This is a genomic window from Argonema antarcticum A004/B2 (genome assembly GCF_023333585.1).
Lineage (GTDB): Bacteria > Cyanobacteriota > Cyanobacteriia > Cyanobacteriales > Aerosakkonemataceae > Argonema > Argonema antarcticum.
On the sequence record NZ_JAIQZN010000015.1, the window covers coordinates 57672 to 103251 of the forward strand.

The 45580-nt window shown below is 45.2% G+C and carries 27 protein-coding genes and 1 pseudogene (1 of these 28 running past the window's edge); 12 read left to right on the forward strand and 16 right to left on the reverse strand.

What is annotated here, in order from left to right; translation table 11 throughout:
• On the forward strand, nt 1–158 hold the 3' portion of the coding sequence (locus LAY57_RS09285) for a hypothetical protein (protein ID WP_249066127.1). The gene continues 88 nt to the left of window position 1, outside the view; 158 of the gene's 246 nt are visible here — the last part of the coding sequence; its start codon lies off the left edge, out of view; the stop codon is at nt 156–158.
• Nucleotides 159–191: 33 nt separating this feature from the next.
• Nucleotides 192–707, forward strand: coding sequence for a toxin-antitoxin system YwqK family antitoxin (locus LAY57_RS09290; RefSeq protein WP_249066128.1), 516 nt, complete (start codon nt 192–194; stop codon nt 705–707).
• 195 nt (nt 708–902) lie between these two features.
• On the opposite strand, the gene LAY57_RS09295 is transcribed toward LAY57_RS09290, so the two are convergent.
• The 5 genes from LAY57_RS09295 to LAY57_RS09315 form a co-directional block, all read right to left on the reverse strand.
• Nucleotides 903–1511: a Uma2 family endonuclease gene (locus LAY57_RS09295; RefSeq protein ID WP_249066129.1), complete on the reverse strand. Its 609-nt coding sequence runs from the start codon at nt 1509–1511 to the stop codon at nt 903–905.
• 72 nt (nt 1512–1583) lie between these two features.
• The gene (locus tag LAY57_RS09300; protein WP_249066130.1) at nt 1584–5177 is read right to left on the reverse strand and encodes a WD40 domain-containing protein; all 3594 of its coding nucleotides are present in this window, start codon (nt 5175–5177) and stop codon (nt 1584–1586) included.
• Nucleotides 5178–5880: 703 nt separating this feature from the next.
• Complete coding sequence (locus LAY57_RS09305) at nt 5881–7041, reverse strand: Rpn family recombination-promoting nuclease/putative transposase (RefSeq protein ID WP_249066131.1); 1161 nt, start codon at nt 7039–7041, stop codon at nt 5881–5883.
• A 25-nt stretch (nt 7042–7066) separates the two neighbouring features.
• Nucleotides 7067–10696, reverse strand: coding sequence for a WD40 repeat domain-containing protein (locus tag LAY57_RS09310; RefSeq protein WP_249066133.1), 3630 nt, complete (start codon nt 10694–10696; stop codon nt 7067–7069).
• 134 nt (nt 10697–10830) lie between these two features.
• The gene (locus LAY57_RS09315) at nt 10831–11460 is read right to left on the reverse strand and encodes a Uma2 family endonuclease (protein ID WP_249066134.1); all 630 of its coding nucleotides are present in this window, start codon (nt 11458–11460) and stop codon (nt 10831–10833) included.
• Between the two features lie 65 nt (nt 11461–11525).
• Between LAY57_RS09315 and LAY57_RS09320 the strand changes: the two genes are divergently transcribed.
• Nucleotides 11526–11693, forward strand: coding sequence for a hypothetical protein (locus tag LAY57_RS09320; protein WP_249066135.1), 168 nt, complete (start codon nt 11526–11528; stop codon nt 11691–11693).
• A gap of 283 nt (nt 11694–11976) precedes the next feature.
• Here the strand turns inward: LAY57_RS09320 and LAY57_RS09325 are convergent, their stop codons facing one another.
• On the reverse strand, nt 11977–13923 hold the full coding sequence (locus LAY57_RS09325) for an AAA-like domain-containing protein (RefSeq protein WP_249066136.1): 1947 nt from the start codon (nt 13921–13923) through the stop codon (nt 11977–11979).
• A gap of 946 nt (nt 13924–14869) precedes the next feature.
• Here LAY57_RS09325 and LAY57_RS09330 point away from each other — a divergent pair.
• Nucleotides 14870–17542, forward strand: coding sequence for a GAF domain-containing protein (locus tag LAY57_RS09330; RefSeq protein WP_249066137.1), 2673 nt, complete (start codon nt 14870–14872; stop codon nt 17540–17542).
• Nucleotides 17543–17584: 42 nt separating this feature from the next.
• Here the strand turns inward: LAY57_RS09330 and LAY57_RS09335 are convergent, their stop codons facing one another.
• The 3 genes from LAY57_RS09335 to psbD all read right to left on the reverse strand — a co-directional run bounded on the left by LAY57_RS09335 (nt 17585) and on the right by psbD (nt 20672).
• Nucleotides 17585–17770: a PCP reductase family protein gene (locus LAY57_RS09335; protein ID WP_249066138.1), complete on the reverse strand. Its 186-nt coding sequence runs from the start codon at nt 17768–17770 to the stop codon at nt 17585–17587.
• A gap of 474 nt (nt 17771–18244) precedes the next feature.
• The gene (psbC, locus tag LAY57_RS09340; RefSeq protein WP_249066139.1) at nt 18245–19630 is read right to left on the reverse strand and encodes a photosystem II reaction center protein CP43; all 1386 of its coding nucleotides are present in this window, start codon (nt 19628–19630) and stop codon (nt 18245–18247) included.
• Nucleotides 19614–20672 carry a photosystem II reaction center subunit D2 gene (gene psbD, locus LAY57_RS09345; protein WP_249066140.1) on the reverse strand — a complete coding sequence of 353 codons (1059 nt, stop codon included), beginning with the start codon at nt 20670–20672 and terminating at the stop codon, nt 19614–19616. The genes psbC and psbD overlap by 17 nt, the downstream gene beginning before the upstream one ends.
• 235 nt (nt 20673–20907) lie before the next feature.
• On the opposite strand from psbD, the gene LAY57_RS09350 reads away from it, so the two are divergent.
• The 4 genes from LAY57_RS09350 to LAY57_RS09365 all read left to right on the forward strand — a co-directional run bounded on the left by LAY57_RS09350 (nt 20908) and on the right by LAY57_RS09365 (nt 27222).
• Nucleotides 20908–21474 (forward strand): photosystem I assembly protein Ycf4, encoded by a 567-nt coding sequence (locus tag LAY57_RS09350; RefSeq protein ID WP_249066141.1) that lies wholly within the window; start codon nt 20908–20910, stop codon nt 21472–21474.
• A gap of 40 nt (nt 21475–21514) precedes the next feature.
• Nucleotides 21515–22249: a peptidylprolyl isomerase gene (locus tag LAY57_RS09355; protein ID WP_249066142.1), complete on the forward strand. Its 735-nt coding sequence runs from the start codon at nt 21515–21517 to the stop codon at nt 22247–22249.
• 57 nt (nt 22250–22306) lie between these two features.
• Entirely contained in the window at nt 22307–23461 is a 1155-nt protein-coding gene (locus LAY57_RS09360; protein WP_249066164.1) for a beta-ketoacyl-ACP synthase, read from the forward strand.
• A gap of 80 nt (nt 23462–23541) precedes the next feature.
• On the forward strand, nt 23542–27222 hold the full coding sequence (locus LAY57_RS09365; protein ID WP_249066143.1) for a WD40 domain-containing protein: 3681 nt from the start codon (nt 23542–23544) through the stop codon (nt 27220–27222).
• A 116-nt stretch (nt 27223–27338) separates the two neighbouring features.
• Here LAY57_RS09365 and LAY57_RS09370 read toward each other — a convergent pair whose 3' ends face one another.
• The 3 genes from LAY57_RS09370 to LAY57_RS36455 are packed head-to-tail and all read right to left on the reverse strand — an operon-like array spanning nt 27339 to nt 33774.
• Nucleotides 27339–28265 (reverse strand): hypothetical protein, encoded by a 927-nt coding sequence (locus tag LAY57_RS09370; RefSeq protein ID WP_249066146.1) that lies wholly within the window; start codon nt 28263–28265, stop codon nt 27339–27341.
• A complete protein-coding gene (locus LAY57_RS09375; protein WP_249066148.1) occupies nt 28262–29095 on the reverse strand; it encodes an SWIM zinc finger family protein in 834 nt (277 codons plus the stop codon). Before LAY57_RS09375 ends, LAY57_RS09370 begins: the two co-directional genes overlap by 4 nt.
• Nucleotides 29092–33774: a sll1366 family intein-prone helicase gene (locus LAY57_RS36455; RefSeq protein WP_249066149.1), complete on the reverse strand. Its 4683-nt coding sequence runs from the start codon at nt 33772–33774 to the stop codon at nt 29092–29094. Before LAY57_RS36455 ends, LAY57_RS09375 begins: the two co-directional genes overlap by 4 nt.
• 361 nt (nt 33775–34135) lie before the next feature.
• Here LAY57_RS36455 and LAY57_RS09385 point away from each other — a divergent pair, with 361 nt between their 5' ends.
• Entirely contained in the window at nt 34136–36292 is a 2157-nt protein-coding gene (locus tag LAY57_RS09385) for a polyribonucleotide nucleotidyltransferase (RefSeq protein WP_249066150.1), read from the forward strand.
• Nucleotides 36293–36688: 396 nt separating this feature from the next.
• Here the strand turns inward: LAY57_RS09385 and LAY57_RS09390 are convergent, their stop codons facing one another.
• A complete protein-coding gene (locus tag LAY57_RS09390; protein ID WP_249066151.1) occupies nt 36689–37810 on the reverse strand; it encodes a site-specific DNA-methyltransferase in 1122 nt (373 codons plus the stop codon).
• A 381-nt stretch (nt 37811–38191) separates the two neighbouring features.
• Between LAY57_RS09390 and tpiA the strand changes: the two genes are divergently transcribed.
• Together tpiA and folP are read left to right on the forward strand one after the other, a co-directional pair.
• On the forward strand, nt 38192–38917 hold the full coding sequence (gene tpiA, locus LAY57_RS09395; protein ID WP_420839075.1) for a triose-phosphate isomerase: 726 nt from the start codon (nt 38192–38194) through the stop codon (nt 38915–38917).
• A 129-nt stretch (nt 38918–39046) separates the two neighbouring features.
• The gene (gene folP, locus LAY57_RS09400) at nt 39047–39880 is read left to right on the forward strand and encodes a dihydropteroate synthase (protein WP_249066154.1); all 834 of its coding nucleotides are present in this window, start codon (nt 39047–39049) and stop codon (nt 39878–39880) included.
• Nucleotides 39881–40105: 225 nt separating this feature from the next.
• On the opposite strand, the gene LAY57_RS09405 is transcribed toward folP, so the two are convergent.
• Together LAY57_RS09405 and LAY57_RS09410 are read right to left on the reverse strand one after the other, a co-directional pair.
• Nucleotides 40106–40300, reverse strand: a complete 195-nt coding sequence (locus tag LAY57_RS09405) for an RHS repeat domain-containing protein (RefSeq protein WP_249066155.1) — start codon at nt 40298–40300, stop codon at nt 40106–40108.
• A gap of 112 nt (nt 40301–40412) precedes the next feature.
• Complete coding sequence (locus tag LAY57_RS09410; RefSeq protein WP_249066156.1) at nt 40413–41522, reverse strand: WG repeat-containing protein; 1110 nt, start codon at nt 41520–41522, stop codon at nt 40413–40415.
• A 448-nt stretch (nt 41523–41970) separates the two neighbouring features.
• On the opposite strand from LAY57_RS09410, the pseudogene LAY57_RS09415 reads away from it, so the two are divergent.
• Nucleotides 41971–43194 (forward strand): annotated as a pseudogene (locus LAY57_RS09415) (IS4 family transposase); the annotation flags it as partial.
• Between the two features lie 232 nt (nt 43195–43426).
• Here the strand turns inward: LAY57_RS09415 and LAY57_RS09420 are convergent.
• Nucleotides 43427–45580, reverse strand: a 2154-nt coding sequence (locus LAY57_RS09420; protein WP_249066158.1) for an RHS repeat-associated core domain-containing protein, incomplete at its 5' end; no start/stop codon positions are given.

The window sequence follows — 45580 nt, forward strand, 5'->3', positions numbered from 1 at the left end:
TAGTTACCACAGTCTTGGGCTGTGTAAAGGTTTACACGAGTATTTATACTCAAATTTTGGCGGTGTCAATAGGTGCGATCGCATCTGTAACTTTTGGTTCGTTGCTGGCATCGCGCATCCAGCAGAAGGTAAAATACAATATAAGCAGCAAAGTTTAGTAAATTGGCTGATTTTTAGAGGTTACTGGAGATTTGGCAAGTCATCTTTACCTAAAAAAGGTCAAAAATCGATTTAATCGCTTCACGGGACTGCTAATCGCTACCGGCATAGGACTGATATTTTCTAGCGTCAAGGCGGTAGCAGATCCACCGATATATTACCCCAACGGACAAGTGGTTTGGAGAGGAAATGTAGGGGACACTGTTTTCCACGAAAATGGACAGGTTGCTTGGAGAGGTAGTCCAGAAAACAATAACATTGTCTTTCACAGTAACGGACAGTTGGCTTGGAGAGGCAGTCTAGGAAATGATGTTTTTTATAACAACGGACAGGTTGCTTGGAGAGGAGACAAAGGGGACTCCTGCTATCGATCCGACGGTAGTGTGATGAGGCGGGACTGTAAAAGCACCAATTGGATTGAATTGGGTTCTGGTATTAGTTTTCGGGTTACACTTAATAATGCTCAGTTAAAGCTTCACATTCCTAGAACTGAGACGGGCCGATCGTTTTATGCCAAGATTTTTGATTTGGTAGATTCGGAAAATTAGGAACTGATATTAGTATTGAGACTACCGCCGACTTGATAGGTTATACAGCGGTTCCCGCTGTTAAGAGGTACAGTATGCGAAGGGGAGGCGAAGCATGAACGTATTTCATCTTTGCTGATTACCAATAAATCATCTGCCGGAATGCTTCGCCCCTACTTAAAATGTACTTCATTACAGCGGGAACCGCTGTATCTCTCATCGCCCCGCTTCAAAAATCTGTTTGGCCGTCAAATTCAATTCTGGAAATGTTGGAGATCCGATCGCATCATCACCTCGAAAGTGGTTAACCTGATACTCACCGTCTACTAAATAATAGATGGAAATAGTCGGCTGTTTGGGATTGCCAATGTACCGTCTGCCACCCAAACCTAAATAGTCAATAATCCAATATTCAGGAATGCCAAAAATTTCATAGTCAACCAGCTTGTGGGCATAATCATCTTGCCAATTCGTGCTGACAACTTCAATAACGAGGGGAACCGAGGCTGCTTGAGTAACGGTTGACGACTTTTTCCATAGCGGTTCTGAAGGTAGATTTTTTTGATTGATAACTAGCACGTCAGGCGAATAAGCAGATTCTCGATCGGGAACCTTAATTAGGGCTTGTTTGGGGATGAAGTAAGGGAGGTTTAATCTGTCAAATTGCACGCTTAGTTTTTTGGTGGCAAAACCATTAATCTCTTCATGCTCTCCAATGGGCTGCATTTCAACAATTACTCCATCGTGTAGTTCATAGAATCCAACCTCTGGTTTCCATTCTAGAAAATCTTCAAAAGTCGTTGTTTTTGGTAAGGTTTCAAACATAGAATTAGGTGTATCTCACTCGTAAAATATGGGTTTCACCAACCAGTTTAACTGACTTAGGACTGACGCATTTCAGGGGACTCGATCGCACAAATGACGATCGCTCTTTTCCACATCCGCATTAGTCCGCAAATAATCCTGGACGCGATCGCACCCATAACTCAATAAATCCAGACTCAGAATTCGCTGCACATTCCACAGAATCAGCGTGTTATCCTCACTGACAGAAGCCACAAACTTCCCATCAGAACTATACGCCACTCCCCGAATCGCCGCACTGTGACCTCTGAGAGTCGTTAATTCCGTACCGTCAAGCTTCCAAAACTTCACCGTATTGTCCACACTTCCAGAAGCAATCATTTGACCATCCGGGCTAAATGCCACTCCCCACACCGCAGCATGATGACCTTCAATAGTTCTTAACAACTTACCATCAATTGTCCAAAGCTTAATCGTATTATCGCCACTGCCAGAAGCGATCATCTTACCATCAGGACTAAATGCGACTCTCCATACCGCAGCAGTATGACCTTGAAGGGTTCTCACTAACTTACCATTAAGCTTCCACAACTTCACAGTACCATCTCCCCCTGCTGAGGTAATTAGCTGACTATCTGGGCTAAATACCACCTGCCAAATAGGAGCATGATGTCCTATTAGGGTCTTCGGGGCGCATCTATTGGCGTTCCCTAGAGACTTTGCAGGGGATGTTTCGCCCATACAAGTGCTGTTGCGCCGCCAAAGCTTAATCGTATTATCTTGACTTGCGGAAGCGATCGTTCGATCGTCAGGACTGAAAGCTAATCCAGTCAGTCTAGAGGTATGACCTACGAAACTTGCCATCAAAGCACCTTTTCGATCCCAGACGTTCACAATATTATCGTTTCTAGCAAAAGCAATTAACCGATCGTCGTGACTCATAGCAACTGCATAAATCGCCGCGTCTTGTTCACTCAAAGTCGCCAGCAATTTGCCTTGCCGACTCCAAAGCTTAGTCGTGCCATCCTCGCTACCAGTTGCGATCGTAGAACTATCAGCACTGACATCTAAAGCCCAAATCCCGGCTTTATGTGCAGTGACGATCGTTCGCAATGGATTTTGACTTTGCCACAGTCTGACGCTGTTTTCTGCACCTGCCGAAGCAATAAAGCTGCCGTCGGGACTCCAAGCTATCCCCCAAATCCCAGCACTATGACCTCTAAATGTCGTCAGTTCGATGCCGTCAATATGCCAAAGTTTTACCGTTTTATCTCGACTTGCAGAGGCGATAGTTTGACCGTCTGGACTAAATACAACTGCTGATATTACAGCAGTATGACCCTCAAGTGTTCGTAGCAAAGTGCCGTTTTTATGCCAAAGTTTAACCGTTTTGTCTCCACTTGCAGAGGCAATAGTTTGACCGTCTGGACTAAACGCCACTGAGGATACCACAGCAGTATGACCCTCAAGTGTTCTTAGCAAAGTGCCGTTTTTGTGCCAAAGTTTAACCGTTTTGTCTCCACTTGCCGAAGCAATAGTTTGACCATCGGGACTAAACGCCACTGAGGAGACCCCAGCAGTATGACCCTGGAAAGTTTGTAGTGCCCCCGTGCCTGCCCCCTCAACTTTCCAAAGTTTTACAGTTGCGTCCACACTAGCAGATGCAATGGTTTGACCGTCGGGGCTAAATGCCACTACCCAGATGCCAGCACTGTGACCCTGAAAAGTTTTCAACAAAGTGCCGCCCTTGTTCCATAGTTTCACAGTGCCATCATCACTTCCAGAAGCAATTAACTGACCGTCAGGGCTAAATTTGACCGATCGAACGATCGCCTGATGACCTTTGAGAGTTGCTACCTCTGTACCATTCCTCCCCCACAGTTTGATAGTTTTATCGACACTTCCAGAGGCAATTAGCTTACTGTCAGGACTAATATCGACGGTCATCACTGCCGCTTTATGTCCCGATAAACGGTTATATTCATCTACTTCATAAACGGCTTGTCGCAGTATATCAATAACCTGATGTTCAATATTTGTGTCTGTCTTGCCTAACTTTTGCAGTCTGCGTTTAGCTTTAATCGCTTCTATTAGTGCATCCAAGCGGCGATTAGAGGCAAACAGTCCCTCAGAAGAAGAAACCAGCGCTTGAATTTCGCTAATGCGAGCTTCGCGTTCGCTAATAGCGGCTCGTCGGTATTGAAAATAACTTATCACCCCTAAACCGCAGGCAAGCAGCAATGCCATACTGACTGCAAACAGCGAAATTCTTTGTCGTTTGGTAGCTTTTTTCTCTTGCTCAAGTCTTTTGCGTTCCTCTGCCAGTCGCGCTTCCACTTCTTTAGTTCGTTCTGCTTCTAAAGCTTGTTGCACTTCTCGTCTGTCGAGTTCGGTGCTAGCAGCTAAAAACTGATAGTCTAAATCACTCAAACTTTTCCCTTGCGCCCAATTTTGGGCATCAATCAATGCTTGTCCGCGCAGCAGTCGCGAAGAATCCTGTTGTTTTGACGAAATCCAAGCATCAAAAGCTTGAGAATAGGGACGCAGTTTGCCTAATTGTTTTTCTACCCATTCGAGGTTAAAAACTTCTTTATAAATGGAATTTTTGACTTTCAACAATCTTTGTTGTTTGATGACTAAACCAGAAAGCACCAGTTCGATTTGCTCGCCGCTGTCATCGGTTGGCACTTCAAATTCTTGTAAGATTTGCTGATAAATGCCGAGTAATCTGCCAGCGCGTTGTTCGTTTCGAGTTATGCGATCGCGGATCGTCCTTAAATGTTCCGGTTCGTCTTTGCTTTCCCACTTGTCGATGATGTGCGATCGCACCACACTTTCTAACCAAAATGCCTCTGTCCCTGGGATAATTTTCAGACTATCGCTATTCTCATCCGACGCAAACGCCATGTTTTCTAGCAATCTTACCAGCAATTGACAGAGTTTTTGAGTCAAAAATGGCTGTCCTGAAGTCCAAGTTAATATTTCTTTGAGTACTGCTCTTGAATTACTGACTTTTTCCTCTAAACCTACTGCTAATGGTGTGGCTTCATCCAATTGAAACCCCTGGAGTTCGATCGCTCTGCCTATATTAAATGGCGTCCGATTTTTATCGGCGATTAAATCTGAAGGTGTGGCTACTCCGAAGATCGCAAACGTGAGGCGATTGTAGGCAGGTTCCATCGCTCTTTGATTATAACAATAGCGAATCAAAGCAAAAAAATCATCTACCGGAAAATCTAAGCCGAGAATGCTGTCGATTTCATCGATAAATATAAAGATGCGCTCTTGAGGAAATTGCACCAGCAGCAATTCGACAATAAAACGACTCAATCTCTGGAGTAAAGACAAATCTTCTTCATCGCGCCACCAACCTTTTAAGTTAAACTTTCCTAACAGGTTAAAACCCAACCATAAATCGGTCACTATTCCTTTGTACCACTGAATAGGCGTGATATTTTCACTGCCTATCGCTGTCATATCGACGGTGGTACAGAGGAATCCTTCTTCTTGCAGGCGATGTCGCGTTCTCACTAAAAGTGAAGATTTCCCCATTTGCCGCGAGTTGAGTACGTAGCAAAATTCTCCCTGCTTTAAAGCTTCATATAGTTCGACATCGGCTTTACGTTCAACATAAGTAGGGGCATCTGTTGTCAGGCTGCCGCCGATTTGGTATTCGTAAGTGTTCATAGTTCATTGCCAATGTACCGTCTACCACCCAAACCTAAAGGGCTAGTTGAGAATGGTGCAAGATCTCAAGTGCATCTCACTTTTGCAAATATATGCTCACACTGTTTCTGATTATTACGCAAAACTGTGGTTTACAGCAGCTTGCAGTTGGATGAAGTACACCTCAGAAACCGGGTAACTTCTGCGAAACCCGGTTTCTCTAGGCAGGCAAGTTGGGACTAAAGGCAGCTTTCCTTACCACACCCGTATGCCCCGTGAGCGTCCTCAGCAAGATGCCCTGGGAGTTCGATCGCGGTTAAGGAAGAAATGATAACTTATATCATGTCCGGTTGCATCGGTAGCGTCAGCGTGATGCGAGAAATTGTCTGTTGTCATCGAGGGTTAAATTTTTACCACAGATGAAGACAGATGAACACAGATGAACACAGATAAGAGAGTTATTTTTTTTAGACAACCGATGCCACCGGTCATGATATTATTGGTTGACTGGTTTTGAGGGTTGCTCGTCATATCAAATCCGTCTGCGTCGGAATTGTTCGTTTTTCCCCTCTTACCCCCTCCCCTCTGCGGCCATAATAATTCAGACACAACCGGAAACGATATGATTGGATAGGATGTTGAGTTGAGGACGTAACAAAACTTGCCGGAACAGGAGGAAGAACCTCCCTTAACAAGCGTGACATTCACGTTTATAACCTCCTACTTATCTCAAGTTTTCCAACCAATTACTTAAATCAGAAACATCATTAAAATCTAGTAAAGCATCTCCTAGATTAATTAACTGTTCCATTGATAATTGTTCAATTTTGTTAGAAATTGCCTGTTCTAAGTTCCCAAATAGTCGCGTAGATTGTCGTAAGATAAACTGCCGTTGTTGTGCCTGTATTCTTTGTTGTTCCGATTGTAATTCTTGGCTTTCGGCTTCGACTCTTTGGCTTTCGGCTTCGACTCTTTGGCTTTCGGCTTCGACTCTTTGGCTTTCGGTTTCGACTCTTTGGCTTTCGGTTTCGACTCTTTGGCTTTCGGTTTCGACTCTTTGGCTTTCGGCTTCGACTCTTTGGCTTTCAGCTTCGACTCTTTGGCTTTCAGCTTCGACTCTTTGGCTTTCGGCTTCGACTCTTTGGCTTTCGGCTTCGACTCTTTGGCTTTCGGCTTCGACTCTTTGCCGCTCTTCCATCAATTTTTGTTGGTCTTCGATAAAAAACATTTGGTTTTCTAACCGATCTAATTCTTCCGTAGTCAAGTTAGCCTGATTAGCAATTGTCAAAGCCATGTTAATTTCTGGTATAGTTCCCAGAGAGTCAGGGACTACTTGTAAAGTCGGTGCTTGTTTAATAAAGTAAATCCATTTATCTGTAAGGCTTTCCAACTGTTCTAGCGACTTTTGGAATTTAGGTAATTCGACAAAAATCAAAGTCATTTCTCGCCAATAATCAACCAAGTCTTCTGTTTCTTTAAAGACAAAAGTCGAAATAAGTCTATGCCGATCGAATATCTTAAAATCCGTAATTGTCAGACTAATGACGGGATTGAGTTCGCCATATTTTCGACCGGAACCAAGTTGATTGATATAAGCTTTGGCCGTGTTATATAAAATTCTTTTTTCAAAGCCGGAGACGTTCAATACTTGCATTTCAATAATCACGTATTTACCGTCGTTGAGTTGAGCTTTAACATCCAGGTAACTATCTTTCAATTCCGGCCTTTGACCGGATTGATAAGGGTCGATAATTTGCAAATCTGTAATTACGCGATCGCCTTGATAAATTAAGGCATTCAGAAAGCTGATTAAAATTGGTTTACTTTCGGCTGAACCGAAGATTTTTTTGAAAGCGAAATCGGTTTTAGGGCTGATAAATCTCATAGGGATTAACCTCAATTTAATATGATTATAAAGGTGAATTATTAATATGGTCGCACAGATGTCTGTCTTCCTCCTTCACATCGGCATTTGTTCGCAGGTAATCCCGGATGCGATCGCACGCATAACCCAGTTCATCGAGTTTGAGAATGCCCTCCACATCCCACAAAATCAGCGTGCGATCGTCCCCAGCAGAAGCAATCTGTTTACCATCGGGACTAAACGCCACCCCCCAAACATTCCCTTGATGTCCGGTTAGCGTCGTTATTTCTGTCCCGTCGGTTTTCCAAAGTTTGAGTGCGCCAGTTGCGCCTCCAGTCACCAGCATTTGACCGTCTGGACTGAAATCAACGGCTATCATGCCTCTAGTGTTTCCCTTGAGGGTTTTGAGCAACCTGCCCTCGCTCGTCCAGAGTTTAATCGTGTCATCCATGCTGGCAGTTGCCAAAGTGCCACCGTCTGGACTGATAGCAACTTCCCAAACCCCACTGCGATGACCCTTGAGAGTCTTGGAAAATTTACCGTCCAAACTCCACAACCGAACTGTACCATCTTCACTGGCGGAAACCAGCCTCTTTCCGTCAGGGGTAAAGTCCACATCGTAAACCCTAGCCCGATGTCCTTTGAACGTCCGTAGGGGCGGTGCCCCCGTGCCCGCCCTGCCGTCCGACTTCCACAGTTTCACGGTTGTATCGTCGCTGGCAGAAGCGAGTAGCTGACCATCTGGACTAGGGGAGATATCCCAAACTCCCGCCCCATGCCCTGTTATAGTTTTCAGCAACGTCCCGTCGAACTGCCAGAATTTAATCGTTTTATCTTCACTGGCGGTAGCAAGGATGGGCGCGATCGCAGATTTCCCAGAGTTGGCAAAGCTGGCAGCAGAGAGGAAAGCAACGGACTGAACGGCAGCCTTGTTTCCGGCAAAAGACTTCAGCAACGTACCGTCTCGCGCCCACAGTTTAAAACTGCGATCCGAACCGGCTGAAGCTAGCATCTGACCGTCTGGGCTGAAATCTATATCCCAAATCGTGCCGCGATGTCCGTGCAGAACTTTCGAGAAGGGGTTTATCGGATTCCAGACTCGAACGGTATTGTCGTCACTGGCGGAGACAACGATTTCACTGTGGGGAATAAAGGTCACGCCTCGAATTCCAGATTGATGCCCTTGGAGGACTTTCAACAGCGTCCCGTCGGGCTTCCAGAGGTTTATGGTTTGGTCGGCGCTGGCGGAAGCAATGACATCACCTGCTGTGCTGACGGCAATTTCAAACACTTCAGAATTATGGCCGCTAAGAGTGAGTAGGGGCAGTGCCTCTGTGCCTGCCCTTCCGTCGAGTTGCCAGAGTTTAACAGTATTGTCAGCGCTGGCAGAGACGATGGTGGGACGTTTTGTGCCGTTCTTGTCGGCAAGTAAGGCGAACTCAACGTCCCAAACGGCCGCGCTATGCCCTTCCAGGGTTCTCACCAGTTCGCCGCCCTTAGTCCAAACCTTGATCGTACCGTCCGCGCTGCCAGAGGCGAGTAGATTTCCATCTGGACTAAAGGCAACACCCCAAACCCCACTTTGATGTCCTGTCAGAGTCTCGATCGGTTTGCCATCAAAGCTCCACAGACGAATGGTGCTGTCTTCGCTGCCGGAGGCGATGCGCTGACCATCAGGACTCACGGCGATGTCCCAAATTGCGGTACTGTGTCCCGGAAAGGTTTTGAGCAGTTTGCCTTGCCGATTCCACAGATAAATGTTGCCGTCCAAGCTAGATGTCACTAGGCGCTGGCTGTCAGGACTAAAACTGAGGGCGTGAACGGTGGCAGTGTGCTGGAGGGTTTGCAGCAGCGTACCATCGGGTTTCCAAAGCTTAACCGTTTGGTCATTACTGCCTGTAGCGATCAGTTGACCGTCTGGGCTGGCATCAACCGCCAGTACCCAACCTCGATGTCCCCAGAAGCGATTGAGTTCTGCGGTTCCGTAGATGGCTTGTTGCAGCACTTGCCGAACTTGCGATCGCAACTGGGGGCCCGAATTAGCGAGATTGCCGAGCCTGCGTCTGGCTTTGATGGCAGTCACGAGGCCGTCTAATCGCTGTTGGGAGGCGAATTGCCCGGAGGATGAGGAGGTGAGGGCTTGAATTTCGCTGGTGGCGGCGTGATGATATTGCCAGAGGGCGAAAATGGCGGATGCGATCGCCACTATCAGCAACCCACTCAACGCTGCAATAAACTTGCGCTGTCGCTGTGCTGTCTTTCTTTCATAAGCTACGCGCTTGCGTTCTTCTGCGAGTCGCGCTTCGACTTCTTTTACTCGTTCTGCTTCCAGCGTTTGCTGCATTTCCAACTTGTCTAATTCACCAGAAGCAGCTAAAAAGTGATAGTCCAAATCGCTCAAACTTTTGCCTTGCGCCCAAGCTTGAGCCTCTTTCAAAGCTTGTCCTCGCAACAGTCGGGAAGAATCTGTTTGTTTGGCTGCAATCCAAGTTTCAAAAGTTTGGGAGTAGGGACGTAGTTTTCCTAATTGTTTTTCTACCCATTCGAGGTTAAAAACTTCTGCATAAATGCGGTTTTTAACTTTGAGTAATCCTGCTTTTTTTTCAACTAATCCAGATAGCACCAGTTCGATTTGTTCGCGGCTGTCGTCGGCACAGATCCCCCCTGGGGTTAGGGGGGGTTCTGATTGTAAGATTTGCTGATAAATGCCTAGCAATCTTCCGGCGCGTTGTTCGTCACGGAGAATGCGATCGCCTATCGTTTTCAGATGCTCTGGCTCGTCCTGCGATTCCCATTTATCGATGATGCGCGATCGCACCACACTTTCTAACCAAAATGCCTCTGTCCCTGGGATAATTTTCAGACTATCGCTATTCTCATCCGACGCAAACGCCATGTTTTCTAGCAATCTTACCAGCAATTGACAGAGTTTTTGAGTCAAAAATGGCTGTCCTGAAGTCCAAGTTAATATTTCTTTGAGTACTGCTCTTGAATTACTGACTTTTCCCTCTAAACCTACTGCTAATGGTGTGGCTTCATCCAATTGAAACCCCTGGAGTTCGATCGCTCTGCCGATATTAAATGGCGTCCGATTTTTATCGGCGATTAAATCTGAAGGTGTGGCTACTCCGAAGATCGCAAACGTGAGGCGATTGTAGGCAGGTTCCATCGCTCTTTGATTATAACAATAGCGAATCAAAGCAAAAAAATCATCTACCGGAAAATCTAAGCCGAGAATGCTGTCGATTTCATCGATAAATATAAAGATGCGCTCTTGAGGAAATTGCACCAGCAGCAATTCGACAATAAAACGACTCAATCTCTGGAGTAAAGACAAATCTTCTTCATCGCGCCACCAAACTTTTAAGTTAAACTTTCCTAACAGGTTAAAACCCAACCATAAATCGGTCACTATTCCTTTGTACCACTGAATAGGCGTGATATTTTCACTGCCTATCGCTGTCATATCGACGGTGGTACAGAGGAATCCTTCTTCTTGCAGGCGATGTCGCGTTCTCACTAAAAGTGAAGATTTCCCCATTTGCCGCGAGTTGAGTACGTAGCAAAATTCTCCCTGCTTTAAAGCTTCATAAAGTTCGGAATCGGCTTGTCGTTGGACATAGGTAGGCGCATCAGTTGTGAGACTGCCGCCGATTTGGTATTGGTAAGTGTTCATAGTTCATGGTTTATGGCAATAATCTATTAATTGTTACTCACAAGGAGGTAAGAGAGTTTGAATTGTTTTAATTCTACTGTCAAGAGATGACTTGTGTAGTTTTTGTTGAGGAACGAAACCAAAACTACAACTTATTACAACTGTTCGTCTTCTGGCGATCGTCCAGCTTCAAAAATCTGTTTGGCAGTCAGATTTAATTCTGGAAATGTCGGAGATACGATCGAGTCAGCACCTCGGTACTGGTTGACTTGATACTCACCTTCTACTAAGTAATAGATGGAAATAGTCGGCTGTTTGGGATTGCCAATGTACCTTCTACCACCCAAACCCAAATAGTCAATAATCCAGTATTCAGGAATGCCAAAAGTTTCATAGTCAACCAGCTTGTGGGCATAATCATCTTGCCAATTCGTGCTGACAACTTCAATAACTAGGGGAACGGATGCGGCTTGAGTAAGGGTTGATGACTTTTTCCACATCGGTTCTGATGACAGATTTTTCTGATTGATAACTAGCACATCAGGCGAATAAGCAGAGTCTCGTTCGGGAACCTTAATTAATGCTTGCTTGGGGATGAGGTAAGGGAGTTTTAATCGTTTGAATTCTACAGTTATTTCACCACCTAAAAACCCATTAATTTCTTCATGATCTCCTATTGGCTGCATTTCAACAATTACTCCATCGTGTAGTTCATAGAAGCCGCCGTCTGGTTTCCATTCCAGAAAATCTTCAAAACTTGTTGTTTTTGGTAAGGTTTGAAACATAGGATTGGGTGCATCTCACTTTTGCAAATATATGCTCACACTGTTTCTGATTATTACGCAAAACTGTGATTTATAGCGGCTTGCAGTTGGATGAAGTACACCTCAGAAACCGGGTTTATTCAAGAAACCCGGTTTCTCTAGGCAAGTTGGGACTAAAGGCAGCTTTCCTCACCACACCCGTATGCCCCGTGAGCGTCCTCAGCAAGATGCCCTGGGAGTTCGATCGCGGTTAAAGGCAAGGAAGAAATGATAACTTATTGGTTGACTGGTTTTAAGGGTAGCTTGTCATTGGATGGGATGTTGAGTTGAGGACGTAACAAAACTTGCCGGAACAGGAGGAAGAACCTCCCTTAACAAGCGTGACATCGATGATTTGCAAATCGGTAATTATGGTGTATCAGCTTGACGTTCAACATAAGTAGGAGCATCTGTTGTCAAGCTGCCGCCGATTTGATATTGGTAAGTGTTCATAGTTCCCGATATTTTAGAATTATTATGCTAATGAGTTCAAGTATTTTATGTATGAAGGGTAACGCGATCGCGCCCTTGTCTTTTCGATTGATAAAGTGCTTCATCAGCACCAGCAATGAGCATTTCTGGAGAGTTTTGAGAATCTGGCTTTATACTGGCAACTCCCAAACTGACTGTGACAAACCGATCGGGAAGACCGTCAACGTCAGGATTGTCATGGGCGATCTCTAAGGCTTTAACGATCGCTCGAATTTCTTCTGCCATGTTAACAGCAGTATGGGCATCTGTTTGAGGCAAAATTACCGCAAACTCTTCACCGCCATAACGCGCCACAAGATTCCCATGATGCGTCACGCAAACACTGATAGCATTGGCAATTTGCTGTAGGCATTCATCTCCGGCTAGATGTCCGTAAGTGTCATTGTAAAACTTGAAATAGTCAACATCGCACAAAATAAGCGATAGCGGTAGAATCTCCTCAATCTGCTGCCACAATGTTTTCAGATACTGGTTAAAGTAGCGTCTATTGGCAAGTTGAGTCAACTCATCTAAATTTGACAAGCGCTGTAACTGGACATTCTCTTGCTCTAACTCTTCCAAGCGAAAATCAATCAAATTTGGGTTTTTGAAATTCTCCCGAAAATACCTACGATATAATTGGCAACTTGGCTTTGCTCGATCGCCATCAAGATGTATTAGCCCCATACTCTCTAACTTATATAGTGCGACATCTCCTACAAAAACCGATCCCTCACTGCTAATCACTCGCTTAAATGCTGCTGCCAAATCTGGCTCTTCTTGAAGCATAACTGAGAGACTCCGCAAATGAGCGCTGTAAATCCCGGTTGGTTCTTGAGCTTTTTGCAATAACTCTTCTAATGTCATCTCTTTGCCAGACAACTGATAGAATGCCATGTTTAGCAAATAGGGGTGTCCCCCTACCATTTCCACCAAAGGAACAAGGCGTCGCATCCCCGCTTCACCCTCTGCCCAAGTAAGTTCGTAACGCATTGCCAGCTGCTGCACCTGCTCCAAACTAAATTCTGGCACTTTCAGCGGTAACCCAATATTGAAGGGCGATTGAGTAAGCTTGAGCGGAAGGTAAATTTCGGTACTGTGAACCACCACCAACCGCAGTTTTCGCCAAGTCTCAACCTGTACTGCCTGTTCGTGCCAAGCTCGCAGCATCGGCAGAAAGTCTTGGGCAATTTCGGGATACTCAAAAATCCGATTCACTTCATTTAAGGCCAAAACCAAAGCACTATTGATAGATTTTAATAAATAGCCCTCAAAATAAATTTTGCAGCTCATTTTACTGCCCAAGTCCTCATCCCAGTAATCATTCAACTTGGGGGTGAGTTGCAACTGCCTGCTGACATTAGCACAGAACCAGCGTAAGAATTTATTAATAGAGGTAAAAACGGCAGTGTCAGCTTCTTGAAAATCTAAGACAACAGTTTTATATCCTTCTGTAGTGGCATGAGCAATAATCCTGTTTAGCAGTGAACTTTTCCCCATCTTCCTGGGCGCTTTGATCCGGAGTACGCATCCTGGTTTGTGAATTTCATAGCACGCTAGTTCTTCGATCGGTGGACGATTGATATAAAGTTGGGAATCTAACGGTACTGGACGACCGGGAAATTCGATTTCCGCCTGTGGAAAGCTACTTAGGGAATCCTGTCTGGCTATTTGCTCCCTTGGGGACACCTGCCAGTCGGTGCGGTTGGATTTGGCTGTCCAGTTTTCCCCGTATTGCTTTAAGACTAGATGCAGATTTTTTTTGGTCACCCTTTGCCCTAAAGCATCTGAGAGGTCGTTCCACAACTTAGAGCCAATTTCCTTTATGTAGTCGAGGCCGTAAGCTGAATCCTGCGCTATGTCGGTATAGGTTTGCCCTATCCACGATGCACGGAAAACTAATCGCTCAATAGGACTGAGTTCCCTAGAGAGAAATTCTTGTTCTACAACTATTAGAGCTTCATCAACATTCATTTACATCTATATATTGACGAGGAGAGATTGAAAGTAAAACTTAATTTTACCTTAGATTTTAGTAATCTAAAAAATCTTTCTTGACTTTTAACTCTTTCCTGACCTAGCACAGATATATGGATGATTTGTAATAAGAAAAGTAAATTTTTATGCCGTCAAGGGTTAACGAGCTTCTATAGCTAGGGACTAGGGGCTAGGGGCTAGGGGCTAGGGAAGAGGGAAGACGGAAAAGCTTACTCCGTAAAGGATTATGGACTTCATGTAACAGTTGGAGTTGGCTTAATCGCCCTGGCGGTTGCTATAAAATCCAATTATATTGTATAGTATGATACATTTTAATCCATTACTTTCTTTGAGCCCCAAGATTATGTAACTCAAGTTGCTAGCTAGTTCCATTGGCTCTTGTTCAGAATGGATAATGGCTACGTTGTTGCGCTTTAGCGCAACAACGTACCTGCTACGCATCTAATTTGACAGTCATTTTTTCTGACCTTCTTGTGGGATGGGCATCCTGTCCCCACTAAAGCCGAAGCACTCAGCACTCAAGAAGCACTTTGCTATATAGCAATCCCACTTTTCCCACTTTTCCCTTTTATGGTTGGGTAAAAAAGGCTTGTAGAGCCCACTTTTTTTGACATTTATAACTTTAAATTACCCACTTTTCCCAATCAAATATAAGTTAAAATTTAAAACATCCACAATCAAATATAATTGAAGATTATTTTGTTGAAATGCGAAATGTCCAAATGTTATACTTAAAGTTTAAATTTATCATTTGATTATAATAACATAAACCTCCGCTATAATCATCAAGTTTTAAAAATTGTATAGACGCAAACTTGGGTGTTATAAAACGAGTAATATGGTCTGGCTTTACGGGAGTAACTACTTCAATCACCAAAACTCATACCTTTCTGCTGTAAAGGCAGAAGTTTAGAAAAATAATATGTGGCAAATTGTAAAAAATGTATTCTCACCGAGTCAATATATGCCTCACGGTCACTGTTACCTGTGGCAAACGCCTCTAGTGTGGCTGCACGTAGTTAGTGACTTGCTGATTGCGGTAGCTTACTTTTCGATTCCGGCGATGCTGATTTATTTTGTTTTCAAGCGGCGCGATGTTCCTTTTTTAGGAATATTTGCTTTATTTGGAGCGTTCATTATTTTCTGTGGGATGGGACACTTGCTAGAAATTTGGACGCTGTGGCATTCCGCCTATTGGCTGTCGGGGATTGAGAAAGCAATTACTGCCCTCATTTCCTGCTATACAGCTGGACAAATGGTAACCTTGCTGCCAAAGTTTTTATCTTTAAAAACTCCCCAAGAATTAGAGGTAATTAATCACAAGTTACAGCGGGAAATCAGCGAACGCGAAAATGTAGAATTAGAGCTGCGGTGCGCCTATGAAGACTTGGAAATTAAAGTGCAAGAGCGCACCACAGAGTTGACAAAAATCAACGCTTGCTTAGAAGCAGAAATTAGGGAAAGAATTGCTGCTGAATCTGCTTTGCGAGAACGAGAAATACGTTTGAGCAAACAACAAGCTAGCAAGCTAGAACTAGCAAAAAGTGACCGGATCTACCAGGGAAATATCGGTGATGCGTTGAGAGAGATTACGGAAATAGCAACCCGTACCCTGAATGTCGAGTGGGTCAGCGTTTGGTTTTACAACGAAGATAAATCAGCAATGTGCTGTGGGAATCTCTACAAACTGACGGCTAACCAACACAGCGATGGTTTAGAACTGAGGGTTGATGATTATCCTAACTATTTCAAAGCTTTGAATGCAGAACAGACGATCGCAGCAGTTGATGCCAATACCGATCCGCGCACTCAAGAGTTTAGCGAATCTTACTTGATTCCTTTGGGTATATCCTCGATGTTAGACGTTCCCATTACCCATCAAGGACGAGTTGAGGGCGTAATTTGTTTGTCACATCAGGGGACACCGAGAAATTGGACGCTGGACGAACAAAATTTCGCTAGCTATTTGGCACAGATTGTAGCTTTAGCGATGGAATCGCGCGATCGCATTCTAGCTCAAGAAGCTTTACACAAGCAATTAAAGCGAGAGCGGTTGGTGGGGACGATGCTCGATCGCATTCGCTCTTCCCTGAATTTAGAGTCAGTTCTGCAAACATCTGTTGATGAAGTGCGGCAATTTTTGCAAACAGACCGGACAATAGTTTACCGCTTTAACCCCGACTGGAGTGGATTTGTGGTAGTTGAGTCAGTGGGTAAAGATTGGATGCCTACGCTGGAAATGGATATTCAAGACAACTGTTTTCTGGAAAAATATGTTCCCCTTTACAAAGAGGGTCGCATTGGGGCCATCTCGGATGTGGAGAATAGCAGTTTAAATCTTTGCCACATCAAGCTACTCCGTCAGTTGCAGGTTAAAGCCAACTTAGTTATTCCAATTCTACAAGCAGAAGAGGCCACCCAAAATCCCAAATGTGGGGGGACAACTAAAAACCAATGTAACCTCTGGGGTTTACTCATTGCCCATCATTGTAGCAGTAGTCGCGAGTGGCAGGAATTTGAGATCGAGTGCCTCAAAGAGTTGAACGTGCAATTGGCGATCGCACTTCAGCAATGCACCCTCTTTGAACAGGCGCAAACCGAACTAAGCGATCGCAAACAAGCAGAAGCAGCTTTGCGCCTATCTGAAGCTAGAGAACGGGAAAAAGCACGACAGCTTGAAGTCACCCTGCGTCAACTCAAAAGTACCCAAGCGCAGATCGTTCAAAGTGAAAAAATGGCATCGTTAGGGCAAATGGTCGCGGGAGTCGCTCACGAAATTAACAATCCCGTCAGCTTCATCTACGGCAACGTTACTCCAGCGATCGAATATTCCCATTACCTGTTGAATGCGATCGATCTCTATCAGCAACACTACCCCGAACCACCAGCCGCAATTAAGGAGCAGATTGAAGCAGTTGAATTTGATTTTATCAAAGAAGACTTCATCAAATTACTCGAATCAATGAAAACTGGTGCTGAGCGGATCAAACAAATTGTGCTTTCCCTGCGTAATTTTTCCCATCTTGACGAAGCTGACAGGAAACCAGCAAACCTCAACCAAGACATTGAGAGTACCCTGATGATTTTGCAACATCGCCTCAAACCCCAGCCGAGGCGCTGTGCGATCGAAGTAATTAGAGAGTATGGAAAATTGCCCCTAGTTGAATGTTACCCCGGTCAACTAAATCAGGTCTTTATGAATCTCCTAAGCAATGCCATTGATGCTTTAGAAGAAAGGCTGCAAAGAGATCCTAACTTTACACCGCAGATTCGCATCTGTACTGAAGTTAAAAATAATCTGGATAAATCTCATATAAAATCTGCAATTGTTCGTATTGCTGACAATGGTGCGGGTATTTCAGAAGAAGTTAAACAACGTATTTTCGATCCTTTTTTTACTACTAAACCTGTAGGCAAAGGCACGGGATTAGGGCTATCTATCAGCCATCAAATTATTGTTGAAAAACATCAAGGCCGACTGGAATGCTACTCGCAGTTAGGACAGGGAACGGAATTTCTCATAGAGTTGAATTTTTGTGTCTATAACACCGATATTGTTGTAAAGACGTTTCATAAAACGTCTCTACAACAATGAAAAAAAGGGGGTAATCGAAGCGTATTTTGAGCAATTAGGCAATTACTGACCAAACTCAGATCTTGCCTGTTCAACAATCTCAACGGTCACGACTTCTTGTTCTGCCTCACGGGTCAATTGCTCAATTCGCTGTCGAGCTTGAGCGCGGGCAAAAAAAGGAATATTTTTCAGCTTCGCCTTAGCTTCAGGCGTCCATTCCAAAGTACCTGTAAAGTCAGAATTTCGCATAGCACATTAGCATTCAGCAATTAGTGGGTCTTGGGCACTGGGGTAAAAAAAGTTTCGGTATGTGACCGCGAACAGTTTATATATTACAGCGGGGCCGATCGCGGAAAACGGTATGTTGACATAAGTATAGCTAGGGACTAGGGGCTAGAGACTAGGGACTAGGGAAGAGGGAAGAGGTAAGAGGGAAGAGGGAAGAGATAAGAGGTAAGAGGGTTACGGAGTAAGGGATGGAAGGAGCAGAGGTAAAGGATGGGAGAACCAGAGGTATAGCCACCGTCACATCGGTTAGGACAGTATTAAACGCTCAAAGCAAGGCTGGGACTGTGTTTTTACTCAGCACTCAGCACTCAGCACTTTGCTATAAGAGTTGGAGTTGTCCTAACACGGGCGATTGCTATACAAAAAAAACTCCTGCCTTTAAGCAGGAGCCATATCACTATGAAAGAAGAGAGAAATAGAAACTAAACTGGCAGTTTAGTCGAGATCCTTCATGAACAGCACTGGCTCAGTTTCGCGGTCAATACCTTTTTCAAAGCCAGCAGCAGCCGCACGAGCGCGACCCGCGTGCCAAAGGTGACCAACGAGGAAGAAGAAGCCTAGCACCAAGTGAGAGGTTGATAACCAAGCACGTGGATTAATGTAGTTAAAGCCATTAGTTTCCGTGATCAGACCACCCACAGAGTTGAGCGAACCGTTGGGAGCGTGCGTCATGTACTCAGCCGCACGACGGACTTGCCAAGGTTGAACATCATACTTGATCTTGTCGAGGTCGAGGCCATTGGGACCGCGCAGGGGTTCGAGCCAGGGGCCACGGAAATCCCAGAAGCGCATTGTTTCGCCACCGAAGATGATTTCGCCAGTGGGAGAGCGCATCAGGTATTTACCCAGACCTGTGGGGCCTTGTGCAGAACCGACGTTAGCACCCAAGCGTTGGTCGCGCACCAGGAAGGTGAAAGCTTGAGCTTGGGAAGATTCAGCGTTGGTAGGGCCGTAGAATTCGCTGGGATAAACGGTGTTGTTAAACCAGACATAGCAAGAGGCAATAAAGCCCATTAGGGACAGAGCGCCCAAGCTGTAGGAGAGATAAGCTTCTCCAGACCAGATGAAGGCGCGACGAGCCCAACCGAATGGCTTGGTGAGGATGTGCCAAATACCACCAGCAATACAAGTGAGGCCAATCCAGATGTGACCGCCGACAACATCTTCCAAGTTGTTGACGCTGACAATCCAGCCCTCTCCACCGAAAGGAGACCTAGTGAGATAACCGAAGATGACAGAGGGGTTCAGTGTTGGGTTAGTGATGACACGAACATCACCACCACCAGGTGCCCAAGTGTCGTACAGTCCACCGAAGAAGACTGCCTTCGCCACCAGCAGCAAGGCTCCGCATCCCAACATAATCAGGTGGAAGCCCAGAATGGTGGTCATTTTGTTCTTGTCTTTCCAGTCGTACCCAAAGAAGGAGGAGTACTCTTCGAGGGTATCTGGGCCGCGAACGGCATGATAGATGCCGCCGAGACCGAGAACAGCAGAGGAAATCAGGTGCAGAACGCCGACAACGAAGTAGGGATAAGTGTCGATGATTTCACCGCCTGGGCCAACACCCCAGCCTAGTGAGGCCAGGTGAGGGATCAGAATCGCGCCCTGTTCATATATGGGCTTGTCTGGGGTAAAGTGAGCGACTTCAAACAAAGTCATCGCTCCGGCCCAGAATACGATCAGACCGGCGTGGGCAACGTGCGCGCCCAGGAGTTTACCGGAGAGGTTGATGAGACGGGCATTTCCAGCCCACCAGGCAAATCCAGAAGATTCTTGGTCGCGATTACCTGCAACCATAGAACTATTAGAGAGCGTTACCACGCGGTAGAACCTCCTCAGGGAATACAAATTTTTCGTGAGGCTGATCTTGAGGTGACATCCAAGCACGGATGCCCTCATTCAGCAAAATGTTCTTGGTGTAAAAGGTTTCAAATTCGGGGTCTTCAGCCGCTCTTAACTCTTGGGATACGAAGTCGTAAGCCCGCAGGTTGAGTGCTAAACCGACAATGCCAATGGAACTCATCCACAAGCCGGTGACTGGTACAAACAGCATGAAGAAGTGCAACCAGCGCTTGTTGGAGAAGGCAATTCCGAAGATTTGCGACCAGAAGCGGTTGGCGGTCACCATACTGTAGGTTTCTTCTGCTTGGGTGGGGTTGAAGGCGCGGAAGGTATTGGCTCCTTCGCCGTCTTCAAAGAGGGTGTTCTCAACTGTAGCACCGTGGATGGCGCAAAGTAAGGCTCCGCCCAGTACGCCCGCTACGCCCATCATGTGGAAGGGGTTGAGGGTCCAGTTGTGGAATCCTTGCAGGAAGAGGATGAAGCGGAAGATTCCCGCTACTCCGAAGCTGGGGCCGAAGAACCAGCTCGATTGTCCCAAGGGGTACATCAGGAAGACGGAAACGAAGACGGAGATGGGTGCGGAAAATGCGATCGCGTTGTAGGGACGAATGCCTACTAGGCGAGCGATTTCAAATTGGCGCAGCATGAAGCCGATCAGGGCGAAGGCTCCGTGCAGGGCGACAAATGCCCACAAGCCGCCGATTTGGCACCAACGGGTGAAGTTCCATCCTGCTTCAGGTCCCCACAGGAACAGGAGGGAGTGTCCCATGCTGTCTGCTGGTGAGGATACGGCGGCGGTGAGGAAGTTGCAGCCTTCTAGGTATGATGAGGCTAGTCCGTGGGTGTACCAGGAGGTGACGAAGGTGGTGCCGGTCAGCCATCCGCCTAGCGCTAGGTAGGCGCAGGGGAATAGGAGGATGCCGGACCAGCCGACGAATACGAAGCGATCGCGCTTTAGCCAGTCGTCGAGGACGTCAAACCATCCTCTTGAGGCTCCAGCACGTCCGACAGCAATAGTCATTTATGCAAACCCTCTTGCTTTATTAAATCTGGGAGGTTTCTAAGTAAGTTAACATAACTATATATTAATTTGTAGCCAAAATTAGTAAACCCTCTAGATTCTATTAATAGACAATAGGTTATGGGGCAATAATGGCAAGAAGCAGGTGAGCAGAGGAGATAGGCATAATTACCTCTAGCCAATGACCAATTACCAATCCTTAAGTTAATTAGAAGGAAGTGAGAATATTATCTCTATGACGACACAAACAATCTCCACAAGCGATCGCGTACTCCGCCAGCAGATTTTAGGATCTCGTCGTTTCAGTAATTACTGGTGGGCAACGATCGTCTCCATAGGAGGCATCGGCTTTTTATTGGCGGGTATTTCCAGTTACCTGCATAAAAATCTGTTGCCTTTTAGTGATGCCACTGGGCTGATATTCGTCCCCCAAGGGCTGGCAATGGCCTTTTATGGGACAGCTGGGACGCTTTTGGCACTTTATCTCTGGTTGTCCATCTTTTTGGATTTTGGGGGCGGTTACAACGAATTTAATCAAGAAACAGGCTTCGTTAAGATTTTCCGGTGGGGGTTTCCCGGCAAAAATCGCCGGATTGAGATTAGCAGCCGCACTGAGGATGTACAGGCGATCCGCGTTGAGATCAGGGAAGGTCTCAATCCCCGCCGCGCTCTATATCTGCGAATTAAAGGTCGCAGAGATATTCCCCTGACGCGAGTCGGAGAACCAATGTCTTTGTCTGAACTGGAAAATCAGGCGGCTCAGCTAGCCCGGTTCTTGGGAGTGCCTCTAGAAGGTTTATGATCGGCTGCGTTGACCTTTTTTATGTTGGCTCTCACTGGAAATGCAAATGAAGCTCGGACACTTGTTGGTGTCAATTATCATCGTGGGTGCATTGCTGCTGGGGGGATGCACACCGCCACAAGATGCTTCGCAAGCATCGCAAAATCCTTCAGGAACTGAAACTTCTGCTCCTATTACTCAAGCAAGCAATCCTCAAATGGCTAACTTACCTCGTTTGGAAGGAAAGGCTACTGTCGTCATGGTGGTGAAAGGTTCACCCATTACGATCGAAGTCGATGGAACGAATGCTCCCATCACCGCCGGTAATTTCGTGGATCTCGTCGGGCGTGGCGTCTACGATGGTTTGGTGTTTCACCGGGTAGTCCGGGAACCGCAACCGTTTGTAGCTCAAGGTGGCGACCCGCAAGGTAAAGACCCTAACTTCCGGGGTCAGCTGGGAACTGGCGGTTTTGTCGAGCCAGCAACAGGTCAAGAGCGCCGCATTCCGCTGGAAATTAAGCCCAAAGGGGCAGAAAGTCCGGTTTACAGCAAGACTATTACTCAGCCGCCACTTTTGCAGCATAAGCGCGGTGCTGTGGCGATGGCGAGATCCCAGTCTCCAGATTCTGCTTCTTCGCAGTTCTACTTTGCTTTGGCGGATCTCGCTTTTTTGGATGGTAGCTATGCTGTGTTTGGGTACGTGACCCAAGGTATGGATGTGGTCGATAAGATTCAGCAGGGCGATCGCATAGAATCGGCTAAGGTAACTGAAGGCGCTGAAAATCTGAAGAAATAGTCATTAGTTATTAGTCATTAGTCATTGGTTGGTTTAATAACGAATGACTAATGACCGATCGACGTGAAGATTTTTGTTACTGGCATTGGTTTAATTTCATCTTTGGGTACACTGGAAACTAGCTGGCAACATCTAATTGCCAGTCGTTCTGGTATTCTGCTGCATCAACCTTTTCCTGAATTAAAACCACTTCCTTTGGCGCTGATTGGAAATAAGCCAGCCGAGTTAGTAACGCTAACTCGGCTGGTTGTTGTTTCGGCTTTGGAAGATGCAGGTTTAGAAGTACCTTTGCTAGATTGTGGGGTGGTTATAGGATCTAGTCGCTCTCAGCAGGCTTTGTGGGAGAAGTTGGCGCGGTTTACCCCACCCCCTAACCCCCTCCCCGTCAACGGGGAGGGGGGAATAGAGGGTTGGTTGGGGATGTTGCCACATATAGGCGCGATCGCAGCTGCTCGTCAAATTGGTGCAACTGGGCCGGTGTTGGCACCGATGGCGGCTTGTGCTAGTGGGATTTGGGCTCTAGCGCAAGGTTTTGAGTTAATCCAAACTGGTCAATGTGAGATGGTTATTGCTGGTGCGGTGGAAGCACCGATTACACCGCTGACTTTGGCGGGGTTTAAGCAGATGGGTGCTTTGGCGCGAACTGGGGCTTATCCATTCGATCGATATCGGGAAGGTTTGGTGTTGGGAGAAGGTGCGGCGGTGTTGGTGCTGGAGTCGGCCCAGTCAGCTAGGCGTCGAGGGGCTAGGGTTTATGGAGAAGTTTTAGGTTTTGGATTGACAAATGATGCACATTATGCTAACTCACCGGAATTGGGAGGGAAGAGTGCGATCGCATCTATCAAACAATGTTTAGAACGCAGCCATCTTTCTACCAGTGATATTGATTACATTCAAGCTCATGGTACGGCGACTCGGCTAAATGACCAAAATGAGGCGCAGGTAATTCAGTATTTGTTTCCCCAAAGTGTTCCAGTTAGTTCCACCAAAGGAGCGACAGGTCATACGCTGGGAGCATCGGGAGCGTTGGGAGCGGCTTTCTGTCTAATGGCATTGAAGTATCAGATTTTACCGCCTTGTCTTGGCTTAAAAGAATCAGAATTTGAGTTGGATTTGGTGACGGAAGCGCGTCGGGGTGAAATTCGCAATGTACTTTGTTTGAGTTTTGGATTTGGGGGTCAGAATGCAGTGTTAGCTTTGGGGAAGATGTGACAGGCGAGACGCCCTTAGTTGTGATCTTTCAAAATACCCCACTACCTCCGCCAACCGTCACTAACCATAAAACATAAACCATGAACAGTTACGAATACCAGATTGGTGGTAGTTTGAAAAAAGATGCTCCTAGCTATGTGGAGCGGCAAGCTGATTGCGAACTTTATGAAGCCTTAAAAAATGGAGAGTTTTGCTACGTCCTCAACTCGCGGCAAATGGGAAAATCCTCGTTACTGGTGAGAATCAAGCATCGCCTCCAACAAGAAGGATTCCGCTGCACCGCGATCGACATGACTGGGATCGGCAGCGAAAATATTACCCCACTGCAATGGTATAAGGGAGTAGTTGCTGACTTATGGTCGGGGTTCAATCTCGTTAAAAAAATAAATTTTAAAGCCTGGTGGCGAGAGCAAGAAGAACTTTCTTATCTCCAGAGATTGAGCCGGTTTATTTCCGAAGTGCTGCTGGTGCAATTTCCTACAGAAAGAATTTTTATATTTGTTGATGAAATAGATAGTATTCTGGGCTTAGATTTTCCAGTAGATGACTTTTTTGCACTGCTCAGATTCTGCTATAACCAAAGAGCGATCGCGCCGGAATACAACCGGATTACATGGGTGATATTTGGGGTGGCGACACCTTCCGATTTAATAGCAGATAAAAGTCGCACGCCGTTTAATATTGGCAAAGCGATCGATCTGAATGGATTTGCCATTGAAGAAGCCGCGCCATTAGCTAAAGGATTAGAAACTTATATTGAAAATACCCAGACAGTATTAAAAGAGGTATTGGAGTGGACAGGAGGACAGCCATTTTTAACGCAAAAGTTATGTAAGTTGCTTAGAGGTAGTTGCGAACCGCTCAAGGATGTTTTGAATATTCCCACAGGGATGGAGGGATTTTGGGTGGAATCGGTGGTGCGATCGCGCATTATCGACAAGTGGGAATCCCAAGATGAGCCAGAGCATTTAAGGACAATACGCGATCGCATCCTCAGAAACGAACAACGCGCTGGCAGATTGCTGGGCATATATCAGCAAATCTTACAAGGTGTGGAAATACCAACAGATGACAGTCGAGAACAAGTAGAACTCCTGCTGTCAGGTTTATTGGTGAAACGACAATCTTTTCTGAAAGTAAGAAACCCGATTTATCAAGAAGTTTTTAATCTGGAATGGGTCGAAAAACAACTCAATTGTTTGCGTCCTTACTCCCAGGCTTATGACGCTTGGATGGCTTCCAAACAACAGGATGGTTCGCGACTGTTGCGGGGACAAGCTCTTAAAGAAGCCCAAATCTGGACGCTGGGTAAAAGCTTGAGCGATTTGGATTATCAATTCTTAGCTGCCTCTGTGGAATTAGACAGAGGCGAAGTTGAAATGCGGTTAGAGGCAGAACGAGCTAAAGAAGTTGAAGCCAGACTGGCAGAAGAACAAAAAAGACTGGCAGAGGAACAAAAGAGATTAGCACAAGAGAAAGAAAGCGCCTTCCGACAAAAGTTATTACTTATTGTAATCACGATGGCATTGCTGCTTGCCTGTCTGTTGGGGATAGCGACTTATTCTCAGTACCGTCAAGCCACAAAAAGCGAGATCGAAGCGCTCGCTAAATCTTCTCAAATTCTTTTTGTCTCGAATCAAGGGTTAGACGCGCTAGTAGAAGCAATCAGAGCAAAACGACAGCTGCAAAAACTCGGTGGGGTAAACGCAGAGATTGAGCATCAGGTTGAGGAGGTTCTACAGCAGGCAGTTTATGGAGCCGTTGAGTACAATCAGTTGTCAGGGCAGAACAATGAGGTTACTAAAGCAGTTTTCAGTCCCGATGGCCAGCTAATTGCCTCCAGCGCTGGGGATAACACCGTCAAACTTTGGAAACGAGATGGTACCGCGCTGAGAACCCTGAAAGGTCATAGCGGTACTGTTTGGGGAGTGGCGTTCAGCCCTGATGGTGAGCTAATTGCCTCAAGTTCTAGGGACAAAACTGTCAAACTCTGGAACATCTGTAGAGGGGAAACATTTGGCGTGACAACCTCTGGTAAAGACACAAATCTATCGCCCAAATGCTTGGTTCCTACAACTTTAAGAGGTCATGGCGCTACAGTTTGGGAAGTTGCTTTCAGCCCTGACGGTCAGCTGATTGCCTCTGCGAGTGGAGACAAAACCGTCAAACTCTGGCAGCGAGATGGCAGGTTGTTGAGAACGCTCCAAGGGCATCAGGGAGAAGTTTATGCGATCGCTTTCAGCCCTGACGGTCAGCTGATTGCGTCGGCGAGTCAAGACAAGACGATCAAACTCTGGAGAATTGACGGTAGACTGCTAAAGACTGTGCGAGGACATAGGGATCGAGTTTACGGAGTTACTTTCTCTGCTGACGGAAAGATATTTGCCTCGGCAAGTTGGGACAAGACGATCAAACTCTGGAAGATTGACGGTAGTCTGCTAAATACCCTCCAAGGTCATAAAGATGCGGTTTATCAAGTGGCAATTAGCCCGAACGGTAAACTCGTTGCTTCTGCCAGTGGAGACAGAACCATCAAAATCTGGAAGATTGACGGTACTTTGTACAAGACCCTGGAAGGGACTGGAGATATAGTCCACGGAGTTGCTTTTAGCCCTGACGGGAATTTGGTCGCCTCAGCCAGTTGGAATGGGCCGATCAGACTTTGGAAGATTGACAGCGCTTTGTACAAGACTCTCAAGGGGCATACAGATCCGGTTTACGCAGTGAAATTTAGTCCTGATGGAAAGACAATTGCCACAGTTAGTGGGGACAAATTCATCAAACTCTGGCGGCGAGATGGTAGTCTGCTAAGAACTTTCCAAAGGCATAACGATAAAGTTTTCGGAGTTGATTTCAGCCCTGATGGAGAGATAATTGCTACGGGCGGTTATGACAACACTGTTAAACTCTGGGGATTTGATGGTAGCCTGCTCAAGACTTTCCGAGGTCATAGCGATCGCGTCTTCAGTGTTAATTTTAGCCCGGACGGTCAGACTATAGCCTCGGCGAGTGGGGATAAAACTGTCAAAATCTGGAAGATTGACGGCACTGAACTTGCCACCCTTCAAGGACATAAAGATGAAGTTTACGGAGTCGCGTTCAGTCCCGATGGACAGACTCTAGCTTCGACAAGCTTGGATGGTACGGTCAAGCTTTGGGGACAAGATACTACAGCTTTAACCGATGGGAAACTGCACTACAGGCTTCTACATAGCTTAAGCGGACATGGTAACGAAGTAGGAGGAGTGGCATTCAGTCCTAACGGAAAGATAATTGCCTCAGCTGGTTTAGACGGCACGGTCAAACTTTGGCACACGGATGGCATAGAGCTTTATACTTTTAGAGGCCATAGCGCTGGGGTTTGGGGAGTTGCTTTCAGTCCTGACGGTCAGATAATTGCCTCGGCAGATTTAGACGGCAAGGTGAAACTTTGGCAGAGTGATGGTAGAGAGCTTCGTACTTTAAAGGAACATAGCAATGGCGTTTTCGGAGTTGTCTTTAGTCCTGATGGGAAGACGATCGCTTCGGCGGGTCAGGATAAGACGGTGATTTTGTGGGATGTGGAGGATATTTTCAATCTTGACCCACTGGGATATGGTTGCGATTGGGTGCGGGATTATCTGCGAACGAATGCAAAGGTGGATTTGAGCGATCGCCATCTGTGCGATGGAGTGGGTAACTGGTATAGAACCTATGCGAAAAATATTTGGATTCGCGATCGCACTCTGAGTGTCCCACCGTCAGGGCAATATTCTCAATAGCTGAGTTTGAAAAAGAGCGATCGCGTCGATCCTGCTATGTCTGGAAACCGGGTTTCTTTAAGAACCCTGGTTTATTTGGTAGTTATTCAAAAAAGCACGATCGCTCCCCCGTCCTCTCAACTACTAGATTCCCCACCAAACCTAGCCACTATTTCCTGACGAGAAAGTGTCAGCAGCAGTCGAGTCAACTCCTCTGGCGACAACTGTAACAAAGGCGTTATTGTTCGGGAAAGTTGCTCATCAAGAGAATCAAATCTAACCCTCAGAAGGTTTTCAACCATCTGCTGCCGTTCTTCTTGTCTGCCTTCCTGTCTGCCTTCCTGTCTGCCTTCTCGTAAAGTATCTTCCCGCCAACGTACATAAGCTGATGAAAAGTTCATAAGTAATTCCTCCTCTTCTTCATTTAAATTTTGACTTATTTCTAGGCTGATCCGCCAGTTAGCCACAACCTCTAAGATGTTTCTCTTGAACGGGTGGTTTTCCGGCAGTGCATTCACCTCATTCACCGCCTGTTGCTGAACCGTTTTACGTCCCAAAAGCCGCAACCACAGAGTTTCTTCTGTCGCCGGAATTTGGTTAATTGCTACCAGGGCCGATCGCAATCCCGCTGGTAGAAAATAAACCCCACTAGGCCAATTTCCTTCAGGGTCAACTTTGGCACCAAAGGCATCCAGTACATTTTCAGAACAGGAAGGAGATAAAATCCACAAACGAGGCAGTTCATCTTCTGTTACGGATCTTTCTTCCCGCCTTGCTTCACGCTGGAAATCGCCTTGCATGGCAAATAATTTAATCAGGCATCGACGCACTTCCGACCAGTTTGGCGGATTGCGGAAAGGCTCGATCAGACAGGCAGTTGAAGCCATTTTAGCAATCAAACCCAAAAATTCCAAGTTTGTTTTCGGTGCTGTGCCTGGTGAAAACCAAACATCTATTTGACGAACTTCAGCAGTTACTTCTCGACTGACTATTACGTCACCCAGAGGCCCTAATAGTTCGCTGAGATAGTGTTTGGCAAATTGATCGTGAAAGTTTCTAGTCATTCTCCTACCTTCATTGCCGAAATAATTGCCTGCTGACTCACCGCCTTGTAAACACTATCCAAATACTGCATCACAGCCTTAGTTGAAGCCGGATTAGATTCGGGATTTTTCGTCGCATCATTTGCTAAGGGGATATTTCCCAAAACATCTAAAACAGTCTCGTTACTCGGCGGCGGTACAATCACAACTAGGGCAGATTCTAAAGGCTCATCATATTGCCAAAATCTATCAATTTTTAGAGAATATTGGGGTTGGTAAATAGGAGTTTCTCCCTTGTTCCCCCGATCAATAGAGCCTCGACTTCGCATCTGTCGGAGTGCTTCGATAATTTGTTCCTTAGTGCGACCACGGAGCTGAAATAATACAAAGGGGTCTTCGCCGAAGCGATCGGCTAACAAATAATATACCGCTCCAATATGTTTGCAGGGATTAGCTTGATCGGGACAACTGCACTGACTGCGAACATCATCCAGTCTGAATGGAAACAAACTCAAACCATTTCCAGTGAAGACTTGCTCAATATTGCTTGGCATTTCTCCTGCTAATAGTTTAGCAGAAAATATCGCTTTTTGGGACATTGTTTCAATTACATATTGCCATTCTTCATCGGTGAAGGATTCCAGCCATATAGAAACTTGATAAGGTTCTATTTCTGTTCCCTGAACTCTGGCAAATACCTTTTGAGTTTGAAACTCAATGCTGAGGACGTTTCCCTGCCTTGCATAGACCCGCGCACGTTCCAAACGCTTTTTGAAACGGTAGGAATCTAGGAGTTCCAGCCAGCGTTCTACCCACCATTCGCGACTGATTTCAGTATAGCTATTTGTCATTCTGCCTCCTCGTCAATCACAGCACTGCGATCGAGCAATAGTAAGTTACGCAATTGATTGGTATCCAATTCGGTCAGCCAATGTTCGCCAGCACCTACAACTTGTTCGGCTAGTGCTTTTTTACTTTCAATCAAATCGTGGATTTTTTCTTCCAAAGTGCCATTACAGACAAATTTATGCACTTGAACATTGCGAGTTTGACCGATGCGAAATACCCGGTCTGTTGCCTGATTTTCTACGGCGGGATTCCACCATCTGTCGAAGTGAAAAACATGATTTGCCCGCGTCAAGTTAAGGCCAACACCACCAGCTTTGAGGGAAAGAATCATGATTCTTGGCCCTTGCGGATCGTTTTGGAATCTGTCTATCATTTCTTCTCTTTGGTTTTTGGTAGTGCTGCCATATAAAAACAGGATTTCTCGGCCAAGTTGCTTTTCCAAATGCGGTTTGAGCAGTTTTCCCCATTCGGCAAATTGAGTGAAAATTAAAGCGCGTTCGGCAAAGCCGTTGCGTAGGGAATCGCCTTCCAAAATTAATTCTTCCAACATTTCCTCCAGACGCTGAAGCTTTCCAGAACGATGTCGATCGCCTACTGTTGCTTCCTTTAGAAATTGTGCTGGATGATTGCAGATTTGTTTCAATTTTACTAACAGCGCTAAAATCATTCCTCGTCGTTGAATACCATCAGATTCTTCAATTTGTGCTAGAGATTCTTCGACCAATTTTTGATAAAGCGTTGCTTGTTCCTCAGCCAGACCGCAAAAGACGGTCATTTCTTGTTTTTCTGGCAAATCTTGAATGATTTCGCGGTCACTTTTGAGGCGACGAAGGATAAAGGGTTGGACGAGCGATCGCAATGTCTTTAAAGAATTTGTATCGCCATACTTTTCAATGGGAATTCCAAATCGGCGCTGGAAGAAATTACGCTGTCCCAAATAACCTGGATTGAGAAAATCTAAAATTGACCACAGTTCTTGCAGCCTATTTTCCACTGGCGTTCCTGTCAGCGCAATGCGAAATGTACTTGACAATTGCCGCAAAGCTTGGGACTGCTTTGTTTCGGGATTTTTGATGTTTTGGGCTTCATCTAGCACTACACCCTGCCAAGAAATGCTTTGCAAATCTTTGGCATCTCGAAAAGCTAGTGCATAACTGGTGATAATCAAATCCTTATCTTCGATCGCTTTAGCAAAGACTTTTCCTTTAGCGCGTTTATCACCGTGATGCACCAAAACTTTTAAAGTCGGGCCGAATTTTTTAACTTCTCTTTCCCAGTTACCTAAAACTGATGTTGGACAGACTAGCAGTGTTGGTTTTTCCAGTGCATCTTCTTCTTTGAGATGCAGTAGAAAAGCAATAGTTTGAATGGTGTTATGGCAAAGAATGTTGTTAGCAACGAAATTGTGATGTTCGCTTACCTCAAAATCGTACACCCACCCATTATAATCGATATCTTCAATTGACTCGATTTGGCAATAAAAAACTTCTCGATCGAGAAGAGATTGCAAGTGTTCTCTAGTTAGATTCAACAGTTGTGGATCTAACTGTGCGTAAGCTTCCAGGGTCTGAGTCGTCCATTTGGAAGGTTTTAGCTGCCGATAATTTTGCTCTGCTTCCCCACTCAGGATGCGATCGAATCCAGCGACAACTCGTGACAAGCTGGTGTGCGAAAATTGCTGCGATCCGTTGATGTAGACATTGTTAGGTATCCCAAAATGCCGTATAGGGAGCTTTGTTGACTCAACTATCTGAGCCATTATGTTTGAAGCTGGAATTCCTTCTACATTAGTGTTGCTTACCCGTTGACAAATATCTGCCAATTTTCGCTGTTTGTCTGGATTGCTAAATTCTATTTCTTGCAAAAACCTGCGGGCGCTATTTCCTCCCAGCGTGCCAATGTAATAAGTACGAAAAATTCCCGTGCCATTAGTAGCGCGTTTTTGTTTGGCAGCTATTCTTAACCAAATACCAAAGCGCCGGAGTAGGGTAGAAAGTTGCTGGATTAATAGGGGTGATGCTGTAGCAATTTCGATACTCCGCATACTGGAAACTACGGCGGATTCAGCATCGAAATAATTTCGCAGGAAAATACGCACGCTATTCAAATCTGCCTGCATGATGAAGGGGGGAATTGATTTGTCACGCGATCGCTTGCCCCATTGATACCCCTTACTTTCTAGAAATCGTCGATACGCCTGACTGTTTATCTGAAGGACAGGAACTTTTCCGGGAAAAATACGTATGTCAGGACGATTGATTTTGAGGTTATAGCGCTTACCGATGCGATTGAATATTTGGAGTAATTCTTCTAAACGCCCAATATCTTTTTGCGATATCGTGACTGTTCCCCGATTTTCTAACTCATAACCTTCGCCGATTTGCCAAGCTAGAAACTTAACTATATCTGCATCTTCTGCTTTTCCTTCCCAAACCAACTCGCCCGGTACGCAGATATAATCTCCTACTAAGAGGTTATTTGTCCAACCTCGATCGGTCAGTAATTTGTGACGACGGGTAATAGCGATCGCGCTGCCATCTTTTAGCGTTACTTTCCGCAATTTCTCCTGCACTTGCTGTCGGTAAAGCCGTCGGATGGGAGCCAGCACAATTTTACCTGTATTGTCGTCGATCGCATTCACAAGCAATGACTCAGCCGGAGTAGCCCAAAATCCCTCGCCGTCGAACTTTGCATCCTCAGAATAAGCTTCCCAAATTTCTTCTGCTTTTCGCAGCATTCCATTAACAAAAATGAGAGAATCTGGACTCAAGCATTTTCCCAATCCCATATCGTCCGCGAGACAAGCACCTAAGCTCCAACGCTCTAAAAAAGCTAGCCACCCAGCACCTAATGCTTGATATGGACGCAATTGACCTTGGAAAGTGGCAGGAACTTCGATCGCTTCTACCTTCTTATTGCCAGTTAGAGTTGTAATCAACTCCTGTAGCGCCCCCGATGCCTCAAAGCTGACAACTGGCAGTTTTTCAATTGTTTGAGTATCGCCACTACCAAGGCGCAGCGCATCTTCTAGGGAGAGGGATACCTCGTCTTTGCGACTGACAAAAAATGCTTGTGCTGCTTTGATATCTTGCGATCGCAATTCTACCCACTCCCCGTTGATTTCCGCCAGTGGCGTCTTAAGCGCTACCAAGCGATCGAATTCCTTCTTCGATAGTTTTTGTCCGCCAATAGATAATTCCCATTTAAAGTTCAGTAGACTCTGCAAACCCAAACGCTCATTCTTTTTGATTTGGGGAGTATCTGCTTTTATACTCAAACCTAAACGACTTGCCCAACCGTCGCGATTTGCTAAACTGGGCGGCAAAATTACCCCTAATCCGCTATCTTGGAAGCGCCAAGAACCCGTTTTGATAAATTCGTATGCTTGCAACGGATTGAGGCGACAAAACTGGGGAGATGGAGTTTCCAAACTGGGTTCGATCGCAGGCATTAGTCGAGCTGCTAACCCCAAACCTCTGAGTAAAGTTTCTTGGGGTAATTTGATATTTCTGCCTTGGAAAACCAGACGCTCAACTGCATTATTCCAGATAGTTGCCGCATCTACCAAAAATTCTGGGTCATCTACGGCTTGCAAACAATATTCTAACGTCCAATCTGTTTCGCCTTGTTTTGGAGGATGAACTTTAAAGCAGGTGCAAAACAAACTTTGACCAGTCAAGAATGGTTTTAATGGTGCAATCCAGCTATTGAGGGTTGCTTGCAAACGTTCCGCTGCCTGGGCTTCTGCCGTTATCATACCAGACTGGTTTCCCAACCCTTTGAGCCACTCTCCCACAACCGATTCTGTAGTTGGTGGAGACTGTGTACTTGCAACATTTCGCACTTGGGCATCTATTGTGTTACTTAAGAATTGCAGCAACAGTTTTTTTGGTTCTAGCGGCAAATCGATACTGGGATCTGAAAATTTCTCTCCCAGTCCCTGATAAGTGCGGCAAGCAGCGGGCATCTGCTGGGCGAATTTTTGCAGGCGATCTCGATCGGCGGCGCTATCAATAACTGGTTGCCAGGAAGCGATCGCATTCCCATCTTCAGTTTGCTTAAGTGTTGGTAAAAATTTACACCGCGCTAGTAAATCAATACTCCACCGCGCTATATGCGACCAAAAACGTAAATCTCTGCCCAAAAACGAGTCAGATCCGTTAACTGAGCCAAGAGGTAAAGCAGTCAAAAATGCGATCGCTTCCAGAGAATTCAGACAAATTCCCTCAACTTGCCAAGGATACAGATATTCCAAAAGCGAAATATCCTCATCTGTACTTTCAGAAAGTGCCGTTCCCGAATGCCAGGGAGAAATTGGCTCGTTATTTTCTGGATCGATATGACTTGGTAATGCCAAAGTTTGTAATTGCCATCGCCTCGAAGATAGAGAACGATCGCTGCTAGCAACCTTTGTTTTCCGACTTTGCTTGGTAACAGTTTTACCTGAAGAAGAAGATGCTTCATCTGGTAGAAGAAAAACATCATCAGGCAAAACCTGGCTCAGATGAGGTAAAGATTTCAAGTAGGCGATCGTATCCGCTGGATTCATCGCCAATGGATGAGGCGGCACAGTTCCAGATTGAGAAGAAGACCCAGTAGTAATTCTGCGCCAAGTTTCTCCCCAAATGAATAGATAACCACCCTGAGATTGAACTAACCAACTACCGTGTAAAATTGCCATTTAGAAACTTCTCAAACTTTTGCGTAAACAGTATCACTCATTCGATTTTGGATGAAAGGATTTTGGATTATCCCCACGACTGAAAGTCAGTTGCTCAAGACAGACATTTTTGGTTTTCAGTCATTAATCATCGATAGTTTGCGATCGACATTAGAATTAAATTTCAATTTTAAATCTAAAATCTGCCCCTCTTACCCCCTCCCCTCTTACCCCCTCCCCTCTGCTCAAATAGCATAGTAAGTACCGAAGAGCCGGACTTTTGACTTTTGACTTTTGACTTTTGACTTCCGCGTAGCGGCCCTAGCCCCTAGATCAGTGCTAGGATTGCCACAGATAAAGAAGTGTAATACAAAAGGACCGAATGGTAGAGATAGACAAATCTATATCCTTTGATGGAAGGGATATTCGACTGAAGGTTGGCCTCCTTGCTCAACAGGCGGGTGGTTCCCTGTTGATTCAATCGGGAGAGACGACCGTATTAGTGACGGCGACCCGCTCTAGTGCCAGAGAGAACATCGATTTTCTACCTTTGTTGGTGGATTACGAAGAAAGAATGTATGCCGCCGGTAGGATTCCGGGCGGTTTCTTGCGCCGGGAAGGCCGTCCGCCAGAAAAAGTGGTTCTCACGAGCCGTCTGATTGACAGACCGCTGCGTCCCTTGTTTCCCAGTTGGCTGCGAGATGACATTCAAATTGTCGCCACAACGCTATCAATGGATGAGCTAGTACCGCCCGATGTGCTGGCTGTGACTGGCGCTTCCGTAGCGGTGCTGTTAGCCAAGATCCCGTTCAATGGGCCGATGGCGGCGGTGCGGGTAGGATTGGTTGGGGATGACTTTATTATTAACCCCACATACGCGGAGATGGATGCCGGGGATTTGGATTTGATCGTAGCAGGTTCTCCCGAAGGCGTGATTATGGTGGAAGCGGGGGCAAACGAGTTGCCAGAAGCAGACATCATTGAAGCTATTGACTTTGGCTATGAAGCGGTGCGGGATCTAATTGCTGCTCAGCAAGAGTTGCTCAAAGAACTAGGCATTGAGCAGATTTACGAGACGCGACCGGAAGTAGATTCAACACTAGCGAATTTTATTCGCGATCGCGCCACAAATCCGATCAAAAGCATTCTGTCTCAGTTTGAACTGGGCAAAGCAGCTCGCGATGAGGCATTAGATCAGATTAAAGCATCTGTGCAAAGTGCGATCGCAGAACTGCCAGAAGAAGACCCCATCCGAATCATCACAACCGCTGAAACCAAAGCGCTGGGCAACCTTTTCAAAGACATCACCAAGCAGATGATGCGCCGCCAAATCGTCGAAGATGGCGTCCGCGTCGATGGTCGCAAACTCGACGAAGTGCGACCAGTCTCTTGTCGCGTCGGACTATTACCCCGACGAGTCCACGGTTGCGGTTTATTTAACCGAGGACAAACCCAAGTCTTGTCCGCCGTCACCCTGGGAACCCCCGGCGATGCCCAAGCAATGGGAGACGATCTCCATCCAGAAGATGCCAAGCGTTATCTGCACCATTACAACTTCCCGCCCTACTCAGTGGGAGAAACCAAACCAATGCGTGCCCCAGGACGCCGGGAAATCGGTCACGGAGCCTTGGCAGAACGAGCCCTAGTCCCCGTATTGCCTACCAAAGAACAATTCCCCTACGTCATCCGCGTAGTCTCGGAAGTGCTTTCTTCCAACGGTTCCACCTCAATGGGTTCTGTTTGCGGTTCCACCCTAGCGTTGATGGATGCTGGCGTTCCCATTTCCAAACCCGTCAGCGGTGCCGCTATGGGCTTGATTAAGGAAGGCGAAGAAATCCGCATCCTCACGGATATTCAGGGTATTGAAGACTTCCTGGGCGATATGGACTTCAAGGTAGCGGGTACGGATACCGGCATTACGGCATTGCAGATGGACATGAAAATCAATGGTTTGTCTTTAGACACCATTGCCAAAGCCATCAATCAAGCGCGTCCGGCGCGGCTACACATCTTGGAGAAAATGCTGATTGCGATCGACAAACCGCGCAGCGAAATGTCCCCATTTGCCCCCCGCCTACTCACCCTCAAAATCGATCAAGACCTCATTGGCCTTGTTATCGGCCCTGGTGGCAAGACGATCAAGGGTATTACAGAGGAAACTGGAGCCAAAATTGACCTTGAAGATGATGGCACAGTCACCATTTCTGCCCTAGATGTAGAAAAGGCAGAACGAGCCCGCAGTATTATCTTCAACATGACGCGCAAGCTGAACGAAGGAGATGTTTATGCCGGTCGCGTCACCAGGATTATCCCCATTGGTGCTTTTGTGGAATTTCTGCCCGGTAAGGAAGGAATGATTCACATTTCGCAACTGGCGGATTACCGAGTCGGCAAAGTGGAAGATGAAGTGGCAGTAGGCGATGAAGTGATTGTCAAAGTACGCGAAATTGACAACAAGGGACGCATCAATCTTACACGGCTGGGAATTCACCCAGATGAAGCAGCAGCAGCTCGTGCTAATAGTTCCGCCAAACGATAAGCGGCAAAAGTGAGAAGGAAAAAAGCAAAAGAAAGATAGTTTTCTTTTCGCTTTTGCTTTTTACCTTTGCTGCAAAGTTTTGACTTGTGACTTGTGAGTAGGGACACGGCATCATAAATAAGTCGATCGTATAGCAAAGTGCTTCGGCTTTAGTGCTGAGTACAAACACAGTCTCCGCCTTGCTTTGAGCGTTTAATACTGTCCTAATGTATTCGCGTAGCGCTATACAAAAGATTTAATTATGCCGTGTCCAAATCAGCATATTTGATCTCATGTCCCGTAGCATCGGTTACCTAAAAAAATCCTGTTCTTATTCTTATCTGTGTTCATCTGTGTTCATCTGTCTTCATCTGTGGTAAAAATTTAACCAACGATGAAACAGACAATTTGACGATTTCACTCTTCTAACGATGCTACCGGACGTGATATGACATTAAATTCAATACCAGGGAAAGCAGATTTTAGGCGACCTTCAATTAAGCCGATCGCAAGATGAGTAAGATCGATTCCTATCCATTGGCGGTTAAGTTTTTCGGCAGCGTGTAAAGCAGTACCGCCACCGCAAAATGGATCTAAGACGAGATCGCCAGTATTTGAACTAACTTGAATAATTCTTTCTAAAAGAGCAACAGGTTTTTGGGTAGGATAACCGAGACGTTCTTTCGCTTGAGAATTGAGCAGCCCAATATCATCCCATAAAGCTTGTAGAGGAGTTCCTACAGTCTCATCCAGATATCTTTTGAGCCGGATACCTCCAGCTTTAGTAAAATGCAAACGACCCTCAGCATCAAGGCGTTCCATAGTTTGAATAGGACAACGCCAAAAAGAAGTTATACCTTTATATTGATAAGTGTAGCCACCACCAGATAATCCTTTAGCAGTCAGGTTGTCATCAGTCCAGCGACGCCCATCCGGGTCAAGATTTCTAAATCGGGATTTGTATTTCTCATCATTTGCTACATATACTTGATTCCAGCAATACCGATCGCTTTTAACGTAATACAAAATTATATCTGTATTTGCACCGAACTTTTTGGGGTCGTTATGGGCGCTTGTCCGTTTCCAAGTAATTTCATTTCGGAAGTTTGTTAACCCAAAAATCAGGTCTATAATAATTTTCAGATAATGGCTAGCAGTCGGATCGCAATGCAGATACAAACTTCCAGTAGGCTTCAAAACTCGGTGCATCTCCACCAGACGAACAGCCATCATTATCAGATAAGCTGACAAGTCATTGTGTCCCAAGCGGCAAACTAAAAGGTCTATCACCTCGGCTAATTCACCATTTATCTGGAATAATTCATTTAGCGATCGGTTTGACTCATCATTCCAATGCCAAGTATCCTCAAAAGCAGTTATTTGAGTATGGGATACATTTGCCTGCTGGCGTCCACCGACAATAAGTTTGTAATCAGTGCTGGAATTGAACGGTGGATCGAGATAGATCAAGTCTACGGTTTCAGTGGCGATATTGTTTCTGAGAACATCGAGGTTATCACCGTAATAGAGTCGGTTCATTTCAGCAAAGGTAGTTTGACGATCGACTGCAATCGCCCCCCTAGCCCCCCAAATCTGGGGGGAGAAGAGTCTTCCCCCAGATTTGGGGGGAGGGGGCAACGGGGGGGCGAAAAGCGTAAGTCCTAATATAGAGCGGTTTTCACTTGCCTGTGGTATGGCCCAGAAACCCGGTTTCTTCAACAATACCTTCGCCATTTCTTTGTAGGTTGAGTCCTTGTGAAGCGAAACCCAACCTACAAAGCTAAAGCCGAAGCACTTAAGAAGCACTCAGCACTCAGCACTCAGCACTCAGTACTTATTTGAGGACGCAGGCGCAAAACGATCGCCAGAAAGCCGTAAACTGTTGTTTAAGTTTATTAGTCTTCGTACTTCAGAGTACCCGTGCGAAAAATCGTCATCGCTGGCAACTGGAAAATGTATAAAACCCAGACAGAAAGTCTGGAGTTTTTGCAAGGATTCATGCACAGTCTAGAAGAAACCCCGGACTCTAGGGAAATAGTTCTGTGCCCTCCCTTCACCGATCTGGGCATCATATCCAAGAGTTTGCACGGTAGTCGCGTGCAACTGGGTGCCCAAAACGTCCACTGGGAAGATTATGGAGCCTACACTGGTGAAATTTCGGGCCCCATGCTAACCGAAATCGGGGTGCGTTATGTCATCGTCGGTCATAGCGAACGGCGTCAATACTTTGGCGAAACCGATGAAACTGTTAACAAACGGCTCAAAGCAGCTCAAAGCTACCACCTTACGCCGATCCTATGCGTGGGCGAAAGCAAGCAACAACGAGATACTGGCGAAACAGAAGCGCTGATCGTCACCCAGCTGAAAAAAGGCTTGATTGGTGTGGATCAACACAATCTCATCATCGCTTACGAACCGATTTGGGCGATCGGCACTGGCGATACCTGCGAGACTAAAGAAGCAAACCGAGTCATTGGCTTAATTCGTTCTCAGCTAACTAATCCTGATGTGCCGATTCAGTACGGCGGTTCCGTCAAGCCGGATAATATCGACGAAATTATGGCCCAGCCAGAAATCGATGGAGTCCTCGTTGGCGGTGCGAGTCTGCAACCGGACAGTTTTGCTCGGATTGTCAATTATCAGTAGTTAATAAGTAGGTGGGCATAATTAAACGTAAAACTGCCGTGCCCTCAGAAACCCGGTTTCGCATGAGTTACCGGGTTTCTGGGTGTTCAGTTTATTTACGCCCACCTATTTAGCTAACAGCTAAAAGTTATGATGAACATTCGCGATCGCACCTTTAATTGGGGCCATAGCACATACCTGATGGGCGTCCTGAATGTGACGCCCGATAGTTTTAGCGACGGGGGAGAGTTCAGCGCCCCAAACTCTGCCTTAGCGCAAGCTCGATATTTGCTAGAAGCGGGTGCCGATATCCTCGATATTGGCGGTCAATCAACCCGCCCCGGTTCTGCTGACATATCTAAAGAAGCAGAACTCGATCGCGTACTGCCTATTGTAAACTCGATCCGCCAAGAGTCTTCCGTACCAATTTCTGTTGACACTACAAAAGCCTCTGTAGCGAGGGCTGCTGTTGCAGCTGGTGCGGATATGGTTAATGACATTTCCGGTGCCACTTTCGATCCAGAAATGTTGCCAACCGTAGCAGAATTGGGTGTTCCCATTGTATTGATGCACATTCGCGGAACGCCCCAAACAATGCAACAGATGACTGACTATCAGGATTTAGTCGGGGAGATTTACGAGTTTCTCTTAAGTCGAATTGCCGCTGCTGTAGCAGCAGGAATTGATCAGACAAAGATTATTGTCGATCCAGGTATCGGCTTTGCTAAGACTTACAACCAAAACTTAGAAATTTTGCGACGATTAGGAGAATTTCGTTTGCTGGGATGTCCTATTTTAGTGGGGCTATCCCGCAAAAGTTTTATCGGTCATATTTTGAATCAACCAGATCCCAAACAGAGAGTTTGGGGCACTGGTGCAGCTTGTTGTGCGGCAATATCTTTTGGCGCTGATATCCTTCGAGTTCACGACGTTAAACAAATGCACGATGTCTGTCGCGTCGCCGATGCCATCTTTCGATTTTAGTTGGAATCGTTGGTTAATCCCTTCTCGCCAGAAAATTTTGTATTTGGTAAAAGACTGTAAAAGTTGAGCATTTAACCTCCAAGATAATGAAAGTGTTTTTTCTAAAGTATCATAAATCTGATTAGTTTTGTGCAATTAAAATAGCTCATCTCTAACAATTTTTATGACAGGGCGACAACTATGGATCTTCCGTACTTAGTGTGCTAAGTTAACTTAAATTTATCTTCAAGGCTTTGCCACATAAGGATCATACTGATAAGAAATCACCTCACCATTCGCCTTTCTTACCCCAATCAAACGATTTTCCTTATCCCACGTATAACTGACCTCCTCCACCCCATTCTTAATCCTCGACAACAGATTCCCATTATCGTCATAACGATATTCAATCGTCTGAACAACTACACCATTTTTCTTCAATTCTTCCTTCCGTCTTCAAACGGTCATTATCATCGTAAGTATAAGTAGATAAGTGTGAGAAACATTACCAAAAGTAGTTTTCACAGCGGCTAATTTTGTATTTCCTTGATTGTCAGATGCTGCTCCGGCTCCAAACGAACTTTCCACCTTTATCGATATATCCCGATTTCCATCCATAAAAGTTTTTGAATGTTACACTCGCTAGACCATTTTTGAACTTTTCAACAGCTCTAAATTGTGGGGGAATAACTATTTTTCCATTTCTGTCAATGTAGCCAGACTGATTACCAATCTTAACAATTGCCAACTCCTCCGAAAACTCATCTGCCAGATCGAACTGAAAAGGGATTGTTACCTTTCCAAGTTTGTTGATATAGCCCCACTTACGATTGACAAAAACTGGAGCCAACCCTTGACGAAAACTTAAAGCATCACTAAAAATTAATGGAATGACTGTTTTTCCAGTTTTGCTGATATAACCTAACTTACGCCCCTCTGTTCCTACGCTTCCTACTACTGCTAGACCTTCAGAGAAGGGAAAGGCTGTATCAAATTTGGGTTGGATAACTATCTTTCCGGTTTTGTTAATGTAGCCCCACTTCCCACCAACTTTTACAGCTGCTAGCCCCTCATAAAAACTAGAACCTTCATCAAATTGAGGTGCAATAACCATTTTACCAGACCGATCGATATAACCTATTTTTTTATCAACTGCTACTTCTGCTACTCCTTCTCTAAAATTGCCAGCATATATAAATTTTGGTGAAATAACAATGCTTAAACTTTTGCCTATGTAGCCGTACTTATTGTTAATCTCAACAGGTGCTATGCCTTCAGAAAATTTAGAATAAGGCTCGACTTTCCAAGAGCTAGGTAAGATATTAACTTTGCCGACTTTATCAACATAGCCCAGTTTGTCCTTATTAAATCTTACACTTGCTAGTCCTTCATAAAATTCTCCAGCCTCATCAAATTGAGCTTTGATAATAACTCTACCTTTCCGATCTATATACCCATATTTTGGGATTTGTTTAACACTATCGTCAGCGTAAAAAACAAATAAATTTGGGTCTTTGTTATTTTCGTATGACTCCGAGATAAAAAGCTTATTTGAATTTTGCAAGCTACAAGATATCAAAAAAAAATGACAAGGAAAAGGTGCAAGCAAGCAATTTTTTTCATTTTGCTGTTTCCCCAACAATAATATTCCAAATAAATCCATGACAAATGTTTATGTGACATCAATTTGTCCGTATTTTGTGAGTGTTGTATTGCGAGCCCACCAGCATTCGTGACAGGTTAAGAAAGTGGAGCGAATGTCAATGAGCGAATATACTCAATTTAACCCAAAAAAAAGAGAATATCACCTGGTCGGGGAGAGGGAAAAGGCAATCGTGGATTGCCTTTTCCCTCTCGGTATGATAAACAGGCTCATTTTTCCAACCAAGGAAAGCTTTCGGAACATACCTTTTCGCGCAGAAACTACTGGTATCCAGTTCAAAAAGGCTCTTATATTGCGACTGCAAGCTCTTCATCATGACACTAAAAGGGTACTAAAGATGTCAAACTAAAGTATCAGGCATTTTGACAATTAGACTATGAAAAAGCGGGTAAATCGCCATCCAGATCACGCGAAGCGACACAATACACCCAGCCCAAATAACCAAGTTATCGCCGCGCACCTAGAAGAATTACTAACACCAGTGATTTTTAACCAACAAGCCTACTACCGTCAGTTGGGATTAAGAAACCGCATCCTAAATTTATCATTAATGGTAGCAGCAGTATTAACCCTACTCTGGCGACAAGTACCATCAGTACAAGAACTAACTCGACTTTTAGAGAGAGAAGATTTACTCTGGTGTCGAGCGACCAAAATAGCTCAACAATCGCTGTCAGAGAGGCTATTAGAATTTCCAGCTTCTATATTTGAGCGAGTATTTAAAGATTTATTACCTGTCTTACAATCTTCTTGGCAACAGCGTCAAAAACGCCCAATCCCTGCAAGTATAAGTTTCGCCAGCCGACATTTTGATCAGATTTGGGTAGCAGACGGTTCAACATTAGAAGCATTATTTCGGAAACTGAAAAGCTTAGAAGATGTGAAACCTGGACAGTTGGCTGGTAAAATTTGTACGGTGGTTGACTTGATAACTCGCTTACCTGTGCAGGTTTGGTTCCATACTAATCCCCTCGCATCTGAAACTAAATTTGAGGAGGGTTTACTATCCTTAGTATCAGGCAAAACCTTACTCTTACTTGACCGGGGGTTTTACCATTTCCAGTTTTTTGAGCAACTAATGATTCAACAAGTAGACTTTATTACTCGACTTAAAGCGAAAGCTTCCGTGAAAGTTATTCAAGTTTTCACGTCTAACAACTCAGTGAAAGACCAACTAATTAAACTAGGGACAGGACGCAATAGCGCTCCTATTCTCACACTGCGTTTAATATCGATTCGGACTGGTAAAACCTGGTATTCCTATCTTACTTCTGTGACTGACCCGAAGATATTACCTCCTTATGTAGTGGCAGATTTATATCAACGCCGTTGGCGGATTGAAGAAGCTTTTAATACAGTTAAGCGCTTGTTGGGATTGTCCTATTTATGGACGGGTTCCATCAATGGCGTGAAGTTACAGGTGTGGGCAACTTGGCTATTCTATGCGGTTTTGGTTGATTTGGGTGATGCAGTGGCTGACGAGCTTTCTTTACCATTTGACCGAATTTCTTTGGAGATGGTTTACCGAGGTCTTTATCATTTTACTGTTGCTTATGACAAAGGTAAAGCTACTGACCCCATTCAGTATTTCGCTGACCCTTCTAATCAAGATTTAGGAGTTATAAAAGCTCTCCGAAAGACAGAAGGAAAGCTGGATTTATCACCTTTTCCTCTGCCTCTTAATTGATTTTGGAAGATAAACTATTCTATTTTTAGCCAATTTGTGGAGATGTTTATATTCTTTAATTTGGGTAACTAATTAATCTTTTTCAGCCAAATTAATTTCTGAGATGGTTTTAATGAAAACGATCATCATACCGAGAGGGAAATGCAATCAGAGATTGCATTTCCCTCTCCCCGACCAGGTGATATTCTCTTTTTTTGGTTAAATTGAGTATATTCGCTCATTGACATTCGCTCCACTTTCTTAACCTGTCACGAATGGCCCACCAGAGTGTCCCTTTCCTCTCGCGAATATCCTCTTCCTTATTGGTTCCATTTAGCATAGCTGCTATTTTCTGCCAGCTAACTGTGTCTCTTAGCGGTACAGTGATACAGCCCTGTGAAGAGCGTCCCGGATGTAGCCTAAATCCATCGCGTCCATATAAATCGTCATCCCTATCATTCCGGGGGTTAGAGTCAATTCTATCTAATCGATACCAACCTGCGTGGGTCGGGTTATCGTCATTGTTCTTAAAAATCTCATAATTACCTCCAGGTATAGGTCCGTTGTATTTAATACTCTCAAATTGCGGGTTATTTTTGTGCGGATCATTCCCAGAAAATAACCCATTAATGACAAGAGGAGAAGGGGTATTGCCACTTAGATCGTGTAGGATTAGAGTACCTGTAGCACGATCGTAAGAGCCTCTAACTTGAGGTACTCGAGAGGTTGTTATTACAGGGATCGCTCCCTGTGGTGTAGAGCTAGGGATAGAAAGAATGATGCTAAGTATAGCTGTTGTTGCAATTCCTTCTTGGATACTGAACAAGCCAGATGGATCTGTAAAATTAATTGGGCTGGCATTGCCATACAGATACTTGTGTAGCGTCAGAGGCTCACGTAGTCTACCCTCATAACTATCCCTCCTAGTAAACCGCCCAGTATCCGTATCATAATACCTAGCCCTCAAATAATAATCACCCAAACTCTTATCGAACTGTTCCCCAGCAAACAGGTAATTATTCTGCACGTTGTTAGTAGACCCAATCAGATTCCCGAACGCATCATAACTATACCTATCCGTCACCACCCCACTACCATTCGTCAACCCCCTCGTACTACCCAAACCATCCACCAAATAGAACGACTTCTCACTCCCCCTCTGCTGAGAAATCAAATCATTACCATACACATAACCAGCAGTCAACCCATTATTAACCCTCTCCTCCAACACCTGAGCATAAGGCAAATTCTTATCTACCAAATACTCAGTCTTCACCCCATTAACAGTAGAACTAACCCTTACCCCATCACTATCGTACTGATAAGAAATCACCTCACCATTCGCCTTCCTGACCCCAATCAAACGATTTTCCTTATCCCAGGTATAACTAACCTCTTCCACCCCATTCTTAATTCTCGACTTCAGATTTCCATTGTCGTCATAACGATACTCAATCGTCTGAACAACCACATTATTCTTCTTCAACTCTTCTGTCTTCAAACGGTCATTATCATCGTAAGTATAAGTAGTAATCCCCTCAACCGAATCATTCTTAGTCAAGCGATTCCCTACTTTATCGTAGGTATATTCGATAATCCGATTACCAGCAACCGCATCATTTATTGTCTCTTTTGTCAACCGATACAAACTATCGTATTCATACTCAACTTTCCTACCATTCTGTTCGGTGATAACTCGCCGATGACCTACCAAATCCAGAGTGTAATCGAAACTGGAAACAACCACTCCATCTTTGACATTCTTCACCAACTTCAACCGATTCAATTGATCGTAATCCCTAGTTTCCACCACCGCATTCGGTAATTCAGTTTTAACTAAATTACCAGCAACATCGTAGAAATAACTCGTAGTTCCTTGAGAACTCGTTACCGTTTTCAACCGATTTTGTTCGTCATAAGTATAAGCAACATTACCGTTGGGAGTCCTAACTTCTGTACGATTACCCAACCCATCATATCCGTATTCAATCGTATGACCGCTTGCTAAATAAACTCCATTCGGGTCAGTCCGAGAAATCAAGTGATTGCGTTCATCGTATTTAAAAGAAGTAGTTCCCCTCGCATCAACAATCTTGTCAATCTGTCCGCTGGGTGTATAGGTAAACGTGACGGGAACTTGACCGCTAGCAGCAGAAAATTCTTTCTTAATCAGGCGATTTTGGGCGTCGTATTGATAACTAATCGAATCGCCATTGAAATCAGTCGTAGTATAGATATTTCCTACCGCATCATAAGTAGTATACGACTTCTGACCAAGCGGTAATTCACTAGCAATACGTCGTCCATTCTTATCGTATTCATACTTAGTTTTATGGTCATTAGCATCCTCAATCCAAACTAAACGATTCGCTTCATCGTATTCATATTCAGT

Bases quoted from the DNA above. Each gene is read 5' to 3' on its own strand.
- folP (WP_249066154.1), top strand. From the start codon at position 39,047: ATGATGAACATTCGCGATCGCACCTTTAATTGGGGCCATAGCACATAC.
- LAY57_RS36455 (WP_249066149.1), bottom strand. From the start codon at position 33,774: ATGGCAATTTTACACGGTAGTTGGTTAGTTCAATCTCAGGGTGGTTAT.
- LAY57_RS09385 (WP_249066150.1), top strand. From the start codon at position 34,136: ATGGTAGAGATAGACAAATCTATATCCTTTGATGGAAGGGATATTCGA.
- LAY57_RS09325 (WP_249066136.1), bottom strand. From the start codon at position 13,923: ATGAATGTTGATGAAGCTCTAATAGTTGTAGAACAAGAATTTCTCTCT.
- LAY57_RS09390 (WP_249066151.1), bottom strand. From the start codon at position 37,810: ATGAACCGACTCTATTACGGTGATAACCTCGATGTTCTCAGAAACAAT.
- psbD (WP_249066140.1), bottom strand. From the start codon at position 20,672: ATGACTATTGCTGTCGGACGTGCTGGAGCCTCAAGAGGATGGTTTGAC.
- LAY57_RS09375 (WP_249066148.1), bottom strand. From the start codon at position 29,095: ATGACAAATAGCTATACTGAAATCAGTCGCGAATGGTGGGTAGAACGC.
- LAY57_RS09330 (WP_249066137.1), top strand. From the start codon at position 14,870: ATGTGGCAAATTGTAAAAAATGTATTCTCACCGAGTCAATATATGCCT.
- LAY57_RS09310 (WP_249066133.1), bottom strand. From the start codon at position 10,696: ATGAACACTTACCAATACCAAATCGGCGGCAGTCTCACAACTGATGCG.
- LAY57_RS09365 (WP_249066143.1), top strand. From the start codon at position 23,542: ATGAACAGTTACGAATACCAGATTGGTGGTAGTTTGAAAAAAGATGCT.
- LAY57_RS09315 (WP_249066134.1), bottom strand. From the start codon at position 11,460: ATGTTTCAAACCTTACCAAAAACAACAAGTTTTGAAGATTTTCTGGAA.
- LAY57_RS09295 (WP_249066129.1), bottom strand. From the start codon at position 1,511: ATGTTTGAAACCTTACCAAAAACAACGACTTTTGAAGATTTTCTAGAA.
- LAY57_RS09300 (WP_249066130.1), bottom strand. From the start codon at position 5,177: ATGAACACTTACGAATACCAAATCGGCGGCAGCCTGACAACAGATGCC.
- LAY57_RS09305 (WP_249066131.1), bottom strand. From the start codon at position 7,041: ATGAGATTTATCAGCCCTAAAACCGATTTCGCTTTCAAAAAAATCTTC.
- LAY57_RS09370 (WP_249066146.1), bottom strand. From the start codon at position 28,265: ATGACTAGAAACTTTCACGATCAATTTGCCAAACACTATCTCAGCGAA.
- LAY57_RS09335 (WP_249066138.1), bottom strand. From the start codon at position 17,770: ATGCGAAATTCTGACTTTACAGGTACTTTGGAATGGACGCCTGAAGCT.
- LAY57_RS09350 (WP_249066141.1), top strand. From the start codon at position 20,908: ATGACGACACAAACAATCTCCACAAGCGATCGCGTACTCCGCCAGCAG.
- LAY57_RS09355 (WP_249066142.1), top strand. From the start codon at position 21,515: ATGCAAATGAAGCTCGGACACTTGTTGGTGTCAATTATCATCGTGGGT.
- LAY57_RS09410 (WP_249066156.1), bottom strand. From the start codon at position 41,522: ATGGATTTATTTGGAATATTATTGTTGGGGAAACAGCAAAATGAAAAA.